General features: G+C 55.8%; 59 protein-coding genes, 2 pseudogenes and 1 riboswitch (1 of these 62 only partly in view). Of the genes and pseudogenes, 26 read left to right on the top strand and 35 right to left on the bottom strand.

Annotation, left to right across the window (positions count from 1 at the left end; genetic code table 11):
• The first annotated feature begins 345 nt into the window (after positions 1 to 345).
• Positions 346 to 1521, top strand: a complete 1176-nt coding sequence (locus ACOTTU_RS22355) for a peptidase S41 (RefSeq protein WP_425661335.1) — start codon at positions 346 to 348, stop codon at positions 1519 to 1521.
• A gap of 160 nt (positions 1522 to 1681) precedes the next feature.
• Here the strand turns inward: ACOTTU_RS22355 and ACOTTU_RS22360 are convergent, their stop codons facing one another.
• On the bottom strand, positions 1682 to 2521 hold the full coding sequence (locus ACOTTU_RS22360) for a DUF2189 domain-containing protein (protein WP_425661337.1): 840 nt from the start codon (positions 2519 to 2521) through the stop codon (positions 1682 to 1684).
• A 423-nt stretch (positions 2522 to 2944) separates the two neighbouring features.
• Here ACOTTU_RS22360 and ACOTTU_RS22365 point away from each other — a divergent pair, with 423 nt between their 5' ends.
• On the top strand, positions 2945 to 3262 hold the full coding sequence (locus ACOTTU_RS22365; RefSeq protein WP_425661339.1) for an antibiotic biosynthesis monooxygenase family protein: 318 nt from the start codon (positions 2945 to 2947) through the stop codon (positions 3260 to 3262).
• A 374-nt stretch (positions 3263 to 3636) separates the two neighbouring features.
• On the opposite strand, the gene ACOTTU_RS22370 is transcribed toward ACOTTU_RS22365, so the two are convergent.
• The 4 genes from ACOTTU_RS22370 to ACOTTU_RS22385 form a co-directional block, all read right to left on the bottom strand.
• Complete coding sequence (locus ACOTTU_RS22370; protein ID WP_425661341.1) at positions 3637 to 4188, bottom strand: amino acid synthesis family protein; 552 nt, start codon at positions 4186 to 4188, stop codon at positions 3637 to 3639.
• A 154-nt stretch (positions 4189 to 4342) separates the two neighbouring features.
• Positions 4343 to 4801 (bottom strand): MFS transporter, encoded by a 459-nt coding sequence (locus tag ACOTTU_RS22375; RefSeq protein WP_425661343.1) that lies wholly within the window; start codon positions 4799 to 4801, stop codon positions 4343 to 4345.
• Positions 4798 to 5139 (bottom strand): MFS transporter, encoded by a 342-nt coding sequence (locus tag ACOTTU_RS22380; protein WP_425661345.1) that lies wholly within the window; start codon positions 5137 to 5139, stop codon positions 4798 to 4800. The genes ACOTTU_RS22375 and ACOTTU_RS22380 overlap by 4 nt, the downstream gene beginning before the upstream one ends.
• A gap of 209 nt (positions 5140 to 5348) precedes the next feature.
• Complete coding sequence (locus ACOTTU_RS22385; RefSeq protein WP_425661347.1) at positions 5349 to 5630, bottom strand: hypothetical protein; 282 nt, start codon at positions 5628 to 5630, stop codon at positions 5349 to 5351.
• A gap of 62 nt (positions 5631 to 5692) precedes the next feature.
• On the opposite strand from ACOTTU_RS22385, the gene ACOTTU_RS22390 reads away from it, so the two are divergent.
• The gene (locus ACOTTU_RS22390) at positions 5693 to 6106 is read left to right on the top strand and encodes a tetratricopeptide repeat protein (protein WP_425661349.1); all 414 of its coding nucleotides are present in this window, start codon (positions 5693 to 5695) and stop codon (positions 6104 to 6106) included.
• Between the two features lie 54 nt (positions 6107 to 6160).
• Positions 6161 to 6364: a hypothetical protein gene (locus ACOTTU_RS22395; protein WP_425661351.1), complete on the top strand. Its 204-nt coding sequence runs from the start codon at positions 6161 to 6163 to the stop codon at positions 6362 to 6364.
• Between the two features lie 171 nt (positions 6365 to 6535).
• Here ACOTTU_RS22395 and ACOTTU_RS22400 read toward each other — a convergent pair.
• From ACOTTU_RS22400 to ACOTTU_RS22450, 11 genes and pseudogenes are all read right to left on the bottom strand, one after another.
• Positions 6536 to 7266, bottom strand: a pseudogene (locus tag ACOTTU_RS22400) (ABC transporter permease).
• A complete protein-coding gene (locus ACOTTU_RS22405; RefSeq protein ID WP_425661353.1) occupies positions 7263 to 7553 on the bottom strand; it encodes a hypothetical protein in 291 nt (96 codons plus the stop codon). The pseudogene ACOTTU_RS22400 and the gene ACOTTU_RS22405 overlap by 4 nt, the downstream one beginning before the upstream one ends.
• Positions 7553 to 7987 carry an ATP-binding cassette domain-containing protein gene (locus ACOTTU_RS22410; RefSeq protein ID WP_425661355.1) on the bottom strand — a complete coding sequence of 145 codons (435 nt, stop codon included), beginning with the start codon at positions 7985 to 7987 and terminating at the stop codon, positions 7553 to 7555. The genes ACOTTU_RS22405 and ACOTTU_RS22410 overlap by 1 nt, the downstream gene beginning before the upstream one ends.
• A complete protein-coding gene (gene tenA, locus ACOTTU_RS22415) occupies positions 7984 to 8670 on the bottom strand; it encodes a thiaminase II (protein ID WP_425661357.1) in 687 nt (228 codons plus the stop codon). Before tenA ends, ACOTTU_RS22410 begins: the two co-directional genes overlap by 4 nt.
• Positions 8667 to 9605, bottom strand: a complete 939-nt coding sequence (locus tag ACOTTU_RS22420; RefSeq protein WP_425661359.1) for an ABC transporter substrate-binding protein — start codon at positions 9603 to 9605, stop codon at positions 8667 to 8669. The genes tenA and ACOTTU_RS22420 overlap by 4 nt, the downstream gene beginning before the upstream one ends.
• A complete protein-coding gene (gene thiD / locus ACOTTU_RS22425) occupies positions 9602 to 10420 on the bottom strand; it encodes a bifunctional hydroxymethylpyrimidine kinase/phosphomethylpyrimidine kinase (protein ID WP_425661361.1) in 819 nt (272 codons plus the stop codon). The genes ACOTTU_RS22420 and thiD overlap by 4 nt, the downstream gene beginning before the upstream one ends.
• Positions 10417 to 11052 carry a thiamine phosphate synthase gene (gene thiE, locus ACOTTU_RS22430; RefSeq protein WP_425661363.1) on the bottom strand — a complete coding sequence of 212 codons (636 nt, stop codon included), beginning with the start codon at positions 11050 to 11052 and terminating at the stop codon, positions 10417 to 10419. Before thiE ends, thiD begins: the two co-directional genes overlap by 4 nt.
• A complete protein-coding gene (thiM, locus tag ACOTTU_RS22435; protein ID WP_425661365.1) occupies positions 11049 to 11825 on the bottom strand; it encodes a hydroxyethylthiazole kinase in 777 nt (258 codons plus the stop codon). Before thiM ends, thiE begins: the two co-directional genes overlap by 4 nt.
• A 41-nt stretch (positions 11826 to 11866) precedes the next feature.
• A riboswitch (TPP riboswitch) is annotated at positions 11867 to 11955 on the bottom strand.
• A 451-nt stretch (positions 11956 to 12406) separates the two neighbouring features.
• Positions 12407 to 13387 carry an NADPH:quinone reductase gene (locus ACOTTU_RS22440; protein WP_425661367.1) on the bottom strand — a complete coding sequence of 327 codons (981 nt, stop codon included), beginning with the start codon at positions 13385 to 13387 and terminating at the stop codon, positions 12407 to 12409.
• Positions 13388 to 13491: 104 nt separating this feature from the next.
• On the bottom strand, positions 13492 to 13893 hold the full coding sequence (locus tag ACOTTU_RS22445) for a YybH family protein (RefSeq protein ID WP_298922193.1): 402 nt from the start codon (positions 13891 to 13893) through the stop codon (positions 13492 to 13494).
• 30 nt (positions 13894 to 13923) lie between these two features.
• Positions 13924 to 14343: a YybH family protein gene (locus ACOTTU_RS22450; protein ID WP_425661369.1), complete on the bottom strand. Its 420-nt coding sequence runs from the start codon at positions 14341 to 14343 to the stop codon at positions 13924 to 13926.
• A 162-nt stretch (positions 14344 to 14505) separates the two neighbouring features.
• On the opposite strand from ACOTTU_RS22450, the gene ACOTTU_RS22455 reads away from it, so the two are divergent.
• The 3 genes from ACOTTU_RS22455 to ACOTTU_RS22465 all read left to right on the top strand — a co-directional run bounded on the left by ACOTTU_RS22455 (position 14506) and on the right by ACOTTU_RS22465 (position 16884).
• Positions 14506 to 14838: a winged helix-turn-helix transcriptional regulator gene (locus ACOTTU_RS22455; RefSeq protein WP_298922191.1), complete on the top strand. Its 333-nt coding sequence runs from the start codon at positions 14506 to 14508 to the stop codon at positions 14836 to 14838.
• 215 nt (positions 14839 to 15053) lie between these two features.
• The gene (locus tag ACOTTU_RS22460) at positions 15054 to 16139 is read left to right on the top strand and encodes a bifunctional transcriptional activator/DNA repair enzyme AdaA (protein ID WP_425661372.1); all 1086 of its coding nucleotides are present in this window, start codon (positions 15054 to 15056) and stop codon (positions 16137 to 16139) included.
• On the top strand, positions 16126 to 16884 hold the full coding sequence (locus tag ACOTTU_RS22465; protein WP_425661374.1) for an isocitrate lyase/PEP mutase family protein: 759 nt from the start codon (positions 16126 to 16128) through the stop codon (positions 16882 to 16884). The genes ACOTTU_RS22460 and ACOTTU_RS22465 overlap by 14 nt, the downstream gene beginning before the upstream one ends.
• A 310-nt stretch (positions 16885 to 17194) precedes the next feature.
• Here the strand turns inward: ACOTTU_RS22465 and ACOTTU_RS22470 are convergent, their stop codons facing one another.
• The 11 genes from ACOTTU_RS22470 to ACOTTU_RS22520 all read right to left on the bottom strand — a co-directional run bounded on the left by ACOTTU_RS22470 (position 17195) and on the right by ACOTTU_RS22520 (position 29279).
• Positions 17195 to 18232 carry a DUF4240 domain-containing protein gene (locus ACOTTU_RS22470; protein ID WP_425661376.1) on the bottom strand — a complete coding sequence of 346 codons (1038 nt, stop codon included), beginning with the start codon at positions 18230 to 18232 and terminating at the stop codon, positions 17195 to 17197.
• Positions 18233 to 19152: 920 nt separating this feature from the next.
• Entirely contained in the window at positions 19153 to 20682 is a 1530-nt protein-coding gene (betC, locus tag ACOTTU_RS22475; protein WP_425661378.1) for a choline-sulfatase, read from the bottom strand.
• 1 nt (position 20683) lies between these two features.
• Entirely contained in the window at positions 20684 to 21607 is a 924-nt protein-coding gene (locus tag ACOTTU_RS22480; protein WP_425661380.1) for an aminotransferase class IV, read from the bottom strand.
• A complete protein-coding gene (locus ACOTTU_RS22485) occupies positions 21604 to 22542 on the bottom strand; it encodes an ornithine cyclodeaminase family protein (RefSeq protein ID WP_425661382.1) in 939 nt (312 codons plus the stop codon). Before ACOTTU_RS22485 ends, ACOTTU_RS22480 begins: the two co-directional genes overlap by 4 nt.
• Entirely contained in the window at positions 22539 to 23276 is a 738-nt protein-coding gene (locus ACOTTU_RS22490) for an amino acid ABC transporter ATP-binding protein (protein ID WP_425661384.1), read from the bottom strand. The genes ACOTTU_RS22485 and ACOTTU_RS22490 overlap by 4 nt, the downstream gene beginning before the upstream one ends.
• Positions 23269 to 24351, bottom strand: a complete 1083-nt coding sequence (locus ACOTTU_RS22495; protein WP_425661386.1) for an amino acid ABC transporter permease — start codon at positions 24349 to 24351, stop codon at positions 23269 to 23271. The genes ACOTTU_RS22490 and ACOTTU_RS22495 overlap by 8 nt, the downstream gene beginning before the upstream one ends.
• Before the next feature lie 2 nt (positions 24352 to 24353).
• Positions 24354 to 25490, bottom strand: a complete 1137-nt coding sequence (locus tag ACOTTU_RS22500) for an ABC transporter permease subunit (RefSeq protein ID WP_425661388.1) — start codon at positions 25488 to 25490, stop codon at positions 24354 to 24356.
• A 61-nt stretch (positions 25491 to 25551) separates the two neighbouring features.
• A complete protein-coding gene (locus tag ACOTTU_RS22505) occupies positions 25552 to 26586 on the bottom strand; it encodes a transporter substrate-binding domain-containing protein (protein WP_425661390.1) in 1035 nt (344 codons plus the stop codon).
• A 28-nt stretch (positions 26587 to 26614) separates the two neighbouring features.
• Complete coding sequence (locus tag ACOTTU_RS22510; RefSeq protein ID WP_425661392.1) at positions 26615 to 27760, bottom strand: enolase C-terminal domain-like protein; 1146 nt, start codon at positions 27758 to 27760, stop codon at positions 26615 to 26617.
• Positions 27757 to 28491 carry a GntR family transcriptional regulator gene (locus ACOTTU_RS22515; RefSeq protein WP_425661394.1) on the bottom strand — a complete coding sequence of 245 codons (735 nt, stop codon included), beginning with the start codon at positions 28489 to 28491 and terminating at the stop codon, positions 27757 to 27759. Before ACOTTU_RS22515 ends, ACOTTU_RS22510 begins: the two co-directional genes overlap by 4 nt.
• Positions 28492 to 28616: 125 nt before the next feature.
• Positions 28617 to 29279, bottom strand: coding sequence for a GntR family transcriptional regulator (locus tag ACOTTU_RS22520; RefSeq protein WP_425661396.1), 663 nt, complete (start codon positions 29277 to 29279; stop codon positions 28617 to 28619).
• Positions 29280 to 29399: 120 nt separating this feature from the next.
• Between ACOTTU_RS22520 and ACOTTU_RS22525 the strand changes: the two genes are divergently transcribed.
• The 4 genes from ACOTTU_RS22525 to ACOTTU_RS22540 all read left to right on the top strand — a co-directional run bounded on the left by ACOTTU_RS22525 (position 29400) and on the right by ACOTTU_RS22540 (position 34292).
• Positions 29400 to 30770, top strand: coding sequence for an NAD(P)/FAD-dependent oxidoreductase (locus tag ACOTTU_RS22525; RefSeq protein ID WP_425661398.1), 1371 nt, complete (start codon positions 29400 to 29402; stop codon positions 30768 to 30770).
• 762 nt (positions 30771 to 31532) lie between these two features.
• Positions 31533 to 32198 carry a hypothetical protein gene (locus ACOTTU_RS22530; RefSeq protein WP_425661400.1) on the top strand — a complete coding sequence of 222 codons (666 nt, stop codon included), beginning with the start codon at positions 31533 to 31535 and terminating at the stop codon, positions 32196 to 32198.
• Between the two features lie 123 nt (positions 32199 to 32321).
• Positions 32322 to 33401, top strand: a complete 1080-nt coding sequence (locus ACOTTU_RS22535; protein ID WP_425661402.1) for a tartrate dehydrogenase — start codon at positions 32322 to 32324, stop codon at positions 33399 to 33401.
• Positions 33402 to 34292 (top strand): alpha/beta fold hydrolase, encoded by an 891-nt coding sequence (locus tag ACOTTU_RS22540; protein WP_425661404.1) that lies wholly within the window; start codon positions 33402 to 33404, stop codon positions 34290 to 34292.
• 532 nt (positions 34293 to 34824) lie between these two features.
• Here ACOTTU_RS22540 and ACOTTU_RS22545 read toward each other — a convergent pair.
• Complete coding sequence (locus ACOTTU_RS22545) at positions 34825 to 36324, bottom strand: di-heme oxidoredictase family protein (RefSeq protein WP_425661406.1); 1500 nt, start codon at positions 36322 to 36324, stop codon at positions 34825 to 34827.
• A 341-nt stretch (positions 36325 to 36665) separates the two neighbouring features.
• Here ACOTTU_RS22545 and ACOTTU_RS22550 point away from each other — a divergent pair, with 341 nt between their 5' ends.
• From ACOTTU_RS22550 to ACOTTU_RS22570, 5 genes are all read left to right on the top strand, one after another.
• Complete coding sequence (locus ACOTTU_RS22550; protein WP_425661408.1) at positions 36666 to 37142, top strand: hypothetical protein; 477 nt, start codon at positions 36666 to 36668, stop codon at positions 37140 to 37142.
• Between the two features lie 83 nt (positions 37143 to 37225).
• On the top strand, positions 37226 to 37627 hold the full coding sequence (locus tag ACOTTU_RS22555; RefSeq protein WP_425661410.1) for a hypothetical protein: 402 nt from the start codon (positions 37226 to 37228) through the stop codon (positions 37625 to 37627).
• Positions 37628 to 37680: 53 nt separating this feature from the next.
• Positions 37681 to 38160, top strand: coding sequence for a helix-turn-helix transcriptional regulator (locus ACOTTU_RS22560; protein WP_425661412.1), 480 nt, complete (start codon positions 37681 to 37683; stop codon positions 38158 to 38160).
• Between the two features lie 771 nt (positions 38161 to 38931).
• Positions 38932 to 39144, top strand: coding sequence for a hypothetical protein (locus ACOTTU_RS22565; RefSeq protein WP_425661414.1), 213 nt, complete (start codon positions 38932 to 38934; stop codon positions 39142 to 39144).
• Between the two features lie 594 nt (positions 39145 to 39738).
• The gene (locus tag ACOTTU_RS22570; protein WP_425661416.1) at positions 39739 to 39987 is read left to right on the top strand and encodes a hypothetical protein; all 249 of its coding nucleotides are present in this window, start codon (positions 39739 to 39741) and stop codon (positions 39985 to 39987) included.
• A 207-nt stretch (positions 39988 to 40194) separates the two neighbouring features.
• Here the strand turns inward: ACOTTU_RS22570 and ACOTTU_RS22575 are convergent, their stop codons facing one another.
• Entirely contained in the window at positions 40195 to 40851 is a 657-nt protein-coding gene (locus ACOTTU_RS22575; RefSeq protein ID WP_425661418.1) for a hypothetical protein, read from the bottom strand.
• Between the two features lie 217 nt (positions 40852 to 41068).
• On the opposite strand from ACOTTU_RS22575, the gene ACOTTU_RS22580 reads away from it, so the two are divergent.
• Together ACOTTU_RS22580 and ACOTTU_RS22585 are read left to right on the top strand one after the other, a co-directional pair.
• Complete coding sequence (locus ACOTTU_RS22580) at positions 41069 to 41665, top strand: winged helix-turn-helix domain-containing protein (RefSeq protein WP_425661420.1); 597 nt, start codon at positions 41069 to 41071, stop codon at positions 41663 to 41665.
• A 229-nt stretch (positions 41666 to 41894) separates the two neighbouring features.
• Positions 41895 to 42683, top strand: coding sequence for a hypothetical protein (locus ACOTTU_RS22585; RefSeq protein WP_425661422.1), 789 nt, complete (start codon positions 41895 to 41897; stop codon positions 42681 to 42683).
• Between the two features lie 117 nt (positions 42684 to 42800).
• On the opposite strand, the gene ACOTTU_RS22590 is transcribed toward ACOTTU_RS22585, so the two are convergent.
• Entirely contained in the window at positions 42801 to 43181 is a 381-nt protein-coding gene (locus ACOTTU_RS22590) for a VOC family protein (protein ID WP_298922200.1), read from the bottom strand.
• 39 nt (positions 43182 to 43220) lie between these two features.
• Between ACOTTU_RS22590 and ACOTTU_RS22595 the strand changes: the two genes are divergently transcribed.
• Complete coding sequence (locus ACOTTU_RS22595) at positions 43221 to 43772, top strand: winged helix-turn-helix transcriptional regulator (RefSeq protein WP_425661424.1); 552 nt, start codon at positions 43221 to 43223, stop codon at positions 43770 to 43772.
• A gap of 120 nt (positions 43773 to 43892) precedes the next feature.
• Here ACOTTU_RS22595 and ACOTTU_RS22600 read toward each other — a convergent pair whose 3' ends face one another.
• Entirely contained in the window at positions 43893 to 44042 is a 150-nt protein-coding gene (locus ACOTTU_RS22600; protein WP_425661426.1) for a hypothetical protein, read from the bottom strand.
• Between the two features lie 90 nt (positions 44043 to 44132).
• Entirely contained in the window at positions 44133 to 45152 is a 1020-nt protein-coding gene (locus ACOTTU_RS22605; RefSeq protein ID WP_425661428.1) for a permease, read from the bottom strand.
• 85 nt (positions 45153 to 45237) lie between these two features.
• On the opposite strand from ACOTTU_RS22605, the gene ACOTTU_RS22610 reads away from it, so the two are divergent.
• The 3 genes from ACOTTU_RS22610 (at position 45238) to ACOTTU_RS22620 (ending at position 48766) form a co-directional block, all read left to right on the top strand.
• Entirely contained in the window at positions 45238 to 46095 is an 858-nt protein-coding gene (locus ACOTTU_RS22610; RefSeq protein ID WP_425661429.1) for a LysR substrate-binding domain-containing protein, read from the top strand.
• A gap of 741 nt (positions 46096 to 46836) precedes the next feature.
• Entirely contained in the window at positions 46837 to 48042 is a 1206-nt protein-coding gene (locus ACOTTU_RS22615) for a hypothetical protein (RefSeq protein WP_425661430.1), read from the top strand.
• A 424-nt stretch (positions 48043 to 48466) separates the two neighbouring features.
• Positions 48467 to 48766 carry a hypothetical protein gene (locus ACOTTU_RS22620; RefSeq protein WP_425661431.1) on the top strand — a complete coding sequence of 100 codons (300 nt, stop codon included), beginning with the start codon at positions 48467 to 48469 and terminating at the stop codon, positions 48764 to 48766.
• A gap of 145 nt (positions 48767 to 48911) precedes the next feature.
• On the opposite strand, the gene ACOTTU_RS22625 is transcribed toward ACOTTU_RS22620, so the two are convergent.
• The 3 genes and pseudogenes from ACOTTU_RS22625 to ACOTTU_RS22635 form a co-directional block, all read right to left on the bottom strand.
• Complete coding sequence (locus tag ACOTTU_RS22625; RefSeq protein WP_425661433.1) at positions 48912 to 49100, bottom strand: hypothetical protein; 189 nt, start codon at positions 49098 to 49100, stop codon at positions 48912 to 48914.
• A 640-nt stretch (positions 49101 to 49740) separates the two neighbouring features.
• Positions 49741 to 49932, bottom strand: a pseudogene (locus ACOTTU_RS22630) (hypothetical protein); the annotation flags it as partial.
• 108 nt (positions 49933 to 50040) lie between these two features.
• Entirely contained in the window at positions 50041 to 50895 is an 855-nt protein-coding gene (locus tag ACOTTU_RS22635; RefSeq protein WP_425661435.1) for an HpcH/HpaI aldolase family protein, read from the bottom strand.
• Between the two features lie 45 nt (positions 50896 to 50940).
• On the opposite strand from ACOTTU_RS22635, the gene ACOTTU_RS22640 reads away from it, so the two are divergent.
• The 4 genes from ACOTTU_RS22640 to ACOTTU_RS22655 all read left to right on the top strand — a co-directional run.
• The gene (locus ACOTTU_RS22640; RefSeq protein ID WP_298922594.1) at positions 50941 to 52269 is read left to right on the top strand and encodes an ABC transporter substrate-binding protein; all 1329 of its coding nucleotides are present in this window, start codon (positions 50941 to 50943) and stop codon (positions 52267 to 52269) included.
• A gap of 87 nt (positions 52270 to 52356) precedes the next feature.
• Positions 52357 to 53235, top strand: coding sequence for a carbohydrate ABC transporter permease (locus ACOTTU_RS22645; protein ID WP_425661438.1), 879 nt, complete (start codon positions 52357 to 52359; stop codon positions 53233 to 53235).
• Positions 53232 to 54059 (top strand): carbohydrate ABC transporter permease, encoded by an 828-nt coding sequence (locus tag ACOTTU_RS22650; RefSeq protein ID WP_425661440.1) that lies wholly within the window; start codon positions 53232 to 53234, stop codon positions 54057 to 54059. Before ACOTTU_RS22645 ends, ACOTTU_RS22650 begins: the two co-directional genes overlap by 4 nt.
• Positions 54059 to 54534: the 5' portion of an ABC transporter ATP-binding protein gene (locus ACOTTU_RS22655; RefSeq protein ID WP_425661442.1), read on the top strand. The gene runs 583 nt beyond the window's last position; the window shows 476 of its 1059 coding nt (coding positions 1-476); it begins with the start codon at positions 54059 to 54061; its stop codon lies beyond the right edge, outside the window. The genes ACOTTU_RS22650 and ACOTTU_RS22655 overlap by 1 nt, the downstream gene beginning before the upstream one ends.

A 54534-nucleotide genomic window follows, 5' to 3' on the forward strand; every position in this document is an offset into this window, starting at 1 on the left:
GACCGCAGCGATACATCCAAACCAACAAAGTAATCCATCTCGTTCTCCTCAGGTTGCAGAAATTACTACAACTCTATCGAGAACCCGACCCGTCCATCAGGCCAGCCCGATTACCCATGCTTTGTCCGCGTAGGTCAATCATGAAACTCAAACGCTGCGCGGTTCACGAACGGCGGGTTCGGCGTGCCGCATCACAGCATGCGGAGGTGGTGGCCAATGGCAGCAATGGGCCGCCTTTGTCGAGCAGTTTGATCAGGTTCGTGTTGATACCGCGCAGCACTCGAGGTCTATTGAGAGTTCATTATTAAAATTGAAGCAAATCGGGCTGCAGTCTTTGTCATGTCTATGATCCACGATCTCGAGTTAGTTCTGACACAGGTGTTGCCGATTGATCCCAGCTTTCGGGTGATCGGGCGCGAGGAAATGGATCGTTGCATCAGCGATGCGAGGCGTGCTGCTCTTGCAGATTCGAAAGACGATTTCTTGCTTTCTTTGATGCGCTTGATGGCACTCCCAAGAAATGGACATACACGCCTAATTCCAAATGATGCGATCTCAGTGCTGCCTATGAGGTTCTTGTCCATAGGTTCTGCCGTGCACTTAGTCGCGGTAAAGCCAGCTCTCGCGAAATCGATCGGTGACACCTTGATTGCCATTAATGGCGCTCCCGTTAGGGCGATTGAAACTGCGGCCGACCAATTCTTGTCTGGGACAGGTCAACGGCAGCGCGTTATTGGGTCAATCCTTTTTGCATGGCCGAAAGCATTGGAGCGATTGGGTTTTACTGCAGGTAGCAGCGCAATCGAGTACACAATGCAGAGTGCGGCGGGGCATGTAACTGCATTGAAGTTTGAAACAACAGATGTGGTTACTGGATCGATCTACTACCCTCGAAACGAGCATGGTAAACCCAATGCAAGCTGGTCTCCTGACAGCTTTGTTGAGATTAAAGATTTCGATGAGCTCGGGCTTTTGATCTCTTTGCCAAGCTTTTTCGATCCCTGTCGTGGAACGCTTTCGGATGCAATGTTTGGGGCCGCAAGACGCGTGCGCTCTCAGCCAGACTCCCCTCTCGTCATTGACCTGCGAGGCAATACAGGCGGTGATTTTCTGAAGACACTCCCTCTGCTTGATGCCATCACAAATGGTGGCGGTGCTCGCCGCGTTGGTTTGCTTGTCGACAAGTTCACGTTCTCAGCCGCAATCGTGTTCGCCGCGTTGTTGAAGCACCGCCTCGGAGAGCGGCTCGAACTGATTGGGGAAGAGATGGGGGATGGGCTTACATTTTTCGCCGAAGGCGGGTCGATGGAGCTTCCAGATAGCGGCGCGGTCGTTCGATATTCTTCTGCCTTTCACGACTGGGCGAGTGGTCGTGTCGATGAAACGACACCAACCGAGATCGCAGAGAGAGTTGTACCTGTCAGGCAACTGGACCTGGATCGACGCTGGGTGATCAAATCGACTGATACCAGAACATTCCATGAGTTCTGCCGAAATATACTAAGCGACCTCAATACCTAAACGAAAGTCGGCTCTGTCCGCGATGCGTGAATTCAACCATCAAATTGTTTTGCGTCTGCGGCGAATGTCCGGAAAGCAGGCGCAACTGCGGCATAAAGACAGTGCGGCGGATGTCGGCAATGGGCCCTCCGTTTAGCTCAAGTAAGTCCTTGGCCTCAAATTAAAGTCGAAGCGCCTCAGATCGCCCCTCCACCGGTGGCACTGCCCGCCGATAAAGATGCCACGTGGTGTGGCCAAGGATCGGCAAGGCGAAGATCAGACCCAGAAACGCCGAAGCCAACGACAAGAGCATGGCGACCGAGATGATCGCCGCCCAGGTGAGCATAACCACCGGGTTTTCCATGACGACGCGGACAGACGTTATCATGGCAGAAACGAAATTGGTTTCCCGATCGAGCAGCATGGGCATGGCGATGACGGTCACCGAGAACAGGACAGCAGACAGAATTGCACCTGCGCAGGTGCCAATAGCAAGAAAGACCCAGCCCTCCGGTGTGTAGAATATGACGTTCAAAAACCCCCTGAAATCCGAGAAGGACGCATCCTGTAGGATGATCGCCAGCAAGAGCCGGACCTGGTAGATCCACACCCAGAAAATGAACAGGGTGACAAAGGCCATCCAGCCCATTTCGCGGTTGCGCTGATCGACCACGACGGTCAAGATTTCCGACCAGCCGAAGCTTTCTCCCTGCTGCAACCGGCGGGACATTTCATAAAGCCCGGCGGCGGCGAAAGGAGCGACCAACGGGAAAGCTACAACCGCAGGAATGATCATCCATATCTTGCCGAGCCAGACCAGTGTCCACACAAACAAGAGCCCGAATGCCGCATAGAAAAGGCCGAAGAAGCTGCTCATAAAGGGGCGCGCAAAAAAGTCGGAAAACCCGGCCCTCAGCGACGCGATGATGTCATTCGCAGTCACCTTGTTGGGCTTGGGTTGGGTAAGCTGCTGTGGCGTCAGGTCGTCTGGTGATGTGGCCCCATTTATCTTGGATGTCATGACATACTCCTCCCAAAGTATGGCGCTGCGCTGATCCGCTTGCCAACAGACCCTGCGGTGAAACAGACATCCTACCTTAACATAAAAATCCGCATCAGGAGAGGCATTCGGGTTAGGTGGGGATGGGATGGCTCTTTTCCACATTGAGTGAGTTCGAGCACCTTGAGACTTGTGTGCGCCGCGAACAGCTGGCTCCGCAGCATACTCGACTTGGGTCGAAGGTCTGGATTGGGCCCGCAGTTCCTTAGACACGACAATGCGTATTGTCGGTCGTCGCGTTGCCAGAATCGGGAGCCGCGAACCCAATCCTACCGTGCCTCGGCGCCCATCCAGTACCTTAAAAACCGTTGGTTCGACGCCAAGTAAACATGCGGTCGCGCAAGGCGATGCGATAACTGCTATAGTGTCAGGGAGGAGGACCCGATGCTCAAGATTGATACAGCCGCCACATACCAGACAGTCATCACCACCTTCGAATGCTCCCCAGGCACTTGCGCGGATCTAATGGACAAGTTGCAGGGTGCCTATCGCGACTTCATCTCACAGCAGCAAGGCTTCATCGCCGCGGGGCTGCACGTTAACGACGCGCAGACGCGGATAGCCAACTATTCGCAATGGGCGAAGCGCGAGGACTTTCAGGCGATGATACGTAGCGAAGAAATGCGTGCACGGAACCGCGAGATCGCACAGCTTTCCACGCGCTTCGAGCCAGTGATGTATGAGGTGGCCGGGGTTTTTTGAGAGCAATCCGGTGCTCGAAAAACAAGTGATCGCTTCGTCCCCCCTTGTGAGTTCGCCCAACCTCATATCTTGATATCGCAGCAAATGACGGCATTGTGGGATGTGACCGCAACCTCGCGATGCTGTGCAGAGAGTCCGCTTTGGGCCAATAGCGTAGTTCGCGCGTCGCCTGATTTCGCACTCACGGCGAATGTTGGGAAAGCAGGCTGCAACCGCAGTATCGCGAACCGTTGCTGGATGGCAGCTAAGGGGCCGTCAAGATCCGAGGCTAGGGGTAGGGCAGGCGGGGTGCTGAACCGTCGCTGTTATCTGCTTCGCCGCCACAGTCACCGATGCAGCGCTTGTTGCCAATGGCAGCTTAAAGACAGAACTGATCAAGAGGGACTTGGGCCTTTTCCAACGCGCGGATATGCGCGTGTTCCGTCCGACAGTCCAATACAAAGCAAAATTTCGTACGCGCGGGGCGCGTCAGGCGCCCAGAAGGTCACCGCGTCGATGTGATCAAATGACCATGCCTCGTCTTTATGACCCAGTGGCAGATCAATGGACCCGGCCAAAACCCCGACTTTGTGGTTAGAAGGCATCAGGGATTTACCACCACCAACGGTTGCGCGCACAGGTCTGCCAAGCGCCGGGTGCAACACAGCGGCACCATGCTCCATCGTGCCAGCGGACCCGACAAGGGCCACCTTTCCGTAGGAAACTGGAGGCGTCTCCAACATGTTCACAAGCTCCTGCGTCAGCGATTGGCCAAGCTGCGCGCCAACGTCGAATAGGGGCGACAGGTCGTCTTGATGCATCCCCGCTAAGGGGTTCCCAAAAACCGCCATTGCAGCAACGCGCTTGATCCGGTCACAGACCACACCCATTTCATCTGTAGTGATGATTTCCTTGGTGAATACCGTTTTTCGAGCGTCCGTGGCCACACTTTCTTCTCCTGACCTGTAAGGGGTGCATCCTTGAAAAACTGAAATGCGATGCCAAGCGGAACCACCGCGGCGAAGAGGATCATTGCAAGCCACAGTGGTGCCCGCGTATTGCCTGTCGCATCAAGGATCGCACCTGCGACGGGTGGCGTGACTAACCTGATCGCATAGTAAACCGTAAAAAAATCTCCATGCCGAAAGCCCTGACTTGAGGCCGCATGGCCTGACCTGCCATTGCCATGATAACGCCAGCCGGGGCCATGCCGATCAGACCAAATAGCATACTTGCACCGAAGCCAGCGCCCGGCAGGCTGAGCAGCAAGAGCGCAGCGATGGCGCCACCCATGCAGACCCCCAAGACAATATTCCGCCCACCAAAGCGATCTACGATCTGCCCGCAGGCCGCACCGGAAAAGGTCATGATCCAGTTGCCGATGCTATTGATGCCAGCGGCTGTGATGGCGGATTGGCCGTGGTCCTCAAGAACCTTCGGCCCAAAGGCAAGATAGGTGACATAGGCGGCATTAAACACGCCCCATGCGGCGGCAGCACAGAGGATCAGACGCGGGTGGTCATCGCACCCCGTTTGCGCCATCCGCGTGCGGCAAGTCATGTGGCGGGCGGTGAAACAGAAAGACGCCGAGGGCTGCGATCAGACAATAGACTGAGGCCGCCTGAAAACGGGACCTGCCAGCCATATATCTGGGAAAGCCAAGCATCGCCGACTTGACCCATAGCCATGCCGAAAGGCCAGGACATCACGAGGATGCTCATAGCTGTCGCGATCTCGCGGCCTTCAAACCAATCCGCCGCCATCTTGGTTAAATAAAGCGAGGTGAACAGAAAACCGATCCCGGCAAAGACCCGGCCCATCCCAATGGCCCAGCTATCTGTCGCAAGGGAGGGCGCGGCCCCACCCGCGGCCAATGCGCTCAACCCAAACACCACCATGACTCGATCCGACAGGTAACGTCCCTAATACTCCGTGGGGATGGCCAGAACCAGTCCTGGTGCCATGAACAGCCCGATCAGAAAACCGATATCAACATAGTCGAACCCGAAGGCGACGACCAAATCGTCGCCGACGGACGCCACGGTTTGAAACTAGAACCCAAGCCCGATGCGGGCCAGAAACAGTAAGCTCAAGATGCGCCAGCGCATCACACCCAGCCAAGTCCGCGTAGGGCATGTACGTCGTTCCAAATCTTGGTCATATGACTAATTTTGTCGCCATCGAACTGCATGACATAGGCGTATTCCGACGCCACGGCTTTGCCGGTTGGTGCGACTGGTCCGCCTTCACTCGTTTGCGTTCCCTGGAATTCGGCAGCAGCAACGACAGTGCCTCTTGCTTCGTCCAGCGCAAAACCCGTTAACTGGTAACGGCGATCCGGTACGGGCGTCAAAAGCCCCTTCATCCAGTCGCATATGGGAACTGACAATGCGGTCCTGGCATCTGCTTTATGACTTTAGGCCCGAAAGATATGCTTACGCCAAGACCTTGGTGGAACGTGCTTCAGCAATTGATCCCGAGATCGCAGAGGTGAACATGATTTTGTCGTTGATCAACCACCACATCGCCATCATGGGATTTGGCCCCGACACCCAGTCCGCAATGGAAACTGCATATGTACTGGCGCGGCGCGTGGCGCAGTTGGATGACCGCAATGAATACGCGCATTGGGCTTTGGGGATTTCTTGCTGGGGTTTGTTCAAATACGAAGAGTCCCTCGCAACCTTGGAGCGCGCCGTAGCTCTCAACCCAAACTGCTCGTTGGCTGATGGCAGCCTTGGCACTTTGCTCGGCATCCTTGGCCGCTCAGAAGAGGCCATTGCCAATCAGGAAACCGCCATCCGCGCCAATCCCCTCGACCCAAGTATTTTCTTCCGCCGTTCTACGTTCGCACTGGGGCACTAAGTGGCGGGACGTTTTGAGACCGCAATCGAATGGGCAGAGCGTGCAATTCACCGAATGCGACGGTGGTATTCCGCGCATATTGTTTTGGCCGCCAGCCATGTTGCACTTGAACGCCAAGAAAATGCTGTCGAAGCGGTCAAGACCTGTCGGAATGCGCTGCCCGAAATCTGCATCAAGGACCTGGATCGTGCTCCTCTGAGGGATCACGATAAACTGAATGAGCTGCGGGCGCGTTTGTTCAAGGCAGGTTTTGCTTGAAAACTGGTCGCTTTAATTATTGAAGAGGCCATTGGTGCAATCGCAGCGAAAGAGCGCATCGTCCGCGTTGCCGACATTGGAAGATGAAAGAATAACAGCGAATGTCAGCTCTGAGCCCATATTGACCGATGCTGGGCTTCGTACGAATGGCGGTTCTGTGAAAGTTGGGCCTCACCTCCATTGTAACCGCGCGGCTGCCTTAGTGACCATAAAGTACAAGGCGATCGTTATAAGTGCGAGTGTGATCAGGCTGGCGAACATCAGGTCGGTTTTGGCGCGGCCATTCGCGAGGAGCATTAAATATCCCAAACCCTTGGATGCACCGACCCACTCGCCGATCACCGCACCAATGGGCGCATAAACAGCCGCCAGTTTTAGACCGGTTCCCAAAGAGGGCAACGCATAAGGTATTCGAATCCGCCACATGATTTGCCGACTTGTCGCGTTCATCGTCTTGGCCATGTCCGAAACATCGCGCGGAATGCGTATAAGGCCGTCGTAAAAGGCGCTGGTCACGGGAAAGTAGATGATGAGTACCGCCATCACGACCTTGGAGGCGATGCCATAGCCAAACCACAGGGTGAGAATTGGGGCCAGAGCAAAGACAGGGACGGCTTGGGTGAGGATCACAAGAGGCATCATCAGTTGATGGAGGCGTTTTGAGCTTGCCAGTTGTATTGCTGTCAGAGCCCCCAGCAGTGATCCCAGCATAAGGCACAAGGTGACCTCGGTCGTGTGACCAATGCACTTTCGGTGATCAGTACGCGGCTTTCCCAGCCTGCTTGGGCCACACGCCACGGCGAGGGCAAAATGAAGGGCGGTGCGCCGGGGATCCAGACCAGCGCTTGCCAGATCAACAAACCGAACGCAGTCGCGCCCAATGCGTAACGAATATGACTCATCTCATCCCCCTGAGATGGGACAGCAGTGCCGCCTGACAGGCGGTTGTCTCGGGCACGTACTGGTCCCGAACCGGGGGTGTTTGTGGTGGCTGCCACAACTCGGTGCCTTCTGGGGTCAGGACCACAATCTGATGACCAAGCCGCACGGCCTCGGTCGGATCATGGGTGACCATCAGAACTGTTTTTCCTTTGAGCATCTGTGCGGACAGGTCCTGCATATCGGCGCGCGTGCTGGCATCAAGTGCCGAGAAGGGCTCGTCCAAAAGCGCTACAGGCCGATCTTCCATCAAAGTGCGGGCCAGCGCCGCGCGTGGGGCATTCCGCCGGATAAATCAGCAGGTTTCTTGTCACGACTGGCGGACAGACCGACACGATCAAGCAGGGCTTCGGCACATGCCAGATCGGGTTTACTCTCCCGAAGGCGTGCGCCCAGAACCGTATTTTCAAGCACCGTCAGCCAAGGCAACAGCAGATCAGATTGCGCCATAAAGCTGATCCGCCCGGCAAGCGGTTGACTGTCTGATGCGGTGATTTGGCCGGTAAATGTCCCGCCGCCATCAAGCCCGGCTATCAATCGCAGCAGGGTTGACTTGCCAACGCCGGATCGCCCCAGGAGACAGACCCATTGCCCCGCAGGCAGTGCAAGATCAATCGGTGCAAAGAGTCGCCTGTCCGCGATGTCATAGTGACCAGACACGTGGATAGCAGGGACCTCTGTCACGCGCCACGTAGTCCCATGTCCCAGAACGCGGCTTCTAGCCGAGTGGCCGTCGTGAACCGATTTTGAAGCTGAGACCACCGCGGGCTATTGGTTGGATCGTTTCCTAGTCGCCGCGCGACGGCACCGTCGATCATTGTGCCGACGGCCCGCATCACGTCTTGGTATTCATCGCCCGCATAGGTTTGGATCCAATCGTCGTAGGGCGTGTCTTGCACCGCAAATCTCTCCAAGCGCAGCCCGATCTCGCCATAGCCAAAGCAGCACGGCGCAAGTGCTGCCATCACATCCAGAAAATCTCCCTGAAGACCAGCGTCCATCACATAGCGCGTATAGGCAAGGTTTTCGAACTCTTCGCGCGCGGAAAACAGGCTGGCTTCGTCGATCCCTTCGGCAGCGCAGGTTTTGATGTGCAGGGCCATTTCATGGTTGACCAACGCATCGACGGTACCGGCGCAGACCTTCATTTCCTCCAGCGTTTCCGATTTGACCACGGCAAGAGACCACGCGCGGGCGAAGTGGATCAGAAACACATAGTCCTGGATCAGATAGTGCAGGAAGGCGGCGCGCGGCAAAGTGCCATCGCTGAGGCCTTTTACGAAAGGGTGATGCGTGTAGGAGTGCCACGCTTCGGAACTGCCATCACGCCATCGCGCGAAGCTGGTCCCATAGGAGTGATCATTCATTGTGCGGTAACATCGATGGCGATTTTGGAAACAGGGTTCAGCGCGGGAATGAGACCAGCCTCGTGCAGGAAGGCTTCAAACGCGGCATACCGTCCGACATGCATCGCCGTTGGGCGCAAAGCAAAGCGGGGCAACGTGTCGGCCCAAGCGCGCTTGTTCAACTCGTCCTGAAGCTCAGGCGCGGTTCCCGAGAAAATCTCCCATGAGTCTTGCGGGTGATTGATGATGTATTGCGTGGCGTTCTCTGTGGCGGCCAGAAAGCGGCGGATCATGTCTGTGTCCATTGTGTCAGGATTGGCGACGTAGATCAGTTCATCATACGGCGGCAGCCCTTCTTCTTCGACATAGAAGCACCGGCCCGGCACGCCTTTGATATCCATTTGATTGAGTTCAAAGTTTCGGAATGCCCCGGTCACAGCATCCACCTGACCTGACATCAGCGAAGGCAAAAGCGACCAGTTCACGTTGATCAGTTCCACATCATCAAGCGTCAGCCCGTGGGTTTTGAGGACATGACCCAACATCGCTTCTTCAACGCCCCCCACAGAGAAACCAACCTTGCCCCCCTTTAGATCGGCGGGAGATGCAATTGGTCCATCGGCAAGCGCCAAAAGGCAGTTGAGCGGCGTCGCGACAAGCGTGCCAACACGCTGCAACGGCAAGCCTTCGTGGATTTGCAGATGCAGTTGTGGCTGATACGAGATCGCCAAACCGGCTTTTCCCGCCGCGACCAGCTTTGGCGGATCAGATGGGTCCGCAGGCGCAATGACCTCGACCTCCAGATCGACATCGGCAAAATAGCCCTTTTCCTGAGCAATGATGACCGGCCCGTGGTCAGGATTGACGAACCAATCCAGCAAAAGTGTCATCTGATCCTGTGCCCAAAGCGGGGCAGCAACAAGGGAAAGGGCCGAAGCGAGCAATACGGACTTCATGAGAATACATCCTTTGATTGGCGGAATAGGCTTGCGAAATGATGGGTGGGCCCGTGGCCAGAACCGACATTGAGTAGATCGGCTTGGGCAATGGCGTTTGCGACATAGGACTTCGCAGCAGCAACGGCCGTTGGGATGTCGTGGGTCACTGCCAACTGGGCAGCAAGGGCCGATGACAACGTGCAGCCCGTCCCATGCGTGTTACGGGTTGGCGTACGGGCGCCTTCAAACCACGTGGCGACATCGGCTGTGACAAGGCAATCAGGGCTATCGTCGTCGCTCAGATGCCCGCCCTTCATCAACACAGCCGTCGGACCAAATGCGCAAAGCGCGCGCCCCTGGCTTTGCATTTCGACGCGCGTCGTTGCCACATCAAGCCCCAGCAAATGGGCCGCTTCGGGAAGGTTCGGCGTCAGGATCGTTGCCATGGGCAACAGCTCATCCCGGACCACGGCAATCGCTTCGGGCTGTAGAAGCGGCGCGCCACCTTTGGCGATCATGACAGGGTCAAGGATGATGGGGACGTCACGACCTGCAAGTGCCTCTCCGAGCGCTTGCGCGATCCCGGCGTTTGCGATCATCCCGATCTTGACGGCATCCACGCTGATGTCATCGAAGACGGCCTTGATCTGGGCCTGCACAAACTCCGGCGGGACAAGGTGGATGCCACTCACACCTTGCGTATTCTGCGCGGTCAAAGCGGTCAGCGCTGCCATGGCAAACGCGCCGTTGGCCGATATGGCCTTGATGTCGGCTTGAATGCCCGCGCCGCCCGAAGGGTCGGAGCCGGCGATACTGAGTACATTTGGGATCATACGAGATCCTCCGTTATCATGAATTTCTGTGCCGCCGCTTTAGGATCAGGTTGTCCGCAGATGGCAGACACCACGGCTTGACCATTTGCGCCGCTGGCCAAGACCTGTGCTTGATGCACCGATTTCAACCCGCCAATCGCGACCGTCGGCAGCGACGTCAAGGCGACCAGCCTTTCTAATCCCTCAAAGCCGATAGGGGCTTCATGATCTGCCTTGGTCGCCGTTCCAAACACCGGTCCAAGACCCAGATAATCAATGATGTCGGGATCTGCCGCCTGTACCGTTTCGATGGTTTCACACGACAGTCCAAGGATTTTACCCGGCCCCAATAAACTGCGCGCCTTCTCGGGGGCCATGTCTCCTTGCCCGATATGCGCACCGTCGACGTCGGCCTCGATGGCGGCGTCCACATCATCGTTGATCACGAGGGGCACGCCCGTCCCTGCGAGGGCAGCCTTGAGATCAACGGCCATTTGCACCCGTTCAGCGGTGCTCGCCTCTTTCGCTCGGAGCTGCACCATGGTGACGCCGCCCGAGACCGCGTCTTGCACCGTTCTTATCAACCCGTAGTCGCGACACAGCGTCGGGTCGGTCACGAGGTAAAGCCGCAGTTTTTGGCGCAATCCGATCATTCCTGGATTGCCCCGGACAATTCGTCGGGTTGTGTGGCGCTGAGGGCATCGAGGAAATGCACTTGAAAACTGCCCGGGCCGTTGGCCTGCTGCGCGGCTTTGGTGCCGGCCACCTTGAAATGCGCCGTCGTCGCAAGTGCTGCGTCGAATGCCGGCCCGCTGGCCGCATAGGCTCCCATCAGGGCTGTTTGGGCGCAGCCCAACGCGGTCACCATCGGCATGATCTCGGACCCGCCTGTGATCTTTGCCGCGCGTGCGCCATCGGTGACAAAGTCTACCGGCCCGGTAACAACAACCACTGCGCAGTAGGCCTCGGCGATAGAGCGTGCAGCGCTTTCAGCAGCACCCACGCTGTCACCACTATCGACACCTTTGCCCGCGCCCGCCTCACCCGCCAGCGCCATGATCTCAGAAGCGTTGCCGCGCAAGATCGTGGGGCGCAGCGCCAAGAGATCCTGTGCAACGCCCTTGCGGAAACCGGAAATGAAATGCGCCACGGGGTCCAAAACCCAAGGCACTTTCTTGTCGTTGGCGGTGCGCGCCGCGGTCAACATGCTGGCAGCCCAGGGGGCGGACACGGTGCCAATATTGATCGTCACCGCGCCACAAATGGGCGAGAACTCGGCAATCTCTTCCTTAGCATGCACCATCGCGGGAGACGCCCCGGCTGCCAGGACCACATTGGCCGCTGTGTTCATCGCCACATAATTCGTGATGCAATGCACCAACGGGTTTTGCGCACGTAGTGTTGTGAGTAGGTCTTGCGGGGCCATGGCGTCTCCTTCTCGGCGGGAAAAGGCGACGACGTTCGGTGAAAATCGGAACGTAACCTCCCTCCGCCAGCATTATCTGGTTCAGGTTCAAAGGGTACGTCTCAGCCTTGCGGCGCCCCCGGTTCGGTTCTGATAGACGAGCCGTGAGAGCTGGTCAAACAACAAACTCTGCCGCTTAGGGAACAGCAACGCCGACCTTACATTTCATAGCCGAAGGGTCCGCTTCGTCCCGCGGCATGTCCTTCGCTCACCCAAGCGCTTTGCGCTCGCAGCGAATGGCAGGTTCGACGGGCTGCACCGCAGAACGGCTACCTGTAGGCGAACGGCCGGTATGGGCCAACCCTTCCGAGCCGGTCAGAAACAGGGACTAGACGCTGCGCCTGCTCCAATGACATCAGTAAACCCGAAAGTTACCGCTGCTGCTCGACGCAGGAATCCCCGCTGGGTCAAACAAGCAAAAACAGAATTGTAACAGATATCTTTAATCCGCCAGCCCGTCGATACTTGGTCAAACCGATTTACCTGTCGCCGCGCCCTGCACGCGCGACCGTGGGCCCAACGTGAGTTGCAGTCAGCACGCTCTAAAACCTGACCACGACATTTCCGATGGTGGATTTGGTGTCGACCGCGTCATGCGCCTCGGCGATTTGATCTGGAGAATAACAGGCATGGATTCGTGCGCGAATGGTGCCCGCAGCGAGCATCCCGCTGAGGTCCGCGATGGCACGGTCCAGAACATTGCGGGGCAGCATGAACACGATGAAAAACGCCATGCGCATCTGCTGGACCACCGCTTCGACCATAGGGAAGTCGCCCGTGAAAGCCTCCGAGCCATAGGCCGCCACGAACCCCCCATTACGCAGAAGGCGCGGCAGCGAGGTCGCGTTCGCCCCGAGATTGACCTCTATGATGTGATCGACGCCGGTGCCGTCGGTGATCTCGTGTACGCGGGCGACGACATCCTCACGCTTGTAGTTGATGACGTGGTGAGCCCCGTTTTGCGCGGCCGCGCGCGCCTTGTCGTCCGAACTGACCGTTGCGATCACCGTGGCCCCTTTGGCCAGAGCGATCTGGATCGCGTAGGCACCAACAGCGCCCGCGCCGCCCTGCACGAGGATCGTCCGACCTCCTACCGCGCCGTCCATCGTGACCGCGTGGTAGGCCGTCAACAGGGGCACACCGAAAGTTGCCCCTTCTTCAAAGGAGACATTATCCGGTAGAGGAACGGCCTGTACTTCAGCGGTCACCGCGTATTCTGCGGCGGTGCCGTCTGCGCCACCCCATTGTGCGAAGTGCAGCCACACCCGCTGCCCGATCCGGCTCTGGGACACCCCTTCTCCGACCGCTTCGATGATGCCCGCCCCATCGTGATGCGGCAGGATGCGCGACCACTTTCCCTGGATCGGAAAGATGCCGGCCCGGGTTTTTGTGTCCGTCGGATTAACCCCCGAGGCCCTTATCCTGACCAGAACCTCACCGGGTTTGGGCTGCGGTTTGTCGATGTCGACGATCTCCAGCACCTCGGATGCTGGGCCTGTTTTCCGGTAGATGACGGCTTTCATTGTCATGGCTCCTGACGTGAATCTTATGGAGGCAAAGCGGGCCCGCTCCGATCAGCACGAATTATGCTGACCCGGCCAGGCCGGTGCGAATTTTGGGGCGTTGGTTAGCGCGCCGGGGCGGGCACGCGGATTGGGCAATCGATGAAGTAGGTCCAGCCGCCATGATCCATCTGTTTGACGACCTCTGTCGAGACGCCGCCGCCCAAAGCATTGCCGTCACGGTCCTCCACGGTCCATGCGCCTTGCAGGATCGCGGTGTCGCCATTGATCATTTCGCCGGAGACGGTGCCTTTGAGATGGACACGGTTGGCGACGAAATCGCGGAAAATTTCCCGCACGCCGGCATGGCCCTCCATCGGTTGTCCATCAGGGTCCATCGCCACCCGGCACTGCGGATGGAACATCGAGACAACGCCCTCCAGATCACCCTCTTTGATAAACTCTGCCACGCGCTCGACAATCTGGTGTGGGCGCTTGGCAATTTTGCGTTTGGCTGTCACGGTCATGTGTTTGGTCCTTGGATCAGTGTTTGGGGGTCAGGCGAAGAGTGCAGGCGTAACGTCGGGTGGCGTGTTGTCGATGTCGAAGAGCAGTTTCCACTCGCCGGCCGCATTGCGCCGATAAGCCAGCAGGACGCGGCCGGTCAGATGGGCATCCTCGGGCGGGGTAACGCCCTGGGGCGGCTCGAAATAGTAAGCCCCCAGAAGCAGTGCCATGTCACCTTCGATGAACGCCGCCTCTTCCTTGTGGTGCAGAGTGCCGTCGATGGCCTCGAAGGCCTGCATGTACCACGGCTTGATCTGGTCGACGCCGCGCATCAGGGGCGCGCCGGCATTGGCGTAGATGCATTCGGGATCGTAGAGCGTAAAGAGCGCGTCAATGTCCTTGGCGTTGAATGCCGCCAGCCAGGTGCTGAGGTTCTCGCGAACCCGGTCAATCTCTTTTGTGTCCAGCATGGGACCCCTTTCTATACTGCGATGCGACCCGTACGGGCCGTCGGTTGAGCGACTCATTTCGATGTGTCAGGGTGACAGGTAGCAATCGACCAATCTGTGTTCTACATGCAGGATTGTGCGTTACTTACACCCATGTAAGTGCGACAATGGGAGGCGATGGATATGCCATTTGAGTTTGATCTCGATACCAGTGTCGGTGACTGCCCGGTCGAGCTTGCCGTCTCGATGATTGGCGGCAAATGGAAGCCGGTTCTGCTGTTTCATCTGATGATGGGAGCCAAGCGGTATTCTGAGCTGCAAAGGCTCGTGCCACGGGCGTCAGACCGTATGCTGACCCGGTCGCTGCGCGAATTAGAAAATGTGGGCCTAGTGAACCGCGAGGTCTTCGCGGAAGTGCCGGTGCGGGTCGAGTACTCGCTCACCCATGACGGCGAAACGCTCTATCCCATTCTGGCCGAGATGAGCAAATGGGGGACGAACAGACAAAAGGTCTGAGACCGGGTGACCACGTCGAACCAGACGATCAGTCAACAGGCAGGAAATGAGGCTGCATCCCGGCATCAATCAAAGTCCGATAATTTTCGGTTTTGAGTCCATAGTTCCGAATGCAGCATTTTACGACAAGGTCGGCATATGCGTCGATCAGAATAATTTGAATAGACGCCTGATCTTCGGCGGCACCGGATTTTTCCTGTGCTATCTATGCGAGCATGCTGTTCGATCTTCCTAATCACAATACGCTCTACAAAGCACTCTTGGCCCGCAATGCCTCCTATGACGGGCAGGTTTATGTCTGCGTCTCGTCAACGGGTGTCTTTTGTCGCCTGACTTGTCCGGCCCGCAAACCCAAGCAAGAGAATTGCACGTTTTTCGGAACTGTCGGGGAATGTATCGAGGCGGGCTACCGGGCGTGCAAGCGTTGCCATCCTCTTGAACCTATGGCCTTGGCTGACCCCGCAATTGCCGCGCTGCTCGCGGCTTTGGATGAGCGACCTGACTATCGTTGGCGGGAAAGCGATATCGAACGGATGGGATTTGATCTTTCGACCATCAGAAGAAGTTTCAAGCGCCAGTTTGGAACGACGTTTCTGGAAATGGCTCGACAGAGGCGACTTAGGGATGGATTCGAGACACTCGTCCATGGTGGTGCGGTGATCGACGGTCAGCTTGACGCTGGTTTTGACTCCGCCAGTGCATTTCGGTCGGCGTTCCTGAAATTGCTTGGTAAAGCGCCTGGCAACTTGTCGGCCGACCCGATGCTCTTTGCTGATTGGGTCCAAACGCCTTTGGGCGACATGGTCTCGGTCACCAGCAAATCCCAACTCCACTTGCTTGAATTCATTGACCGTAAGGCCCTGCCAAAAGAGCTTGAACGACTGAACAGCTTCACGAAGGGCCGCCTTGGCATTGGGCAGACAGAACCCGCCGCGCAGATCAAGGATGAGCTCGCCATGTTTTTCAACGGATCATTATTGGGGTTCCAGACGCCATTGGCCTATCATGGATCGGAGTTCAGCAGCGCGGTCTGGGATGCGTTGCGCGAAATCCCAGCAGGCACAACGTGCAGCTACAGCGACATTGCTGCCCTCATCGGTCGTCCTTTGGCTGTTCGGGCCGTCGCTCGGGCGAATGGCGCGAACCAGATCGCTCTGGTCATCCCCTGTCATCGCGTCATTGGCGCAGACGGTTCGCTGACCGGATACGGAGGGGGTCTTTGGCGCAAACAAAAGCTTTTGGAAATTGAGCGACAATATCTGCCTGAGAGGGCGAAAGGAAATCATCATGTCACAGGCTGAAAAGGCAAAGCACTTTGCGGAACTGCATCAAAGGGGCAATCCGTTGGTGCTCTACAACATTTGGGATGCCGGAGGAGCGAAAGCAGTACAGGAGGCAGGCGCGGCTGCCGTTGCGACGGGCAGCTGGTCCATGGCGGCAGCGCATGGCTACGACGATGGAGAGTCTATCCCGCTGGATTTCGTCCTTAGAATTGTCGAACGCATCTGCGACAGCGTTAATGTCCCGGTGACAGTCGACTTTGAAGGGGGCTATGCGACCGATCCCGATGAGGTTGCTGAGAATGTTCGCGAAGTCATCCGCGCGGGCGCGGTCGGCATTAATTTCGAGGACCGGATCGTAAAGGGTGAAGGGCTGCATTCGATATCCCCACAAGCCGCGCGCATTCGCGCGATCAAAGCCGCCGCTGCTGATGAAAGTATCCCGCTGGTTTTGAATGCAAGAACCGACCTCTTCCTTGGAACCGACCCGGCCAGCCACGAAGCGCACCTGGCAGAGGCCATGGAACGTGCAGCCGCTTATGCAGAGGCGGGTGCCGACTGCTTCTTTGTACCGGGTCTCACAGACACCGCGATAATCTCGCACGTTACAGCGAATGCGGGATTGCCCGTAAATGTCATGATGATGGGCGAACTGAAGTCGATCAAAGATGTCGCCTCCGCGGGCGTGTCTAGAGCAAGCTATGGCCCCGGTCCGTTCTTTGAGTTCCTTGCCAACCTGAAGACGGCTTGCACTTCTATCGAATAGATCGACGCGGTCATTGTTGCAGCCGCAGCGAAAGAGCGCGTCGTCCGCAAACTGTGAATTTGCCGACCTCTTGATTTCGCAGTTGCAGCGAATGGCCGGTCTGACGGGCCGCACCGTAGCATCCTGAGCATCGGGCAAATGGCAGCAAAGGGCTGCGTTGATTGAGAGTGGCTGACGTTGCAATCAGATGATACGCTGCACATTAATGACTGTTTGCATATCCATTTCTTTGGGCGTCTCAATACTCAACACAAAAGGTTCGAGCATTCGTTGGGCCGTCTGAAACAAAAACTATCACATGAACCTCGACCTATTCTCGGATCGCCGCTGCGACGCGCGGTAGAGCGTTTGCGAACTCCTCTTCTTCCAGAAGCGTCCCGTTAAGAGTTAATGGGCTGAGTGATTTGCGCCTCATCGGCTTGCCCGTTCGCATCTGATAGGCGCTCAAAGGGATGTCTTGCAGTGCTATGTAGCCGTCGATGTTACCACCGAATTGCGAAACGTCGAAATTATCAGGGTCTTCCAGAACACTTTCGAACATGGTGCGGCCCTGCAGGATGAGCCAACTTCGGAAGGCTTCGAACGCATCATCAGAGCACCCGCCTTGCAGCAAATATGCCAAAGCCCAGAGATCGCTGCGAAAGGCGCGGCGATTCTGCTCGTGCAAGATTCCGTCAAATGCCTTGATCGCAGTTGGCTTGAAGCGTGCGAGCCTGTTGATCACCGTCTCAATTTGATCGATTTCGTGTGCCTCGTCGGGCGTGCTGATGACCTCCCAAAAGACTGTTATATCCATGGTGCGAGGGTCCGGTTTGCCCTCTGGCCGCTGCCGTTCCTCCGCCTCAACATCAGCGCGGATGGTGGCCAATCGCGCGCATTGCCCGTCGGTCGCTCCGGCCTTCTCAAACAATCCGCGCGCGACGTCTAACTTTGCCAGAAGCCCTGCCTTGAGTTCAGGAATACGTGCGATGTCCCGGCGATGTTCTGCTTCCTGTTGCTTGGCGCTGGCGGCCCAGTTGGATGCGTGCCTGAACCCGCGTCTACGTTCGTCAACCCAGTACCAATAGCCCCAACTCGCCTCAGAAATGGAGGCCCAACAACCGCGAATGACCCGCTGCCCCTGGCCTTCGGCGATGAGCCGATCAATCGCTGGCGGTCTGCCCTCTCCATCAGGATCAAGAGAAATCCGGGCATATTGGGTTTCAATCTCAGCATAGAGCCCTTGCGCGAAATAGTTGTCCTCAAGCTTGGCCGCAGCAGGGGGGATACATGCGAATGAGCTGGCAACCTCCAAGGTAAGCCGGTCTGCGTGATACAGGTTCGAGACATGTTCATGCAGTCGTTCCAAATCTTTGGCCAAACTGTCATAGCGCGGACGAAACACCTCATTTTTGATTAGCTCTATATTTTCGTACACGTCCGATTGACCTTCTGCTGCAAAGGCAACCATCGCCCCAAAATTGTAAAAGCACAACGGGCTCTGTTCCTGCTAAACAGGCGTTGGACCTAGAAGAGTAAATGACAGGTTTGTCCGCATTGTGAATTCGAACTCGTCTGGATTTTGCACCGGAAGCGAATGGCTGGCTCGGTCAAGCCGCACTGCGGCGCGACCTGACACGATGAATGGCTGGCTCGGGCCGTTACGACGAGGTCGAGGCCGTGAATTGGCAGATACTGGACCGCGTCCAAGATCGGCTTCGGGCCGATTGTGTTGAAAAACTCCGTTTTTTGGGAGAATGGGTGAAAAACTGGCGCATAGAACGTCTCTCCGAAAATTCATCGAGGGGGTCGGCACAAGACCGGCATCGGCGATGACGGAGGCGCTCAGAGGCTCCTGCAGGTACACGGCATCAAGTTCGTGTCTGCAATGGATTCTGGCAGAAAAATGCAGTTGTCAAATTTTCGAGTTTTTCAACACAATCAGCCCGAAGTGACCGATGCTGCGGCCTGCGCGAAGAACCCGTAATGCACCAAACGCCGTGATTGACAAACTCCAGGCGGCCCAATCGTGCGCCTTGGGCGCATGACTTGTCGCGGCAGACATTCGCGGCGTTTAAGACGCTAATGTCTCAGCGAAGTCACGGATCGAAAGACATTGTCGTCATCTGGTATCTGCGCCTCAATTGCGTTTGTAGATAGCATTTGCATCACAAGAGCTTTGAAGCTGAAGCGCTTCGTGGCTTCCAGCGTTAATGTTGGCGAATACACATTCTTTGTGTTTTGCTCAGATCATCCTGATCAAGGCGATGGTCCTTCAGGAGATCTCTCTCACTCCGACGATCTGAGGTACCCGCGTCGCTCAACCTCAGGAAATGCGTCGCCGCGTCGCACATAGGTCGTGTTCTGAGCCAAAGGGCGAGGCATGAAATCCCAGATTTCCTCGCGTCCCGTGCTGAGTGCCCGGTCAATTAGTTTTCGGTTGATCTGTGACTGGATCACATCGTCGAGCAGAGTATCAAGCGGCCATGTGTTTTCTGCCAATGCGGTCAGGTCACCCTCGGCCGGATGGCCTTGATCAGCCAGATTGGCCAGTTCCATCGGATCTGCGGCGAGATCAAAAAGCTGCGCCGGATAGGCGCGTGACAATGTCAGTTTCATGTTGTCCTTTCGCACACATACGCGCGGGGCGGACGTCCCCCCGTCGATGTGCTCTACGAACACGGGCGCATCATGCAATTTCCCACGCATAGCCGGCATCAGATCATGCCCGTCCAACGGGGTCTTGATCTCGGAGTGTGGGATGCCGGCGATTGCAAGCAGCGTCGGGAATACATCCAGCAATGACACCGGCGCGCTTATGCGAGACGGCGGGATGTCGGGGTGCGATATAATCAGCGGCACCTTAATCGCGGGATCGAAGAGCGTCTTTTTGAACCACATGCCGCGCTCACCAATCATGTCGCCGTGGTCGGAAGCAAATAGGATCACCGTGTCATCGGCAAATCCACTGTCGCGGAGGGACTGTATGAGGGACCCGAACAGATCATCGACATAGGAGATCATGCCGTAATACCCGCGCCGCGCATTGCCGTAATCCTGATCCGTCAGGTCGCATTTATCCTGTCCGTAATGGTAGTATAGCGACCGGCTGTGTGGGTCTCGGTCTTCCACGGGAATGAACGGAACTCGGGGGGCGTCCAACCCCTCGTCCTCGTAGCGATCCCAGCACTCTTGCGTGGCCATGTAGGGATCATGCGGGTGGGTCAGCGAGACTGTCATCATAAATGGCCGCCTGTCATCCGATCGCGCCCGTGCAAACAATTCACGTTTAGCGTGGTGGATTACGTCTTCATCATAGTCGATCTGCATCGAACGTGCGACGGGACCCGCGTCCCTAACGGTGTCGATGGTGGAGACACCAAAAGTATAAGTGCGCTCTTCGTCATTGTTGTAATCGCGGAAATCAGCGTCTGGTGTCCATGACATATCGGCGGGGTAGATTTCGGTGGTTAGACGCTCTTCGAAACCGTGGTATTGGTCCGGTCCAACAAAGTGCATCTTGCCCGCGATACAGGTGTAGTAGCCCGCCGCGCGCAGGTAGTGGGCGAAGGTGGGCGTCGATGCGGTGAATTCTGCGCCGTTGTCATATGCCCCAATGCGCGATGGTATACGCCCTGACATCATGCCGAACCGAGATGGCGCACAAAGTGGGTAGGGACAATAGGCGTTTTCGAACACAGTGCCGCGCGCGACCAACGCATCTATGTTGGGGGTCTTGCAAACCGTGCCCCCATAGGCATTCAGGACGAAGGACGTCAGCTGATCGCACATGAAAAGTAGGATGTTGGGCTGTTTCATATCAGCGCGAAACCTCTTCCTTGATCAAGGCTTTATAGAGAGTCTGGATTCGCTTGGTCATGGGGCGCTCATCGGAGCCGATGGGTTTGCCATCAATCGCGGCTACCGGTGTCTGCGCGCCGAAGGTGCCTGTCAAAAACGCTTCATTCGCGCCATAGGCCTCGTAGAGCGAGTAGTTCTTTTCAAAGACCGGAATGTCATTTGTACGACACAGATCAATGACTTTCTGGCGAGTGACGCCGTTCATGCAGTAGTCCCCCGTCGACGTCCAAACCTCTCCGCGGCGCACGATGAAAAAGTTGCAGGCGTTGGTTGTGTTAACAAAACCATATGGGTCCAGCATTAGCGCCTCATCCGCGCCTGCCTGTTCGGCCTGAAGGCAGGCGATGACGCAATTTAGTTTTGAATGACTGTTGTACTTCGCATCCTGAGCCATCGGCAGGCCGCGGACCTGAGGCACGGTGGCAAGTCGGATGCCCTTTGATTGGAGGGCTTCAACTGGCTTGGAATGTTCCATGATGATCACAAGCGTTGGACCGCTTTGGCTAAGTCCCGGATGTTGGAACGGCTTGGTTTTGACCCCACGCGTAAGCATCAGGCGGCAATGCACGTCTGTTGTCATACCATTGGCCTCTGCGGTTTTGCGCATGGCTTCGGCGATTCCCGCCTTGTCCATACCAACGTCTAAAGAGACGGATTTGCAGGAATTGAAAAAGCGATCCATATGTTCATCAAAGAAGGCCCAAGTTCCGTCATAAAGACGCATACCCTCCCACATGCCGTCGCCCAGCATAAAACCACTGTCATAGACCGATACTTTGGCCTCGTCGCGATGAACGATGTCGCCGTTCACGTAGATCTTGATGTTGCGGTTGCGGTCATCATCGGTCGCGGTATGTGTGCTGTGACTGGTGTCTCTTGTCATATTGTTCCTGCGCTTTCGACGATGGCAAAGGCGATCATCAGGTCCAGATGCGCCCCGCCACCGTTCTTGAAAATTGTGATGTCGGATGGGGCCGTGCGCCCCGGTTTGCCTTCTGCAAGATCATAAAGATCCGCGAGAATATCGCCGGGTGAGATCACGCCGGCTGCCAGCGGGATTTTTAATTCACCAATGTGATCGAGGGTTGTGTCGCGGCTGTCCACGAACAGGCGTGCGCGCTTGAGTGCTGTGTCGTCCACCTCGCGCATGTCCGCGCGGAAGGCACCGATCAGGTCGAGATGGGTGCCGGGTTGCAACCAATCGCCCAGCACCACCGGTGCACGCGCCATGGTGGCGGTGGCCACGATGTCAGCCTCTGGTACTGCGGCCTTTAGGTCTTGGATGGCCGTAACGGGAACGCGGCTGCCTGATAGCTTTTTCGCAAGTACCTCAGCGTTGTGCGGCGTGCGGTTCCAGATTTCGATCTGCTCAAGTCCCGGCAAGATCACCGGATAGGCGGCAGCCAGCGTTTCAGCGACGCTGCCCGCGCCTACGATCAGCAGGCGACGGCAATCTGGGCGTGCCAGCAGCTTTGCGCCCAACAGGGAATCGGCCACGGTTTTGAGGTTGGTCACCACCGCGCTGTCGAGCGTCGCCATATGACGCCCGGTGGCATCGTCAAAGATCAACATCGCGCCCTGAATGGTTGGCATTTCGCGGGCCGCATTTTCAGGCACCACCGTCACGGATTTCACGCCGGAGCCCATGCCCGGGATACGCGCGGCCCGGCTGAGCAATGTGCGCTCTGGTGGACCAAGAAATACATCGGCAATCTCGGCACGATGCGCTTTGTGTCCGGCCTCAAGGGCGGCAACCAGCCGGGTCCAGTCTGGCCTGGATGGAAGGTCAGCCTGTGTTAGAAACGGCGGGGCGGTCACGATTTGACGGCTTTCATGAACTCCTGCGTGATCGGATGTTTGGGTGCTGTGAACATCTGTTCGGGATCGCCTTGTTCGACGATTGCACCGTCTGCCATCAGGATCACCTTGTCCGCCACCGCGCGGGCAAAGCCCATTTCATGGGTCACACAGATGATGGTCATGTTGCCACGTGTCAGTTCCTGCATGACATCCAGCACTTCGGCGATCATTTCAGGATCAAGCGCCGAGGTAGGTTCGTCAAACAACATGATGTCGGGGTTCAGAGACAGAGACCGGGCAAGTGCGACGCGCTGTTGCTGACCTCCAGAGATCTGATCGGGGAACTTCTGCGCGTGCTCACCCACTTGCATGCGGTCGAGTTGCGCCATGGCCACTTCGGTCGCCTCTGCGCGGGGGCGCCCTATGCCGCGTATTTGCGGCAGAACGCAGTTCTCCACAATGGTCAGATGGGGAAACAGGTTGAAGTTCTGAAATACCATGCCGACGCGCTTGCGCACCGCTTCAAGTTCGCGCTCATCGTCACCAACAGCATGGCCCAGCACGGACAACGTGCCACCCGCATAGGTCTCCAACCCGTTCACACAGCGGATTAAGGTGGATTTACCGCTGCCAGAGGGGCCGCAGACAACCAGTGTCTCACCATATTCAACGTCCAGCGACACGTCGCGCAGCGCGTGGTGGTCCCCGTAGTACTTGTTCAGTTTTCCAAACGAGATTGCATGTTCAGCCATGACCAAGCCTCATGCGGGTTTCAAGCCATGCGCCATATCGCGACAGGCCAAAGACAAAGATGAAATAGATGAAGGCGAGGAACAGATAGACCTCGACGTATTGCTGGCCCCATTCACCGGTGCCCACAACGGCGTTACCTGATGCCATGACCTCGAAAAATCCGATGATCGTCACGATGGAGGTTTCCTTGAACGTGATCACCGCCTGATTGATGGTGGAGGGCAGGGTGTTGCGGAAGGCTTGCGGCAGTTGGATGTCGACCACCTGTGACCAGAACGGCATGTTCAGTGATACTGCAGCCTCCACCTGGCCATCGGGGATGGATTGCAGGCCCGCGCGAATGATCTCTGCCTGATAGGCGGCAAAGAACAGCGAGAAGCCTATGATCACCCGACCCAGTTTGTCCCCCTGCAACCAGTCCGGCAGCACTAGTGGCACCACAACGGCCGCCGCAAACAGGATCGTTAGCAGTGGCAGGGAGCGGAAGACGTCGATAAAAATGCCCGTCACCTTGGCGATCACCGGCAGGGAGGAGCGGCGCGCAAAGGCGAGGATCACCGCCAGCGGCATGCCAAGGACAAAAACCGCCGAGAAGATGAAGATCGTCAGCGACAGCCCGCCCCATTGCTCGGTTGTCACCAGGGGAAGGCCCGCAAACCCGCCGCGCATCAACAGCACGAAGGTGCCGAAACCGACAATCCAGAGGATCGGCAAACGCCAGACGGTCCAGAACAGGGGCACACAGGACAGGATCATCGTGGCGATGACCGCCAGACAAGCGAGCGTTGAACGCCAGTGTTCCTCGTAGGGGTAGAGGCCAAACAGGATCAGCCTGTGGCGGTCCTGGATCACGGCCCAGCAGGCACCTGCGCCGTGGCCACAAGCCTCACGGTTTTCTACCGTCCAGATCGCATCGCGCAGGCCCCATTTCCAGATGCCGCTGACCACCCAGAAAATCAGGGCCAGAAAGATCAACGACAGGATCGCGTCGTACCACGTGGAAAAGAAGTGCTTGCGCAGCCACGCGCTCACGCTGGTGTGCGTGGCGGGAGGGGGAAGAGCCGCTATTGCCATGGTCAGTTCCTCCCCTTGAGCTTCAGGCGCTCGTTCAGCACGTTCATGCCAAAGCCAATCGAATAGTTAATGATCACAAAACCGATCATCAGCAGGGCCAGCAGTTCAAGCGTCTGGCCGCTTTGGTTGATCGAGGTGGAGACGACAGCGAAGTAGTCGGGATAGCCGATCACGATGCCCACCGTTGTGCCCTTCATCAGCCAGACGTATTGATTGGACAGCGCTGGCAACATCGCGCGGAAGGCCAGTGGGATGCGAATAAAGCGGTTGATCTGTGGATGGGACAGACCCAGGGCGGCGCCCGCTTCAAGCTTGCCCCTGTCCACTGATAGAAGACCGCCGCGGATGATCTCTCCGATGTAGGAGGCCCCAAACAGGACCAGGCCGATCAGCAAAGCGGTAAATTCGGGTTTGAGGGTGAAGCCGCCCACAAAGCGTAGGCCCTTGAGTTCAGGCACAGAGATCAGCGGCATATCGGGTGCGCGGCCTGTCAGTATCAGAACAAAGAACAGGCCCGCAAAGGCTGCGATGCAGCCAAGGAACCTTTGGCGCAAGGAAAACTGCAGGGCCAGTGTTCGAAACGCAACAGCCAAAGCCACAGCGCCAATTGCCAGCAGGATCACGTCCCAGGCGCTGAGTGCGGGAGCGGGTAGTGTCAGCCCCCGGTTGGAGAAAAAGGCGATGTCCCCAAAGTTGATCGCATTGCGCGGGCTGGGTGTGTGGGTCAGCAAGGCGTACCAGAACAGCACCTGCAGGATCACAGGGACGTTGCGGAAAAGTTCAATAAAGGTGCCGCCGACGATCTTCATGGGCGTGTTTGTGGAGACGCGCATAAGCGCGATGATCAGGCCCAGCAGGCTGGCCAGCACCAGAGTCAGCAGCCCTACCGCAAGCGTGTTGAGGATACCTGCAAACAACATTCGCGTGTAGGTCGACCGGGGGCCAATGTCGATCACGGAAAAGCTGAGGGTCCAGCCGGTTGTCTGTTCCAGAAAACCAAACCCCGTGGCCATGCCCTGTGAGAGGATGTTGGTTCGACCCACCACAGCGGCTGCGATGATCAGGCCGACAAGCAATACTAGAAACCCGGTTTGTATCGCACCGCGCTTGAATGCGCGCGATCGAAGAAGTGCCGACATGACGTATCCCCCGTGGAAGTTTGCGGGGCGTGCTGTCGCGCGCGCCCCGCGTTGGTAAGGCTTAATCGAGCACGAGCGGGTACATCACGCCGCCATTGCTCCACAGATTGTTGAGGCCACGTGGAAGCTGATAGCGTGAGTCCTTGCCGATGGTCCGGTCATAAAGCTCGCCGTAGTTGCCGACGGTTTTGATTACGTTGTAGGCCCAGTCATCGGTCAGGCCCAGACGCGCGCCGACACCGGGTGTGGCACCCAGCATACGCTCGACAGTGGCGGATGGCGGGTTGGCTTTCATCTCATCAACGTTGGCCATAGTGATGCCTTCCTGCTCGGCCAGCAACAGCACGGTGACCATCCAGTTGATCACGTCCAACAATGCGTCTTCGCCTTCGCGCACCACAATCCCTTCAGGCTCAAGCGCCATCACATCCTCAAGGATGACAAAGGCATCCGGGTCAGGTGCTTCGACACGGGTGGCGGACAGGAAGGGGCCAAAGCCCGGCACCGCATCGCAGCGCTCGTTATAGATGGCACCACGCAGTTCCTCGGGTTTTTCAAAGGCGAGGATTTCATATTCCAGCCCGCGCGTGTCCATGTAATCGACCAGAATACGCTCAACCGTGGTGCCGGCCTGTGCGCAGAAGACACCGCCCGCCAGATCCTCAATCGAGGTCGCACCAAGGTCCTTGCGGGTCATCGTATAGAACGGCCCGACAAAGTAGGGGCGCGAATAGCTTAGACCCAGTTCCGTGTCGCGTGTCATGGTCCAGCCTGTGACCTTGATGATCACGTCGATGTCGCCTGATTGCAGGGACGGGAAACGCTGAGCCCAGCTGACAGGGATGATTTGCAGCTTGTCGGGGCTGCCGGTGATGGCTGTAGCCAATGCCTTGCACATCTCGATGTCAAAGCCCTGCCAGGCGCCTTGTGCGTCCACTTCGGCAAAGCCGAGGTAGGAGCCGTTGTGGCCAGTGCACAGCAGGCTGTCGCGTTCCTTGATCGCGCCCAGCACACCCTCGTCCTGCGCATATGCGCCGATGGCCCCGGTCAGGGTAACCGCAGAGGCGGCTATTATTGTTTTGAGTTTGGATGTCATATCGTTCTCCGTTGGTTTTCGTTGTTTATTAAGCGTCCGCACCTTCTGGGGATGCGTTGGAGGTATCAAAGGCCAGCTCGACCTCGTTATTGGGTAAGGAGATGCCGATGCCCGGTATGGCGGGCAGGGCCCTCATCTTTTCAAAGCCAGAGCCGGGCCACGGCAGATGGTGAAAGAAGACCTGATGCAGATGATGGTATTCCACATGGGCCACGCATTCTTCGGCGGCGGCGAACTGACATGCCGCCATAAGGGCGACTGCAGTGGAGGACACCTCAAGCGACAGGCGTGCATTGCTGGGGCGTACCAGATCGGCAAGTTCGGACAGACGTGAAAACCCGCCGCATGCTATTGGCGCGGTTTGCAAGAAGGCAACGGCGCGGTCGTCGATCAGCTTGGTGTGCACCTCGCGGCGGTACTCCGCCTCGGTGGCCATGACTGGCACGCCCGCGCGTACCAGCCGCGCCATGCCCGCAATGTCATCAGCCCGTGTAGGCGATTGAAAGGCCTCTATCCGTTCGGACGGAAGGGTCTCAAACATCCGCAATGCTTCGTCTGGCGTCAGGCTGTAAACCGCATCGATCACCAGCCGCGTTTTTTCGGGTAGAGCAGACAGGACGTGCAAGACCCGTGAAACGTCGTCTCTCAGATCCATGCCCCCGACCTTCATCTTGGCGACGGGAAACCCCGCTTGTGCCATATCCGAAAGCTCGGCTCCAAGTTCTGAGAGCCCTTTGTTCTTGCCATAAAGACCGCCGCTTGCATAAAGCGGCGCCTTCCCTGACCCGGCTGCGTTCAATAGTTTCCAAACCGGCTTGCACAGTGTCTGCGCGCGCAGGTCGTGAACGGCAATGTCCAGCCCTGACAGTGCCGAGGCGAGGACACCGTGCCGTGCTGTCAAGGTCGCGCGTTTGATCAAGTCAGCGGAAATTTCTTCAAGATCAAAGAGATTCCGGCCCAAAAAGGCGGGTATCACTTCAGTCCTGAGAAAGGCACAAAGCGTGTCCGGTGCAGCATCGAAGCACCAACATTCGCCAAGGCCCACACGACCTTGATCATCTATGATTTCGACAAATACGGCATATTTTTTTGTCCACCGGATCGCCGGATTCCAGAACTTGCCGCTTAGATCATTGCAATGGGTGCAGATGCGTATGTCTGCGATCACGTTCATCCCGCAACTTTTCGGGGTATGCGAGGCAACTGACCTGCGGCGACTTCGATCGAAAATTCATCGTCGGCCTCGTAGCGCAACGCTTTCAAGAAGCGGTCATGGAACTGGAAGGTGTGTTCATGTGCGACCTGATCGGCGGCAGCGACATCCTGAGCTTCGATGGCATCAATGAAATCACTATGCTGATCGGCCAGCTTGTCTTCGCTTTGGGTTGCTTCAAGAAAGCGGATGTGAATGTGCAGCAATCTGCGCGCTTCTGACAGAAGTTGGCTGTAGTGCCGCGCCACATAGGGATTGCGTCCGATTTCACCTATGGCTTTGTGAAAGTCGTAGTTGGATTGCAAAATCTCAAAGCGGTCACGGTCTTGCACGGCCGCGCTGTAGGCAGCTGCCAGCTCTCGGAGCCGGATCAGATCGGCTGCGGTTCTGAAACGCGCTGCCAGCCGGGTCGCGTAGCGTTGTTGCAGATCGAGGGCTTCAATAAAGTTCGAGAAGTTTTTCAAGTCGATGGGTGCAACGATTGCACCGCGATTGGGTACGGTTTCGACAAGTCCTTCAGCGGACAGGCGGCTGAGCACTTCGCGAATGGGAGAGCGGGACACGTTGAAGCGATTGGACAGGTTGGTTTCGTCGAGAGGGGCGCCGGGTTCAATTTCCAGCGTCAGGATTTCACGCCGAATGACCTGGCAGATTTCGCTTGTCGCAGTGCCGCGCTGAAATTTAGTGGCCATTTGCAGGTGCCTTTTTGTTAATTTGTCGACATATTGCATGCAGAATATAGTTTTGTCGACAATAAGTATTCAAGATTTGAGGGCGTGCCATCTATCCAGCCACAATCGCAGAGAGGAAAAGTGGTTCACTTGCCGCGTCTCATGAAGGCGGCAACTTCCTTTTTGGTCGTCTCGATGTGGTGGCGCAAATGCAGGACAGCCGCGGCAGCATCGCCAGCCTCGCAGGCCGACAGGATTTCATTATGCTCATGCATCGTACGTTCCAATCTGCTGGCCTCGGTCACAAGCAGCCGCAGATGTTGTCCCAGCTTTTGTTGCAAATCGTCGATCAACCCAAGCAATTGGGGGTTGTCGCAAGGCTCGTAGAGCATGTTGTGAAACTGCGCGTTTATGGCGCTGGATCGCGTGATATCTGTCGTGCGTGCATATTCATCAAGAAGGGTCCGCATTGCGCACAGATCGGATGCGATCATGTTGTCGACCGCCAACTCCAAGGCGCGACACTCCAATGCAAGGCGGATGTCGATCAATTGCAAAATTTCCACTTCGGAGAAATGCCGGACACGCGCGCCTTTGTTTTTTTCAAAAACAACAAGCCCTTCAACCTCAAGGCGCCGCAGAGCTTCGCGAACCGGGATCTTGCTGACGCCGTGGTCCCGGGCGATGTCATCTTGCCGCAACGGCAAACCCGACTTTAACCGACCCGAAAGGATATCGCTTTTGAGACCGGCATAGATCGGATCACCGGCGCTGCTTTTGGTATGGTTATCGTTGATTATCCCGCTCATATCGGATTTTATTATCCAGTATCGTATACGATTCGGTCAAGTGCGATCTTGTGCGTGTGAAATCCAAAACTGCCAATGCAGCCCCAAAAAACATTCCAGTACCAAACCGGGACCTCATCTATGCCACCGAACACAGAGATGCATATCGCCATCATTGGCGCAGGAATCATCGGCATTTCGACAGCCTATTACCTTGCCAAGAACCACAACCTCTCCAAGGTCACCCTGATCGACAGAGAGCAACCGATGTCTTTTACCTCTGCGCAATCGGGTGAGAATTACCGGAACTGGTGGCCGCACCCCTCAATGGTCGCCTTCACCAATCGAAGCATTGATTTGCTGGAGGACTTTGCGCGCGAAAGTGGGAATCGGATCAACATGAACCGACGCGGTTATGCGTTGGCATCGCGCCGCACAGAAATCAACGATCTTGTTCAACAACTGCATGACGGCCTGGGCGACACGGCGGATCGGCTGATCCGCTACCACAGTTCAGGCGACACCGACCGCTATCAGCCATCCCTCGCACCGGATTGGGAAACGGCTCCTATCGGGGTGGATATCTTGCAGGATCAACCTCTAATCCGATCGACATTTCCGTCTTATGAGAGGGACATCCAGACAGTCATTCATATCAGACGTGGCGGAGATATCAGCAGTCAACAATTGGGCATGCATATGCTTGGGGCCCTCAAGGGCGACAGATTTGAGCGCCTCACAGGATCGGTTGAGAGTATCACCCAAGCGGATGGCTTCACGCTGGAGATTGCCGCTGTTGATGGCACACACACCTTACAGGCCGACAAGATCGTCAATGCTGCGGGTCCGTTCGCCGATCGCATTGCCAAAATGCTGGGGATCGAATTGCCGATCTGCAATACCTTTCAGCAAAAAATAGCCTTTGAAGACCACAAAAAGGCCGTCCCACGCGAGCTGCCATTTTCAATCGACCTTGACGGGCAAAAGATCGACTGGTCTGAGGAGGATCGGGAAATGTTGCAGGCAGACCCGGATTTCAAATGGCTGACGGATGACATGCCTGGCGCGATTCACTGCCGGCCTGATGGTGGCGATCACGGCACTTGGGTCAAACTCGGCTGGGCGTATAACGAAACCGCTGCTGAGGCGACCTGGGAACCACCGCTGGATGACAATTTTCCCGAGATCGTATTGCGCGGTGCGGCGCGGCTGAACCCGGCACTGAAAGCCTACTACGGGCGGCTTCCGCGCAATATGCACCACTACGGCGGCTGGTACACGATGACCGAGGAAAACTGGCCCTTGATCGGACCAATGGGTGTTGAGGGTGCGTTCATGAACTGTGCGCATTCCGGCTTTGGCACCATGGCCGCTTGCGCGGGCGGTGAGTTGGCTGCAGCCTGGGTGATGGGGGCAAAGAGGCCGGCCTACAGCGATGACTTTTCGCTGGACCGCCACAACAATGCCAAGTTGATGAAAACGCTCCATGAGAGTGCAAAGGGAGTGCTGTGATGGGGATCAAGAAATCGAGTTTGTTCTTGTCGGTGCAGGTTGGATGGGGCAGTCAATGCTGACTGGATGATCTCGCAACTTGGGTGACAATCATCAGTATCATGTTGTGGATCCCTGGCTCCAAGGCGCTGGCAGGTCTGCCTGTAGGTGCGAACCCAAACTGGCGCACGCGACGTCATTACTCGCGACTGTGAAATTCTCGGCAGCTGGCGGTTCGTAGATTACGATCACAAGGACGAATATTCGAGTGGGCGGTTAGAGTTCATCTTGACCGGGGAAGATGTTGTGAAGTTGGCTAAGGATTTTGCGATGCTCGATGTCCGGACCAGCCGCGGGTTTGCGTTATACAGGCATTGCGCAGATAATTTCAGGCGTGATGGCTCGGCAATACGATCGGCGGGAAAAGCAGTTTCTGAAGACGGCTCATGAGCTGAAATCTTTGCTGTCGCTGTCTTGACAAAACATCGTTTCGCGCCTCGAGAACGATCTTGATCTCGGTTTAGACATCGATCTTTTTTATGGTGCTAGGATCGCCGAGAATTACGATCTGGGCAATGGGTACTTCATCGCGTCACTCGATGAGCTTCGCGAACACATTGAGCCAAGCTGGTTTCAAGATCGTGCACCAGATCAAGTCAGGGCGCATGATCTGGGTTTGTTTTTGGCATTGCAGCCTCCTACCGCTGAAACCCCCAGATCCGCCATGTGCATGCTTTTTCGCAGGACAGACACCTGAGGGGCGTACCTCCGTCATTTCAACGGGTGGCTGCAGAATTCGCTGAGCTTTTGTTCGTCGTGTCAGGGTGTTCGATAACTTGGGTTTGTGACTTTCCAGGGGTGATCTCAAAAACAAGCTCTCAACTTTTGGGGCAAAACCATGGTGCAGGATCAGCAAGAGCTGGTGAGCTTGTTGGGAAGGTCCATGACCCGTTCAGGAAGCAGGATCCCGTAAGCCCTGATCACATCATCCGCGCGATTGAACTATTTTCAAGAAAGAGCGACACAAACTACGCCGCAAGAGCCCCATTGCTTCATCGACTTGCAGAGGCACAAAGAACATTTGGCAGGTTTGCGAAAGAGGACCGTATTCTGGATCTGGTAATCATCTTCGAACGCTACTCTCCAGAAGAAAAAACCTGCAAGAACGAACTCAGTCTCAATATCTCGAACCTCTTAGGTCAAACTACTGAAGAGAGCGCTCAGATAAGTGAAGGCGTCGAGCACTATTACAAAGTCCGTAACGCCATCGTCCATGGGTGCAAGAAGGAAGGCGATTCAGATTTGTTGCTGGAAATCGACCTGGCGCTTGGAAACGGCTTCCGGTTCGCAAGGACATTGCTCCTGAATTCCATTTGTGAAATCAGCGCGGCACTGAGTGTTCAGCCTATCGCGGATGTCTGCCTTCGCTGGCTGCAGCCAGCAGCGTAGCGTCACGCTGGATGTCGGAAATGGACCGTCAACCTCAAGGCTCATATAGGCATTTGGGTCTCGCTTCTGTTGCTTGACTTCAAAGACTGGCTTACTCAGAGCGCGACCAAATGGAAAACGCATATGTCAAAAAATAGCTGGAAGATTGCCGTCATCCCGGGCGACGGGATCGGGAAAGAGACCACACCTGAAGGTATTCGTGTTCTGGAGGCTGCCGCGAAACGGTTCGATCTCGGGTTTGATTTTACCGATCACGATTTTGCCTCCGCCGATTATTACGCAACGCACGGGAAAATGCTTCCAGATGATTGGAAAGATCATTTGAGTGGAAGTGATGCTATGTTCTTTGGGGCCGTTGGGTGGCCTGAAGTGGTCCCGGACCACATCTCGCTTTGGGGATCGCTGATCCAGTTTCGGCGGGAGTTCGATCAATATGTCAGCCTGCGCCCTGCGCGCGCTATGCCTGGTGTTCCCCTCCCACTGGCGGGGCGCGCGCCCGGTGACATCGACATGATGATCGTGCGCGAGAACACCGAAGGTGAGTATTCTTCGATTGGCGGCAAGATGTTCCCCGGCACAGACCGGGAGATTGTGCTGCAGGAAACCGTCATGAGCCGGGTCGGCGTCGACCGCATCCTGAAGTATGCCTTTGATCTGGCGGCCAAACGCGGCAAGCATCTGACATCGGCCACCAAATCCAACGGGATCTCGATTACGATGCCCTATTGGGACGAGCGGGTCGCGGAGATGGCTTTGAGATACCCTGACATCAAAGTCGATAAGTACCACATCGATATTTTGACGGCCCAATTTGTCCTGCACCCGGACTGGTTCGATGTTGTTGTGGCCTCCAACCTGTTTGGCGACATCCTGTCGGACCTAGGCCCCGCCTGCACTGGCACAATCGGCATCGCTCCTTCGGGAAACATCAACCCGGAAGGGAAGTTCCCCTCCTTGTTTGAACCGGTTCATGGCTCTGCGCCGGACATAGCCGGCAAAGGTATCGCCAATCCGGTCGGGCAGATCTGGGCCGCGGCGATGATGCTGGAACATCTGGGGGCCGGGGAGGCCAGCACTTCGATTATCGCCGCTATTGAACAGGTGTTGTCCGAGCAAGTCCTTCGCACACCTGACCTAGGCGGACCAGCCGACACGAAAACCTGTGGCGCGGCAATTGCAGACGCCGTGTTGGAAGGCTCATAAGTGGTCGCGTCTGCTTTCCTTGAGGGTTTTGACGTCCAAAAAGTCCAATTGCCTGACCTCACCATTAATTACGCCAGTGCGGGAACCGGACCACCGATTTTACTGCTGCACGGCCATCCGCAGACCCATGTGGTCTGGCGCAAGGTTGCCCCGCGTCTTGTGGAGGCAGGCTATCATGTGATTGCGCCCGATCTCAGGGGCTATGGCGACAGCGACAAACCTCAAAGTGACCCGTCGCATTTTCAATATTCCAAAAGGGTCATGGCTGCCGACCAGATCGCTTTGATGAAACATCTGGGCCACGAGTCGTTTTCGGTTGTTGGCCATGATCGCGGTGGTCGGGTGGTGCATCGCCTTGCGCTCGATTTTCCTGATGCGGTCGAGCGGCTAATCGTACTTGATATTGCCCCGACGCAAACAATGTATGCGCAAACCAATCAAGAATTCGCAACACGCTATTTCTGGTGGTTTTTCTTGATCCAGCCAGATGGGCTGCCCGAGAAGATGATCGCCTCAGACCCAGAGTATTTCCTGCGCAGGCATATCGCAGGCCAAGTGAAGATCGAAGGGTCTGTGGACGAGGTCGCGATTGCCGAATACCTGCGCAGCTACAGTGATCCGGCCACGCTTCATGCGATTTGCGAAGACTACCGAGCGGCTGCGAGCATTGATCTGGAGCACGACCGCGAGGATCAGACCAGGCGCATCAATGCGCCGCTGATGGCTATTTGGGGTGCGCAAAGCGTTGTCGGTGAGCTTTACGACGTCAAGGCGACCTGGCAGGAAAAGGCAACCCGCGTCTTGGGTGTCGCTCTGCCATGTGGACATGCCATCCCTGAAGAAGCGCCAGTAGAATTGACCCGGCATATTCTTGGATTTCTGGCGGGCTAAGGCAACATCGCGTGTGCTACTGAATGCCGCTTTTGATATTGAGACCAGTGAAGTCTAATTTTGTCTGCTTGTGTGACTTCGGCCATTGAGGAATTGTGCGCCTGCGGCGAATGTCCGGTCTGACGGGCCGCAGAGCAGCATCTTAGTAGTCCGGCGAACGGTAGTTTTGGGCTGTCTCTGTAAGAGACGGGCGACTTGGTCGTGGAAAATGCAGCTACTGATCTAGCGGCGGTGGAGAGCCTATTTTATCCGATGCAACGCTGCGAACGAATGTCCGCGCTTCATCTGCGCGACCAAAATAACGACATGAAATCAAACGTATCTATGTCAGGCACATGAGGCGGGACAAGGAATAACATTCGGCGATAAGAATTTAGGCTTGGACATTTCCCAGCCCGAAACTCATGTGCCAACGAGGTTACCACAGTCGGAGACGGCGACAGCTTTTGTGCAGTCGTTTTTCGGTGCAATTCAACTTTACAAAGGGCGCGAAATTCTCAGCCCGTAGATCTGCGAGACAAATCTGAGGACATTATTCTTCCGGGTCGGCGTTGAACAGCACTAGGCTTTCTAGAAATGCCACAATCTCAGCCTGAGTTTCCTCAGACATCTTGGCATAAGTGTCACGGCTGACCTGCGCGGCACCGCCGTGCGTCAGAATGGCCTCCTCCAGCGTCGTTGCGCGACCATCGTGCAGCCAAGGACCCGTCGCCCCAACACCAGCCAAAGACCGCGTCAGGAACATTGAGGCGCCGAGCCCAAGGGGATCGCTGGGATCAGAGAGACCAGGGCCCATGTCATGCCGTTTGAAGTCAGTGAACCAGCGTGCAACGGCTGCGCCAGTTGCGTCTCGTGCAACGGCACCAAGGTGATACGTAGTGCCAACGGGCAACGTGATTATGTTGTTGGGCTGATCACCAGTCAATTCGAAGGTCATGCTGTTGGCTGGCGTCAGACCGTGGCTGGCCGGATCAGAGCCATCGGGGAAGGTAACATCAAAGAAACCCGGCACCTCGCTCGGCTCTTTGAATACGGCCTCCTTGAACGTCATCGAAGGGGTGTGGCAACTGACGCAGCCTGCCCGGGCAAACGCGGCTTCACCCGCCAAAATCTCCGACCGTTCAGGTGCGGTCAGCTCAATCAGACCCAGGTCATCCAGTTCGAGTTTACTCACGGGGCGTTCAAGAGCTGCCATATAGGTCGTCAGCGCGGTGATATCACCCACTGTTAGCTCATTCGTAACGCCGTCGAAATCACCGTCCTGATCGCCGACCAATTCGACCGCCTGAAGTCCAAGTTCATTGTGCGCGGCATCACGTGTGAAGGAACGGATCGTCGGCTTGTTGCCCTTCCACCCGAACGGCTTGATCACCAGATCAGCGTCGATACCTGCCAGGTCGCTGGTGTCCGTCTCAAACTCACAAGGGTCTTGCGATACCCGCGTCACGGTCAAAGTGCCGTAGTCTACGCCTTTGGAGTGCAGCTCTACCTTCGCGCGACCAGAGACGCAGGCGGTTTGGATGGCGCTGTTGCGTTGGAGATAAAGGTCAAGACTAATTTCCTCCGCCAGCCGTTGGGGGATGCCAAGGGCGAACAACGGCAGCGTATTGCGTTCCAGGTATTGGGTGGGATCGCCAGTGTGCGCCGGATCGATCACAACGTTCAAAGCAACGTCGCCCGCGCCATTGGCAAATGGCGCGTTGTGGCAAGCGATGCATGAGGTGGCGTTCGCCCCGCCTTCGCGCGTGGGAAAGTGGTTGGCCCATTCCATCGGCCCGGTCAGATCAGCACGTGGAAACCGGGTAAACCGCCGCCCCTCACCGATGTAGGCCCCGACGCCGCGCACGGCATCAAAGCTGAATTCGGTCAGCTCATCGCCCGCCTCAAAGGCCTCATGGAACGCGTCAGATGCCTGACCGTTTGCAATCATCCGGGTGAGTGTCTGCTGATCGACAGGGAGTAACGCATCTTCGGCGAGGGCAGAAATGGGCCTTAAGCCTAGCATCAGGAAGGTCAGGGTATTCAGTCGCATAGCATGTCCATTTTTTGGGCGCGAGGTTGCACGCGGGGTGACAGTTCAAGAGGTCTGGCATGTAACAAATTTGCAGGTGCAGCCATTGGACCTAGGCCGGGTTTGGTGTGTAGTAAGCTAAAGTCATAGAGAGACCAGAGGCCTTGAACCTGCCAAAATGAGGCCAACCAAATGCGCATGAATACGCCTCGATTGTCGCTCGAAAATTGGCTTATGACTTTGGCTTACGCCCGTCAAAACAAGCCCTGCGCCCAATATCGCATACCAAAGAATGCCCGCATGTTCACTGCAGGACGGCGATACCAGCCGCTCGCTCAACTCAACATTTGAAAGATGAAAACATGCGTACACTTTCCTTCCCATACAGCCCTGTCATCCTCGCAACCTTCATCGGATTTGCGGCTTTCGCACCTGTGTTCGCGGACGAGCCGGAAGTGGTTGATCCAACCACGGGCAAAGTTGTCGCGATCTCTGTAATTGATTTCGACGCCCTTTCAGAAGACGACCGCATCAACATCGGAGACCAATTGGCAGAGCAAGGCATCACCCTGCGCGGTCGAGCTCGCCTTGACCTTTCAGAGATTGAAGTTGTGGTCCCCACAACAGGCGAGACTGTTTCATTGGCTGACATCGATCGTTCAATTCTGAGCGAAGAAGATCGCCAAGACATTGGCGACCAACTGGCTGACCAGGGGCTGAGTACTGGCCGACCGGGTCGCCACGGTGATGCGGATGACTCCGATGACGCCGATACAGAGATAGCCGCTAGCGAAGATGGCGACAATGGTCGCGGCGGACGTGGTGGCTCGCGCGATTAAACGATCAACCTCCCGCGCACCGGTTGACACGGTGCGCGGTCAGGTCTTAGCCCCTTAAAATAGGATTTCGGGAAACCTGCACGATGCGTACGATTTTGATCACAACAGGCTTGGCGGCAATCTTGCTCATGCACACGCCCGCTCATGCCCAGACGTCAGTGGCTGACGATGTCATCACGCGCATCGAAGCTGATGGCTATACCGTGACTGAGGTGAAACGGTCATGGCTCGGTCGTATTGTGATTATCGCCAGCAACAGCACTGACCTGCGTGAGGTTGTCTTGAACCGTACTTCGGGGGAGGTTCTGCGGGACCAGAGGTTTCCCAACGATACCGCTGAGGGTGCCTCGCGCAGTGCCCCCGAAGCCGCATCTGGCAACCGCGAACGCCCCGGCAAGCCCGATGGATCTGATGGCAAGGGTGGTTCAGATGGCCCCGGCGGTCCAGGTGGCCCGGGCGGTCCTGGCGGCCCAGGTGGTGGTTGATCCAGCGTGAGAAACTTCTGCCGCTTTGAAAGTTTGTTGCGAAAGGCGTGGACATGCTGAACCGCGCCTGGATGGTCTGGTGCCTTGTCATCATCCAATGCCTCTGTGGCGCGTACTTCCTGTGGGAAATCCTCGCATCCATTTTGGGCCTTCCGTCCGTTCCACTGCGTTGGAGCCTGCGCGAACTTGTCGAAGCAGGGGCGAGCATAGGTCTGATACTGGGTGCCTTCCTGGGGGTCAGGCTGGCCTTCGTTGCGCAAAACGCAACCAACCGCGCGGATACCGCCCGCAGGATCACGTCAGGTGAGTTCACAACAGTGGTGGACGGCTATCTGGTGGACCTCGGCCTCACCAGCGCCGAGACCGAAGTCGCCTGGTTTGTGCTAAAGGGCATGTCTTTGGCTGAAATCGCTGACCTGAGACAAACGCGGATCGGAACTGTCAAAGCGCAATGCACTGCGATCTACAAAAAGGCGGGGGTCACCGGGAAGAGCCAGCTTTTCTCACAATTGGTAGAGGACATTCTGCTGTAGAGTCAAAGCGTGGAGGTTTAGAGCGTCACCAAGACGGCAGAGCCGTACCTTTTGTCATACGCCCGCCGTAGCAAAGCAGTTTTGTCAGCTCATGCTTGCCGCCGGCAGGAAGAACGGATGTTGGGATGCCGCAATATGCAGTCGTTGACACAGTTGCAGCGAAACCAATATCTGTCTGCGATGCCGTCGTTGAGCCATCTTAAGATTTCACACATGCAGCGAATGTCTGCTATGCGGGCTGCGGCCGCAGAAATTTACGTCTTCGTCGAGTGACCGGTTTGGGCCGGACCACTTCCGGCCACAGTTGAGCCAATGGGATGCTGCTGCTCTGCATCCGATGTCAGCAACGCTACTTCCTGCTGTGTGCGCTTGCAGAACGAAAGATGCTACAGATGCGCAAATTTTCGGGCCGTCATGCAGCAAGGAAGCCAGTCGTTCATCGATCATGCAACGACGGGCAAACGCTCAATAGACAGATCGCCGGACAAAGGAGGCAAACCACCAGGGCGAAGAAATTAGAAGTGGAAGCCTAGTTTCTGGAGTGTTTGGAGCTGAACCAACGCAAATTCAACGCTCGTTTATCGAGGACATGCCTATGATCTAGCTCATTGGCTTAGCCGGAAGCATACATTGTCGAGTTTTCAGAAAGTCCGTGGCACGTTTGAGTCACGAATGAGTTGCAAAAATTGAAAATTTGGTAGTGCTGAGGAAGCAGAAGTGACCTTGGTATCAGAGGACAATTCACTTCAAAAATTTCGAATGGAGGTATCAATGAACATCAAATTACTTCTCGGAGCGGCAGTTTTTGGATTGGTCACAGCAGCACCGGGGCTAGCAGCGCCAGTTGAAATGGATTTTATGCTTAGTGGCCGGACCGGTACTTTCTTTGGCCTGGACGATGCGGATGGCGTATCAAATGCTTCGTCAGTAATTTATGATGGACTCGAAGACAGCTACTTGTTCCTTCCCATCGGCTCGGCGTAATATGCATTTAATTTTTCTGCTGGCTCTCTGACTGACATTGCGTTCTCGTTTGTGGGCCCGGTCATCGGAGATGAGGTCGACGGAATTCTCGACAACTTTGATTGCTCTATCGACAGTTGCCAATCGGGAGAGCGAACTATCCCACTTGGATCAGTTACTATTTTCACATTCCACGACCCAGTCTTTGCGATCCGCCCAGTCACCGCAGTGCCCCTGCCTGCAGGAGCAGTACTACTTCTAAGTGGGCTTTTGGGCTTGCCAGACTCCGCCGTCGAAAGTTTGGAGCTTTGTAGTTTCGTGATCGTTCCCTTAGCAACTCAATCCAAAGAATTTGTTAGCCAAGAAATGCAAAATTAGAAAAAAGAATATGGCACCGTTGAGGAAAGTTTGCCTTGGAGCGCAGCGTGTCCGCGGGAACATTGCGACGGCAGGCATTATAGCTACGCCGGTGCTCACTTTCCTTTAAATTGATCAGCCCAACAGATTTCTAGCAGCCAACTTACTCAGCGCGTCCACGGATGACCCTCTGTGAGGATCGGGATTGGTGAGCGTGCGCAGCGAGCCGCTCGTTCTTCCGGCTCCATAGTCTCAAGCGTGAGTTCGAAGGTCTTGTCGATCAAAACTGCATTGGCGATGAACGGGCTTGGTGTTTCGCTTCTCTCGATGAAACCCGCCGACAACAAGACCTACGATGGTGGTCGGGTTGTGCCGATCAAGCTTGCCGATGCAATACCGCCGACGCGAATTGGTATCGCGTCGCATGCGGAAGCTCCAGAAAACCTGCTAGCTGACCGGTTTACCGTCATCTGTCAGAACCTGTTTGCGGACCGGCACAATCCTTAGGATGTTGCGAGCGGGCATCTTGGCAATGTGAAGAGCGGTCATTGGGAAGACACAGAAAAACGGCATCTTTGTCCGCGAGCGGTCACCCGAACTGCTCTATTGCTGCGCAATCGACCAACGTCCGCTTCGGGGAATCGCTACACTGCGCCGCAAAGGCTAATGACCAAGGGCGGCTTTGGGTCGCGGACGCCAAACTCTGCCGGAGCTTTAGCGACGGTGGCGGGAAAGTCCAAAGATCAGCACCAGCCCACCGCCCAGAAGAGGCAAGCCGGCAGGAAGGGGTACAGTTGGAATCACAGTTGGTGCGGAAATCGACGTGAACTCATAGTTTACCCGTTCCCGCGCGAAACCTTTGCCAACAATGTTTCCGAGAAACGCCATTTCCTTGGTCTCCAGCTCATCGAGGTCAATGGCGGTGGGAGCGTCCGTATCGTCAACAAAATCGCCGTCGAAATCACGGAGAAAAACGGAAATCCAACTTACCAGTTCGCCGACAGGATAGGTGTTAATGTCGGTGGACAGGTTCACCAAGTCACTCCCACCGTTAAAGACCGACGTTTGTGTAAAGGGCACGTAGGCCGCCGCATCGATTTGATCGAAGGTGATCGAACCGGGGGCATAAGTCCTGGATGAGGCATTCCCGGACAAGAGCGTGTCATCAATGGTCAAAGTTCCGGTCAATGTTGTGCCGATTAGCAACGCTCCGGCAAGGTCGGCGACCGTGTCCACGCTGTCATCATCAGCGGTACCATTTTTGTATTCTGCCTCAAAATCATAGATGTAGGTTGCGGCTGTTCCAGGCAACGCCAACAGAGTTAATAGGGCTGCTGCAATAAGTGATTTGAAATTCACTTTTACCTCCATTCGGAACTGGCGGTGTGACACGCCCAAGTTTCCGAGATCATTTCATCTTGATAAGCGCGGCCTTCTCTAGAGATTTTGCGCCGCCTTCTTGACTCAAATTCTGGATTCCAATGTTTCAGCCTGCGTCAATCGACTAGACCATAGGATAGACATTTGTAAATCGAGTGTTGCGTTTGTGTTGATTCAGTTCTCCGCGCTCCCTACAATTTCAAATATCATGCAGTTTTGGACGTTTACGCCAAAGGAGAACCGCCTCGAATCCGGAGATGAAATCGCCCACTTGACTGGCCGGGCAAGCGCAGTTTTGAAGCTGCTTGCGAGCAGACCGAACGAAGTGGTGAGCCAAGACGAAATCCTCAAGTTTGTCTGGAAAAACATACATGTGACACCGGATCTTGTTCGTGAGTATGTGTTTGATCTGCGTCAGGCACTTGGGGACAACGCGGTGAATCCCACGTACATCGAAACGGTTCGGGGCAAAGGGTACCGGCTGATCCAGGGCGTGGAACTCGCCAGGCAAAAGGGAACGGAGCCGGGACCAACACAGTGCGCCAGGATCGCGGTGTTGCGCCCCGACTGCATGATAGGAGGTGAACGCTGGCAGCGTTTCGCCGATGGCATGGCCGACGAATTGATCACTGACCTTGCGAGGTTCAGCGACTTGGCCGTTATCGCCCGGACGTCGTCACTCGCCGCAGATAAATCAAAGCAGCTTCCTGATATCGCAGAGGCGTTGAAATGTGACTATATACTGCGAAAGCAGTCTGTCCGTCTGGCCCGGGTGGCTCAAGGCGCAATTCCAGCTTATCGATAGACGATCAGGCATTCATGTTTGGGCCGATTGCATCGAACGCCCTACCGGCTCCATGCCTGAATCGTCAGGCCAGATCTCGTTGTCGGTCGCTAATCTTCTGGGTAGAACGTCCGGCGCCGTGATGCGGGCTGAACGGCGCTAGGCTATCCGCAAACCTGCTTCAGAGCTTAGCGCATATGAAAATTACGTACTCGCATGTCATTTTGAGGATTTCTACGATCAGAGTTCCATGCGGCAGGGTCTCGTGCACGCTGAGCGGGCGATCGAACTAGATCCGGAGTTCGCACGTGGCCATCTTCTGCACGCCCTGTTTTGCGACAAAGGGGAAAGCATTTCTGATAAGATGAGCCGCGAGGAATGGCTGTCAAAATTGGCGGACTCAGCTGAAGCAGGGCGTCGGATCGATTCCAGAGACCCATTGATTTTATCGCAGTGCGCCCCAGCGTTCGCCTCGACCGGGCGCTGTGGGGAAGCCCGAAATGTAGCCGTGCGATGTGCGGATATGGCGGAGAATGATGCACATGCTGCAATTAATGCAGCGTCAGCGCTTGCGCTTGTCGCCGGAGAATACGAACTTGCAGACCAAATGATCAAAACTGCGTACAGGCTTTGTCCGATGCTGCCTGAGTTTTATACGTTCGCGCATGGAAGAAACTTGTTGTTTTCCGGGCGCGCAGCCGAAGCAGAGGCCGTCGCCAGCACAGGTCCAGATTTTGAGTCAACTGATGTCATTCGGTGTTTGGCTCAGAGCCTACAAGGGAAGGTCCCAGAGGCCGAGGCAACGCGGGAGAATCTTCTCAAAAAATACCCTTATTTCAGCTTCGAAAATTACCCACAATCGATGGGTATGGTTTCGAAATCCACTACCGACATTTTTAACGAGGCGGTCGCAAAACTCAATTTCAAGGGACGGCGTAGGTGTCTGTGTTTTCACGATGTGGATCTACCACAATCGCATTTGCTCCAGAAACTGTATCTCTTTCCGTTCGCCAGGCCAAAACGCTGCGGCATCGACTAAGGTCCGCTTTGCGAAAAATTCAGAGGTCGAAACTCGAACGAGCGAATGTTGGCAAAGGGCCGCCTATCCAATTGACGCACCGCATGGCGAATGGCGCGGCTAGCTGGGGCGCACGTATTATTCTGCTCCGCCGGTCAAGTCTTCGGCAAGCATCATCGCGTTGCCATCGGGATCATAGAAAGTCGCTGTCTTAACCATGCCTTCGACGACATCCGTTTCGCCATCGAATTTAACGTTGGCCTGTTCCAGTTTTTGCCTTGCCGTGTCTAGATCAGCAATGCCGAAGACGGGAACGCAGTTACCGGGAGCCGGCTTGGTATGCTCCCCCAATCCAATGGTCACCCCTGTTGTGTTAGTCTGAAGTTCCGACCAGCCCGCGTCATCTGCATGGTAGATTGTTTCAAATCCGATCATATCTTCATACCACTTAGCGCTTGCATGACGATCTTTAACTGAAAGCGAAATAGTTATGGTTTCTTCCAACGAAATTAGCGACATAGTCTTTCCTTGTGATTTAAAGTATACTAACTATACATTATGGACATTGAATTGTTTGTCAACACCACCTCAAGGGCTTGGGCTGTCCCCATTTTGGCGAAGCTGCACGCGGGCATCGCCGGGCGACAAGCACCACTGTTGGCTGCCACCGGAGCGACAAGGACCGCTTTCGCGCAAAGCATGGATCACCTTATCTCAATAGGGCTATTGGAACGAAACCCGGGCTATGGGCACCCGCTGCGTCCAGAGTTTCGACTGACAGAGCTTGGTGCTTCTGCAGCGGCCATCGCCAACAAAATTCAACGTGTAACGGCTGATGAAGAACAGGATTTGCTTCGTCGCTCATGGACTTTGCCGATCTTGACGGCAATCCACGAGCCCAGCCACTTCAATGACATCAAGCGAAACCTGCGAACGATTACGGATCGCGCCTTGTCACAGTCGCTGAAAACAATGGAAAGTAGACGATGGGTGCAGCGTAATGTTGACGAAGCTGCTCGCCCCCCAAGATCTATATACAGGGCCGTGAACACTGGCGGATTGATAAGCAGTGTCGCTGCCAGTGAAGTTAGTTTTGTCCGCAATCTATAAATTCAGGCTGACTCCGATTTTGTAGCTGCGGCGGATGGCAGGTTCAACGGACCGCAATGCAGCATCTGACGCCCCAATTGGATGTCGGCTAATGGGCCGTCCCCACCAAAGATTACTGGTTTAGACGACCAGATGCTGCGAGGCCTCCGAGGCCTGCAGTGAGCCCATGACCGCCATTGCAATTTCTCGCTGCGTGCGCTCGCAGCAGGAAAATCGCTGCGACCGCACCATTCTCAGCGCCGCCGCGCGGCGTGAAAACCAGTCATTCATGCTGAGCGCGGCGAGATTTGTTTCCCAAATTTACAGGTCGCGGACTTTGTTGCCGGTTGCTAAACGTCTGCGTCCCGTTAACGCTGAATCTCAGACGATCCACCCAAAGACATACCCCGCCCCGAGCGACCCCAGAACTGCAAGCAGCAGATAGAGCATGAACGGTTGCAATTTGAGCACCGGTGCGATGGCCATAGCACCCCAGATGCTGACCGCGCCGCCCGAAACAAGGAACGCCATCGCTGCGCCTTCGGACATGCCGTTGTCGATCAACCCTCGTGTCAGCGGGAGCGCAGCGTAACCGTCGATATAGGCCGGGGCACCGACGAAGACAGCGGCGGGTATCGCCCACCATTTATCTTCGCCAACATATGCTGCCAGTGCGCCCGGTGTAAGGGCCGCGTTCAAGGCATACTCCGCGGCAAATGCCGGGATCAGGCAAATCAGGATAAGCCGCGTGGTTGCCCAGACCTGTTTGCTGAAGGAATGACGTCGCGCCTCAGACCGCCAGACCCAAGGATCAAAGGGCTGCTCTTCGCCGCATCGTGCAGCACTTAGCTGGCGCGCCAGGCCATTGTCCCGAAGCGCATTCATGGCCCAGGCCGTCTTGGCGAACAGGCCGGTGATCGCGCCGCCGAATAGACCCATTCCGAAGGCGGCAATCGTTTTGCCAATCGCAAAGCTCAAACCAAGGGTTGCCGCTGTTGTCGCGAGCATTGCAGGATCCGTTATCGGAGATGACAGCCAGAAGGCCATGATCGGAGCGAGCGGTACGCCCGCAGCCAGCAACCCGGCCATCAAAGGCAGAACGGTCACACCGCATACGGGCGTGATGGCTCCAATGAGCGAGGCCGCCAGAACCGTTCTCAGTGTCCTGCCCTCGAAGGCACCAGCGATGTGGGTATCCGCGCCGCTTGCGATGATCCAGGCTGCAAGCACGATACCCGGAATGACAATGGGGGCCACGACAATCAGGCCCCATAGGACAAACTTTGCTGCGTTTGCGGCGTGTTCCGGCCAGGCAAGACAGACGCCTGCCAGTAGCAAAGACACGCCCCACACCAGGGGTTTCCGGTTAGATGGTTGGTGGGCAGCTGTCTGATCTGACATGGGATACTCCTCTGACCTTGAAAAATAGAGCGGCACAAAGCATTTGTGAAACGCATAGTTTCAATTTCCGGTATTGGAAAAACCAATGGAAAATCTTGATAGCGATCTTCTGCGAACCTTCGTCGCCGTGGCTGAGGCCGGAAGCGTCACAGACGGTGCTGCCCGCATCCACCGGTCGCAATCTGCGACAAGTCTTCAGATCAAGCGCCTCGAAGCGATCCTGGGTCAGCCGGTCTTTGACAGGCATGGTCGCGGGGTGGTCCTGAGCGACACGGGCCGAAAGCTATTTCCAGTCGCTCAGGAAGTGACGGCACGTCTCGACGCGGCACTACGAGAGATTTCACAGAACACAGTAAGCGGCAAACTGCGTTTGGGCATACCCGACGATCACGGGCGCGCCAGACTTGCGGCGATCATTGCGACCTTTGCCCGTCAACATCCGAAAGTCGAACTGGATGTCACCTGCGCCTTGAGCACAAGTTTTCCAGAAGCCCTCGATAAGGGGTCGCTGGACCTTGCGGTCTATGAGGTCGAAAGCCCGTCCAGTCACGAGGAGGTTGTTTACGAAGACCCGACATGTTGGGTTTCGTCGGCGCACCGGCACTTTCGGGCCGATGAAAGCCTTCCAGTGGCCTTGTTCGATCATGCGTGCTGGTGGCGCGACGCGGCGGTCATTTCATTGCAAGCCCGTGGAAAGCCATATCGCGTTGTCTACTCCAGCCAAAGCGTCTCTGGTGTGATTGCAGCAGTAGAAGCCGGTACCGCAGTGGGTCTGCTCGGTCGCTCCTCGCTGCACGGCGGTCTATCGGTGGCGAACGATGCATTGGGCCTCGGAAACACGCCTGCCTCCAAGCTGGTGATGGCATCCAGCAAGCCGAAAGAACAAGGGCCTCAGGACGCTATGAAGGCGGCGATCCGAGCCGCATTTATGGCCAAGCCATAAAAAGCTGACTTTCACTGCGTTCTTTTGAATAGGCAGGTCGGGCTCGGAGCGGCCCAATGCCGGTGCAGCGTGATCAAGGTTAAGGGCGATTTGGAACCTGCCGTCTGACCCGCAGGCTATGTAGCTGAGAAACTGCGACTTCGTTCGATGCGCCGACATTGGCGCGTCAATAGCCAGCTTTCAGGCAAAACGCCGCGAAAGGGGGTGCAGAGCCCATAGTACCGATTGCTGCACGACGCTCAAGCGTCGGCTTATCTGAGTGCGGGAAAAAAGTGACAAAATTGGCCGCACGCAAACCCTGCTGGTCTGACGCCATATGGAAACGCTAAATTGTCAAAAGAAGTCTAAACCCCGAGCAGAGATTACCAATGAAAGCGGACCTTAATGGGAGCAGGTCAATTTTTCCGCATTTCGCTGGCATCTCTTGCTGGATCCGAGCCGTTTGCGCAAAGGGACGCGCTTTTTGATATTCCTTATGTAAATGCGCTAACCAAAATGGCCTCGGCGGTAGCAAGTTGCCCAAAGCTACCTGATCTTTGTAACCAGCCTCAGTCGGGATTTAATCAACAACCTAACTTTCTCGTAATTCTTTCAAGTTTTTGAATACCTTGAAGGGTTGTGACAGGTCGGCTTCCGTAGCCGCCCACGATCAAGAACCAGAGCGGGTGCGGTTGGTTGCCTCCCCAGGGGGTGGTCTTTTTACGGCCTATTTCGCGGCTATGGATCTGGCAAAACGCGCAGATGATTTCGAGAATCCGGGTTTTGCTGCGTCCGTTTTTGGCCGTTAGCGGGGTGTCGGGCGGGTCCGTTGGGGCGACTACCTTTTGGGCTATTCGCAAGAGCGGAGATTGCCGGGAAGCTACGCCCGGAACGGCTTGTTTTGCGAAAACGACACATGAAATCCTTGGCCGTGACTATTTGTCCGCCGTTTTGGATGACCTTCTTTTTCAGGACAACTTCGACGGGTTCTTTCCTCTATCCGCGATCTGGTCGAAACCAACCGACCGTGGTGCAACACTCCAGGACCGTTTGAGCGATGCTATTACGCTTTCGACGTATTTGACATCACGCATTTCGCAGTCTGGGGCTGGGGCATTCGATCTAGAGAACGTTAATTTCTCTGAGAACTTGGACCTGATCCGTATCTTCAACTCGCGGAGCACAGAGCGCAATCAACTTCTTTCGCTTGGCCTGCGGGAAAGCTGGGACGGAGAAGCGACCACGCCTTTGCTGTTCTTCAACACGACTGATCTAACGACTAGAGAGCGGGTGATCCACTCGCCGCTGACTGCATTTCTACCTCGGAACTCTGCTCGCAACGGGTTACCGGATACGCGTGTGTCCATAGCCAGCAGCGGCGGTCACAACCGCGATCTTTCGGTAGGGGATGCGACGGTCATTTCAGCACGGTTTCCGATAGTCTCGCCTCCGGCGCGCTATCACCTATGCACTGAACCCGCTTGCCACCACACGTCGTTGCGGCAGGTTGCGGATGGGGGGTATTTCGACAATACGGGGCTTGAAACGATTTCCGATATTCTCACGGCGATGGAGAGTGACCCGGAAATTGCAGGACGTAACATCGTTGTTGAAGTGCTGGCTTATGATGTGCGGACTGACCCGGAACCCGAAGCGCTCCAAGGAACGCTGAGTGCGCCGCTCAAAGGCGTTGTCCGGGCGACCAACCAGCGACGGAACCTTACGGTTAGTCGGTTCTGCGAACGCTGGGTACATCGCAATCCTGGTCTGCAGGTTGAGCCCCGTGTGGTAGCGTTGGATCTAACTAAAAAGGACCTTTCCGCCTCACAGGAAAAAATCGGCGGACTTGCCCGCATTAATTTCACGGTAAGTTGGCGCCTTGCCCAATCGACCTTCATAGCTATTGATGCGCTGACGTATCCCTATGGTGGAGAGGACCAGCCTCTTTGCGGGCCCAATGCACGGTGAAGGCCTCCTGCGGCTCCCTAGCTGCGGGCTCCCAATCCCCAGACGCCCTAGTTTGTTGAGGTTTTTGCACCAACTTTTGCTTGAAATTGGGAGCGCGACCACTGTTGGTGTTGGGTTCAATGAATTCGCTGATCGACTGACTTTGCGCCTTTAGCGAATTTCTGATCTGATTAAGCTGCGCCGCGGCACCTGACATGGACTACAGTTGGGATTGGTTCGGTCATTACACATGCCAATGTCCGCAAACTGCGCTTCGCAGCTATTCGTGCAAGTTGCAGCATCTGGAATTATGGGCTGCCACCCGTCAACTGATCAAAAGCGTCAGATGTCGCCTCAAAGCCGATGTTGCCCAGTTCCCGGCATAAGCTTATGTTATTTTCAGTGTATTGATTGGCGGTATTTTGGGGCTCGGGCAGGTTTTGAAATGAAACAAGGAAATGCCGGTCTCACAGCCCAGTGGAATGGTCTCAGCCGCCAAAAAGCCCTTCTACTCGGCCTGCTTTCCGGGCTTGTGACGACTCTCGTGCCGGTTTTCATTTTTGGCAATAGCGCCTTTGTTTTTGGGTTTTTGGGTCTTTTTCCATTCTGGGCCAGACTGACACTCCAAGCTGTGTTCAAGGGTCCATTTTTCCACTATTTCTTTGGTACAAAGTATGGAGTGTATTGCGTGGGCTGGTTCTATACTTGGATACTCTTGTCATGGGCATTCTTTGACCTGAACTAAAGAATACGAGTATCTACCCAGTGGGTTCGATAGCCGCTTTATCCGTCTACTTTCGTTGACTGCTCAAAACGAAGACCGACTTCGGGTAGCCATCGGTCAACGGACCAAAGCTGTCGGAGGTCGGTTGTTGAGCCCAAAGTGGATGTCATGAGCGGTGCAAGAGCAGGTGACCGCACAGCGACAAGGTCGTGTTCCAATTGGCATCATGGGCTGCAATCGCGGCTTTGAAATCCTCGATGTTGGATGCTTCGTCCGCGACCAGCACCCAACCCCCATCGCATATATGATCGAGCAGCCTCTCAAGAACGGCGTTCCGTTCTGGCGCAGCTAACATGTGCGGCGTTCTGTCTATCAGAATGACATCGAACAGGCCATTGGGTCGGTACGTTGTAACATCAGCAAATGTACGTTCGACCAGCAGCTTCTCCTATCTGGCAACATCCATTATGTCGCGGCTACCGTTGCTTGAGATATCAATGGCGACCACATGATGGCTCTTTCTTGCGATAAAAAATCGCATCTCGACCTTGTCCACATCCAACGTCTAAGATACGGGCCGTGTGCTGGTCGTAGCCGTCAAAGAATTCGACAAATATATTGGTTGTCCCAATACGTCGTGGATTTCGCCGCAGAGTTTGTTGCAGTCGTAAGCCATGTACCCAGTGCTAATAGATTGGCGGCAAAATGGCTAAGTGAAATATTCCGTGAACGACGACTTCGCCCGCTGACCTTGGGTTCGAGCGGTCTCCGGTTTCTCTGTCGTAGCGAATGTCCGGATCGACGGGCCGCGCCGCAGCATTCGAAGAACGTGTTAAAGATTCGCTGTGGGCCGTTCTAGGACAACCAACGATTTACTCACTGTTGATCACACGTCGAGCACCAACAATGCGCAATAGATCGCACGCGAGCAAAACGATCTCTATCGCCTCTTGAGCATCATCCATCAATAACGTTCTGTGAGAGTGAGGATTCTTTTAAGACCCTATGGCGCCCGCGAAGTGGTGCATCAGAGCTTCAGCATCCTGTTGTGTACGGTTACGCAGTGGTCCATCCTTTAGGTTCAAGGCATGGCGTATCATTGGGACGCCGTGATCTCCTTCGAGAAAACCTGCGGTGGTACGAACTGTAATCTCGACGGCCCGCATTGCCTTAAAGACGGCCTCACCATAGTCGCCCCGAGGGTCAAGCTTTGATTAAAGAACTCGGCCACCATCAGTTCAGTGGGCCAGGGCGGGATTAGCGTCTGTTATGCGGTAAATCGAAGGCGATAGAAATCAGGATCTGGTGCCTTCGTTGGTTGTCGCGATGGCCGCTTTCATAGCGCACATCAAAAGGTTGAAATCGTTCCCAGGCGTGACAAGGTCGAAACCCTCTTTGCGGCGTTGCCTTGCCATTCTGCCATCACTGCAAAAGATACCGGTTGCGATGCCCGCAGCTTTCGCGCGCGCGCTGATGTGGGAAATTGCTTCGGATGTTGCGCTATTGACCATCTCCGCTCCAGGCTTTTCGCCCAAATCCAGTGCCAGATCATTTGGGCCGACATAAATCATGTCGATGCCTTTTACTGCCAGTATCTTGTCTATATCCCGCAGGGCTTGAGCTGTTTCGATCATTGGAATGGCCATGATCTGGTGATTTGCCTGCTCAAAGTAGTCTGGGCCGCCAAACAACTTACCGCGGGCAGGGCCGAAGGATCTGTTTCCCTCTGGTGGGTAGCGGCAAGCGGCCACAAAACGTTCCGCTTGCTCTGTGGTTGATATCATCGGGCAGATCACACCAAATGCGCCTGCGTCGAGCAGATGCATAATGGCTTCCGCTTCAATTGAGGGCGCACGCACTAAAGGGGTGGCAGGGGTGGCCGAGATGGCTTGTAGCATCGTCACGGCAGTTTCGAACCCGATCATGCCGTGTTGCAGGTCAACTGTAACACTGTCGAACCCCTGATGGCCCGCCCCCTCGGCCAGATAGCCAGACGGGATAGAGAGCCAGGCATTGGTAATGGGTTTCCCATCAGCAATCAGATGTTTCAGGTTATTCTTTCTCATGTGGCAGCCTCTCGCCTTGATAGGAGGGGAGTGCCTCCGAAATAAACATGAATGCGCATTCATAACTGTTGAATGCGCATTCATGATGTGTATAGTCAACCGAATGCACAGTCGCAATGGGAGGATAACATGCGCAAACGGACATTTTTGGCCTCTGTGGCCGTGGCTGCAGCAACGGCATTTATGCCAGTCGCTACATTCGCCGACGGACATCTTGAGAAGTACAACCTTTTGCCTGGCAAGCCCTTTGAGGGGACTAAGCTGAACATTCTCAGTGTGGTGACTCCCCAGTTCGACGGGTTGATGTTGCGCGACGAGGAATTCACCGAAATGACCGGGATCGAGACGGAATGGACATTCATCCCTTTCGGCTCCTTGCAGGAAAAGATCAACGCCGAGGGCATTGCCGCAAACGGTACGTTTGATGTGGTCAATTACCTTGATAGTTGGGGCCCGCCCAACGCGCATTGGCTCAAGCGCATCGACGAATTGATGGAGCGTGACGGTATTAGCATGGATCGCTACCCAGCCGCCTTCGCACGCTCTGCGCAATTTGAAGGTGAAACGCTCGGCTTCCCGCTGCGCGCGCATCCGCAGTTGATGTTCTACCGCAAGGACCTGATCCCGGAGCCGCCCACCTCTTGGGAAGACGTGGTTCGGATTGGCAAGGAGCTGAAGGAATCAAACCCCGACATCGCCCCGCTAGCGCTCTACTATAACAATGACGGCAACCGTCAGAACTTGTTCATCTGGATCAACTTCCTCTGGGCCGCTGGCGCAGACATCTTCAACGATGACGGTAGTGCCGCGTGGGCCTCAGAGGCTGGCATTCAGGCAACCAAAGACTACGTCGCGCTTCATACCGAGCATGGCGTGACAAATCCAAACAGTGTGGCCTTCAACGAGCAGGATGCCCGTCAGTCTTTCATGCAGGGCAACTCCGCGATGATGCCTGTCTGGTGGTGGGCATATTCAGGCTTCTACAATCCCGACAGCTCGACCCTGACCAAGGATCAGGTCGGTTTCACTGGCATGCCGTCCTACAAGGGAGAGACCAAAACTTACGCGATCTCGATGCCTTTCTCGATTTCCGACTACTCCAAGAATCAAGACGCGGCTTGGGAATTCCTGAAGTGGCTGTCGAACCCGGAAATGGACAAGGCAAACGCAATCCAGCGTGAAGTGGCTGGCAAGAAAATCGTCAACAATGTTGTGACGCATATTTCTTCGCTGCAGGACCCGGACGTGAATGCGGCCAATGACGGTATTCAGGCCGCTGCTTGGGACAGTCTGAAACAGTCTGACATCATGCCGCAAATCGCGGAATGGCCTGAAATCGGCGATATTCTGTCCGCTGCCATCGCCGAAGCGGCATCAGGTGGCGACGTGGCTGAACTAATGACAGCTGCGGCAGAACGTGCTGACAAGGTGCTCAAGCGCGCTGGCGTTCTGAAGTAATCGAAAAGACAATGGGGCGCGACACGTCGCGCTCCATACCCGCCCGGATTGACTCCGCTTCGGGCTAAAGGGATTGGGAGCATCCCCATGCGCGATAATACTCTGAAATACCTTCTGGTCTTGCCCGCCGTGCTCGTGGTCTTCGCAACCGCGATCTGGCCACTAATCGAAGCCGCGCGCCTATCCTTCACGGTCGGGCGGCTGAACCGTCCCGGCTCATTGGAGCAGTATCTGGGCTGGGAGAACTACCTTTGGGCCTTCTTTGAAGAGCCTGCATTCTGGAACTCCGTCTGGGTCACAGCGATCTACACGATCTTGACTGTTGGCCTGACCACGATCTTCGCGCTTGGATTGGCGCTGCTGCTCGCGCCCGGCGGCCGTTTGAGAAGCTCGGCGCAAACCTTGCTGATCCTGCCCTTCGCCATGAGCCCGGCGTTGATCGGTGTCTCCTTCCGCTTCATGTTCAATCCTGAATTCGGCCTGTTTGACGCCTTCTTCGGCGTGCTGATCCCACCGCTTGCTGATGTCAGCTGGCTTGCTGATCCGCAATTGGCTTTGGCCGTCGTAGTGATGGCCGATGTCTGGGGTTGGATTCCGTTCCTGACGCTTGTTCTGATCGGTGGACTGGCCAGCGTGCCCCGCGATACCATCGAGGCAGCGCAGGTTGACGGCGCCAGCGGCTGGCGCGTGTTCAAGGACGTGACCCTGCCACAGCTCGCGCCTGTTCTGGCGGTTGTGATCATTTTGAAATCAATCTTCAGCCTCAAGACCTTCGATCAGGTGTTCATGCTGACCAATGGCGGGCCGGGCACTGCGACCCAGACGCTCAGCCACTACATTTATTTCAACGGCATGAAGTACGGCCAGATCGGGTATTCGGCCTCCGTTGCTTGGCTGATGGTGATCCCAATGATTTTCCTGACCTACGCCTACGCCAAGTTTGTTTTCCGGAAGGCTGACCAATGACAGGTAAACAAAAAAAGCAACTGTTTGGCGCGATCCAGACTGCCCTGATCCTGATCGCCATGTTCATCATGCTGGTTCCGATCGTCTGGATTTTCCTCGCGGCGTTCAAAAGCCATGTCGATGTTTACCAACTGAAACTGTTCTTCACACCGACGTTGGAGAATTTCGGTATCGTCTTTGATGATCCCTACAGGCTGGGCGAGAAACTTCTGAATTCGACCATTGTCGCGTTTGTCACGATAGTTTTTGCCATTCCGATTGCCACGCTTGCGGCTTATTCGTTTAGCCGGTTCTCCATGCGCGGCGAGACACTTATGCTGGTCACCATCCTTGCCACGCAATTTGTACCCGCGGTTGTGATCATTCTGCCGTTTTTCGTGATGTTTCGCGATGTCGGGTTGCTGGACACGCGGCTCGGCCTGATCCTTGTGAACCTCGCCATCGTGATGCCCTTCGCAATCTGGATGATCAAAGGCTTCATCGACGGCATCCCGATGGACACGGAAGAGGCCGCGATGGTCGACGGCTCCTCTCGCCTGCAGGTGATCCGCAATATCGTCCTGCCGATGGCGGCACCTGGCTTGCTGACCAGCGCGATCTTCTGCTTCATCATTGCTTGGAACGAATTCCTCTTTGCGCTGATCCTGACCAACAAGGAGGCGGTGACTTTGCCCATCGGGCTGGCCCTTTTCAAAGGCGAAGAGGGGGACCTTTGGAACCTGTTATCTGCCGCAGGCATCATCATCATGGCACCAATGTTCATCCTCGCCCTGATGATCCGCAAATACTTCGTTCAAGGCATGACCATGGGAGCCGTCCGCTAATGGCCGAGATCAAACTCAACAATCTGACCAAACGTTGGGGCGATTTTATCGGCGTCGACAATCAGTCGCTGCAAGTCCAAGACCGCGAATTTCTGGTACTTCTTGGCCCATCGGGTTGCGGCAAAACCACGACGATGCGGATGATCGCGGGGCTCGAAGACCCGACAGCAGGCGAGATCTGGATTGGCGACAGGATGGTCAATGATGATCTGCCAAAAGACCGCGACGTGGCCATGGTGTTCCAGAATTACGGCCTCTACCCGCATATGACGATCTTTGACAATATCGCCTACCCGCTGCGCGTGCGCGGGACCGACAAGTCTGAGATCAAACCGCGGGTGGAGAAAGCTGCAGAGCAGGTCGAATTGACCGAGTTTCTGCATCGCAAGCCCAAGGCGTTGTCTGGCGGTCAACGTCAGCGCGTCGCCTTGGCCCGGGCGATTGTGCGGACACCCAAAGTGTTCTTGATGGATGA

Source organism: Roseobacter sp. EG26, assembly GCF_049830555.1.
Taxonomy (GTDB): domain Bacteria; phylum Pseudomonadota; class Alphaproteobacteria; order Rhodobacterales; family Rhodobacteraceae; genus Roseobacter.

What these genes read in the sequence shown, in the direction of transcription:
- ACOTTU_RS22365 (WP_425661339.1), top strand. Translation starts at nt 2,945, where the DNA reads ATGCTCAAGATTGATACAGCCGCCACATACCAGACAGTCATCACCACC.
- ACOTTU_RS22545 (WP_425661406.1), bottom strand. Translation starts at nt 36,324, where the DNA reads ATGCGACTGAATACCCTGACCTTCCTGATGCTAGGCTTAAGGCCCATT.
- ACOTTU_RS22625 (WP_425661433.1), bottom strand. Translation starts at nt 49,100, where the DNA reads ATGTTAGCTGCGCCAGAACGGAACGCCGTTCTTGAGAGGCTGCTCGAT.
- ACOTTU_RS22420 (WP_425661359.1), bottom strand. Translation starts at nt 9,605, where the DNA reads ATGAAGTCCGTATTGCTCGCTTCGGCCCTTTCCCTTGTTGCTGCCCCG.
- ACOTTU_RS22405 (WP_425661353.1), bottom strand. Translation starts at nt 7,553, where the DNA reads ATGGAAGATCGGCCTGTAGCGCTTTTGGACGAGCCCTTCTCGGCACTT.
- ACOTTU_RS22450 (WP_425661369.1), bottom strand. Translation starts at nt 14,343, where the DNA reads ATGCTGGACACAAAAGAGATTGACCGGGTTCGCGAGAACCTCAGCACC.
- ACOTTU_RS22505 (WP_425661390.1), bottom strand. Translation starts at nt 26,586, where the DNA reads ATGACATCCAAACTCAAAACAATAATAGCCGCCTCTGCGGTTACCCTG.
- tenA (WP_425661357.1), bottom strand. Translation starts at nt 8,670, where the DNA reads ATGAATGATCACTCCTATGGGACCAGCTTCGCGCGATGGCGTGATGGC.
- ACOTTU_RS22615 (WP_425661430.1), top strand. Translation starts at nt 46,837, where the DNA reads ATGATTTCGAGAATCCGGGTTTTGCTGCGTCCGTTTTTGGCCGTTAGC.
- ACOTTU_RS22520 (WP_425661396.1), bottom strand. Translation starts at nt 29,279, where the DNA reads ATGAGCGGGATAATCAACGATAACCATACCAAAAGCAGCGCCGGTGAT.
- ACOTTU_RS22575 (WP_425661418.1), bottom strand. Translation starts at nt 40,851, where the DNA reads ATGGAGGTAAAAGTGAATTTCAAATCACTTATTGCAGCAGCCCTATTA.
- ACOTTU_RS22515 (WP_425661394.1), bottom strand. Translation starts at nt 28,491, where the DNA reads ATGGCCACTAAATTTCAGCGCGGCACTGCGACAAGCGAAATCTGCCAG.
- ACOTTU_RS22650 (WP_425661440.1), top strand. Translation starts at nt 53,232, where the DNA reads ATGACAGGTAAACAAAAAAAGCAACTGTTTGGCGCGATCCAGACTGCC.
- ACOTTU_RS22635 (WP_425661435.1), bottom strand. Translation starts at nt 50,895, where the DNA reads ATGAATGCGCATTCAACAGTTATGAATGCGCATTCATGTTTATTTCGG.
- ACOTTU_RS22500 (WP_425661388.1), bottom strand. Translation starts at nt 25,490, where the DNA reads ATGTCGGCACTTCTTCGATCGCGCGCATTCAAGCGCGGTGCGATACAA.
- ACOTTU_RS22465 (WP_425661374.1), top strand. Translation starts at nt 16,126, where the DNA reads ATGTCACAGGCTGAAAAGGCAAAGCACTTTGCGGAACTGCATCAAAGG.
- ACOTTU_RS22455 (WP_298922191.1), top strand. Translation starts at nt 14,506, where the DNA reads ATGCCATTTGAGTTTGATCTCGATACCAGTGTCGGTGACTGCCCGGTC.
- ACOTTU_RS22535 (WP_425661402.1), top strand. Translation starts at nt 32,322, where the DNA reads ATGTCAAAAAATAGCTGGAAGATTGCCGTCATCCCGGGCGACGGGATC.
- ACOTTU_RS22565 (WP_425661414.1), top strand. Translation starts at nt 38,932, where the DNA reads ATGAACATCAAATTACTTCTCGGAGCGGCAGTTTTTGGATTGGTCACA.
- ACOTTU_RS22585 (WP_425661422.1), top strand. Translation starts at nt 41,895, where the DNA reads ATGCGGCAGGGTCTCGTGCACGCTGAGCGGGCGATCGAACTAGATCCG.
- ACOTTU_RS22510 (WP_425661392.1), bottom strand. Translation starts at nt 27,760, where the DNA reads ATGAACGTGATCGCAGACATACGCATCTGCACCCATTGCAATGATCTA.
- ACOTTU_RS22605 (WP_425661428.1), bottom strand. Translation starts at nt 45,152, where the DNA reads ATGTCAGATCAGACAGCTGCCCACCAACCATCTAACCGGAAACCCCTG.
- betC (WP_425661378.1), bottom strand. Translation starts at nt 20,682, where the DNA reads ATGAAACAGCCCAACATCCTACTTTTCATGTGCGATCAGCTGACGTCC.
- ACOTTU_RS22555 (WP_425661410.1), top strand. Translation starts at nt 37,226, where the DNA reads ATGCGTACGATTTTGATCACAACAGGCTTGGCGGCAATCTTGCTCATG.
- ACOTTU_RS22620 (WP_425661431.1), top strand. Translation starts at nt 48,467, where the DNA reads ATGAAACAAGGAAATGCCGGTCTCACAGCCCAGTGGAATGGTCTCAGC.
- ACOTTU_RS22590 (WP_298922200.1), bottom strand. Translation starts at nt 43,181, where the DNA reads ATGTCGCTAATTTCGTTGGAAGAAACCATAACTATTTCGCTTTCAGTT.
- ACOTTU_RS22645 (WP_425661438.1), top strand. Translation starts at nt 52,357, where the DNA reads ATGCGCGATAATACTCTGAAATACCTTCTGGTCTTGCCCGCCGTGCTC.
- ACOTTU_RS22490 (WP_425661384.1), bottom strand. Translation starts at nt 23,276, where the DNA reads ATGGCTGAACATGCAATCTCGTTTGGAAAACTGAACAAGTACTACGGG.
- ACOTTU_RS22495 (WP_425661386.1), bottom strand. Translation starts at nt 24,351, where the DNA reads ATGGCAATAGCGGCTCTTCCCCCTCCCGCCACGCACACCAGCGTGAGC.
- ACOTTU_RS22600 (WP_425661426.1), bottom strand. Translation starts at nt 44,042, where the DNA reads ATGAATGACTGGTTTTCACGCCGCGCGGCGGCGCTGAGAATGGTGCGG.
- thiE (WP_425661363.1), bottom strand. Translation starts at nt 11,052, where the DNA reads ATGATCGGATTGCGCCAAAAACTGCGGCTTTACCTCGTGACCGACCCG.
- ACOTTU_RS22460 (WP_425661372.1), top strand. Translation starts at nt 15,054, where the DNA reads ATGCTGTTCGATCTTCCTAATCACAATACGCTCTACAAAGCACTCTTG.
- thiM (WP_425661365.1), bottom strand. Translation starts at nt 11,825, where the DNA reads ATGGCCCCGCAAGACCTACTCACAACACTACGTGCGCAAAACCCGTTG.
- ACOTTU_RS22360 (WP_425661337.1), bottom strand. Translation starts at nt 2,521, where the DNA reads ATGACATCCAAGATAAATGGGGCCACATCACCAGACGACCTGACGCCA.
- ACOTTU_RS22560 (WP_425661412.1), top strand. Translation starts at nt 37,681, where the DNA reads ATGCTGAACCGCGCCTGGATGGTCTGGTGCCTTGTCATCATCCAATGC.
- thiD (WP_425661361.1), bottom strand. Translation starts at nt 10,420, where the DNA reads ATGATCCCAAATGTACTCAGTATCGCCGGCTCCGACCCTTCGGGCGGC.
- ACOTTU_RS22640 (WP_298922594.1), top strand. Translation starts at nt 50,941, where the DNA reads ATGCGCAAACGGACATTTTTGGCCTCTGTGGCCGTGGCTGCAGCAACG.
- ACOTTU_RS22445 (WP_298922193.1), bottom strand. Translation starts at nt 13,893, where the DNA reads ATGACCGTGACAGCCAAACGCAAAATTGCCAAGCGCCCACACCAGATT.
- ACOTTU_RS22480 (WP_425661380.1), bottom strand. Translation starts at nt 21,607, where the DNA reads ATGACAAGAGACACCAGTCACAGCACACATACCGCGACCGATGATGAC.
- ACOTTU_RS22375 (WP_425661343.1), bottom strand. Translation starts at nt 4,801, where the DNA reads ATGACTTGCCGCACGCGGATGGCGCAAACGGGGTGCGATGACCACCCG.
- ACOTTU_RS22595 (WP_425661424.1), top strand. Translation starts at nt 43,221, where the DNA reads ATGGACATTGAATTGTTTGTCAACACCACCTCAAGGGCTTGGGCTGTC.
- ACOTTU_RS22355 (WP_425661335.1), top strand. Translation starts at nt 346, where the DNA reads ATGATCCACGATCTCGAGTTAGTTCTGACACAGGTGTTGCCGATTGAT.
- ACOTTU_RS22580 (WP_425661420.1), top strand. Translation starts at nt 41,069, where the DNA reads ATGCAGTTTTGGACGTTTACGCCAAAGGAGAACCGCCTCGAATCCGGA.
- ACOTTU_RS22380 (WP_425661345.1), bottom strand. Translation starts at nt 5,139, where the DNA reads ATGGTGGTGTTTGGGTTGAGCGCATTGGCCGCGGGTGGGGCCGCGCCC.
- ACOTTU_RS22610 (WP_425661429.1), top strand. Translation starts at nt 45,238, where the DNA reads ATGGAAAATCTTGATAGCGATCTTCTGCGAACCTTCGTCGCCGTGGCT.
- ACOTTU_RS22550 (WP_425661408.1), top strand. Translation starts at nt 36,666, where the DNA reads ATGCGTACACTTTCCTTCCCATACAGCCCTGTCATCCTCGCAACCTTC.
- ACOTTU_RS22525 (WP_425661398.1), top strand. Translation starts at nt 29,400, where the DNA reads ATGCCACCGAACACAGAGATGCATATCGCCATCATTGGCGCAGGAATC.
- ACOTTU_RS22395 (WP_425661351.1), top strand. Translation starts at nt 6,161, where the DNA reads ATGCGACGGTGGTATTCCGCGCATATTGTTTTGGCCGCCAGCCATGTT.
- ACOTTU_RS22440 (WP_425661367.1), bottom strand. Translation starts at nt 13,387, where the DNA reads ATGAAAGCCGTCATCTACCGGAAAACAGGCCCAGCATCCGAGGTGCTG.